Origin of the sequence: Corynebacterium sp. Z-1 (assembly GCF_031844665.1) — a bacterium.
Taxonomy (GTDB): Bacteria; Actinomycetota; Actinomycetes; order Mycobacteriales; family Mycobacteriaceae; genus Corynebacterium; species Corynebacterium sanguinis.
Map to the genome: position 1 here is coordinate 54,780 of NZ_CP134621.1, position 56,987 is coordinate 111,766.

Annotated in this window: 53 protein-coding genes (2 of these 53 cut by a window edge); 17 read left to right on the plus strand and 36 right to left on the minus strand. The window is 65.9% G+C overall.

Going from position 1 to position 56,987, the window contains the following annotated elements; genetic code table 11:
* The 5 genes in view from rlmB to RIU96_RS00330 are tightly spaced (at most 13 nt apart) and all read right to left on the minus strand, a layout consistent with a single transcriptional unit that may run on beyond the window.
* On the minus strand, positions 1-581 hold the 5' portion of the coding sequence (gene rlmB, locus RIU96_RS00310; RefSeq protein ID WP_144317841.1) for a 23S rRNA (guanosine(2251)-2'-O)-methyltransferase RlmB. The gene continues 364 nt to the left of window position 1, outside the view; the window shows 581 of its 945 coding nt (coding positions 1-581); it begins with the start codon at positions 579-581; its stop codon lies off the left edge, out of view.
* Between the two features lie 13 nt (positions 582-594).
* Positions 595-2,010, minus strand: coding sequence for a cysteine--tRNA ligase (gene cysS / locus RIU96_RS00315; protein WP_259801778.1), 1,416 nt, complete (start codon positions 2,008-2,010; stop codon positions 595-597).
* A gap of 10 nt (positions 2,011-2,020) precedes the next feature.
* Positions 2,021-2,518 (minus strand): 2-C-methyl-D-erythritol 2,4-cyclodiphosphate synthase, encoded by a 498-nt coding sequence (gene ispF, locus RIU96_RS00320; protein ID WP_136648920.1) that lies wholly within the window; start codon positions 2,516-2,518, stop codon positions 2,021-2,023.
* Between the two features lie 3 nt (positions 2,519-2,521).
* Positions 2,522-3,250, minus strand: coding sequence for a 2-C-methyl-D-erythritol 4-phosphate cytidylyltransferase (gene ispD, locus RIU96_RS00325; RefSeq protein ID WP_144689562.1), 729 nt, complete (start codon positions 3,248-3,250; stop codon positions 2,522-2,524).
* Positions 3,251-3,868, minus strand: coding sequence for a CarD family transcriptional regulator (locus RIU96_RS00330; RefSeq protein WP_144773175.1), 618 nt, complete (start codon positions 3,866-3,868; stop codon positions 3,251-3,253).
* 186 nt (positions 3,869-4,054) lie between these two features.
* Here RIU96_RS00330 and RIU96_RS00335 point away from each other — a divergent pair, with 186 nt between their 5' ends.
* The 3 genes from RIU96_RS00335 to disA all read left to right on the plus strand — a co-directional run bounded on the left by RIU96_RS00335 (position 4,055) and on the right by disA (position 7,169).
* On the plus strand, positions 4,055-4,621 hold the full coding sequence (locus RIU96_RS00335) for a hypothetical protein (RefSeq protein WP_259811575.1): 567 nt from the start codon (positions 4,055-4,057) through the stop codon (positions 4,619-4,621).
* Between the two features lie 95 nt (positions 4,622-4,716).
* The gene (gene radA / locus RIU96_RS00340) at positions 4,717-6,096 is read left to right on the plus strand and encodes a DNA repair protein RadA (RefSeq protein WP_259926765.1); all 1,380 of its coding nucleotides are present in this window, start codon (positions 4,717-4,719) and stop codon (positions 6,094-6,096) included.
* An 11-nt stretch (positions 6,097-6,107) separates the two neighbouring features.
* Complete coding sequence (gene disA / locus RIU96_RS00345; RefSeq protein WP_136648925.1) at positions 6,108-7,169, plus strand: DNA integrity scanning diadenylate cyclase DisA; 1,062 nt, start codon at positions 6,108-6,110, stop codon at positions 7,167-7,169.
* Here disA and RIU96_RS00350 read toward each other — a convergent pair.
* Positions 7,166-7,879, minus strand: a complete 714-nt coding sequence (locus RIU96_RS00350) for a hypothetical protein (RefSeq protein WP_144689558.1) — start codon at positions 7,877-7,879, stop codon at positions 7,166-7,168. The two genes, disA and RIU96_RS00350, sit on opposite strands and share 4 nt — an antisense overlap.
* Positions 7,876-8,511, minus strand: coding sequence for a carbonic anhydrase (locus RIU96_RS00355; protein WP_144689556.1), 636 nt, complete (start codon positions 8,509-8,511; stop codon positions 7,876-7,878). Before RIU96_RS00355 ends, RIU96_RS00350 begins: the two co-directional genes overlap by 4 nt.
* Between RIU96_RS00355 and RIU96_RS00360 the strand changes: the two genes are divergently transcribed.
* Positions 8,510-9,397, plus strand: coding sequence for an HhH-GPD family protein (locus RIU96_RS00360; RefSeq protein ID WP_181730262.1), 888 nt, complete (start codon positions 8,510-8,512; stop codon positions 9,395-9,397). The genes RIU96_RS00355 and RIU96_RS00360 overlap by 2 nt on opposite strands.
* A 13-nt stretch (positions 9,398-9,410) precedes the next feature.
* On the opposite strand, the gene RIU96_RS00365 is transcribed toward RIU96_RS00360, so the two are convergent.
* Positions 9,411-9,581 carry a DUF4236 domain-containing protein gene (locus RIU96_RS00365; RefSeq protein WP_006840589.1) on the minus strand — a complete coding sequence of 57 codons (171 nt, stop codon included), beginning with the start codon at positions 9,579-9,581 and terminating at the stop codon, positions 9,411-9,413.
* 39 nt (positions 9,582-9,620) lie between these two features.
* Here RIU96_RS00365 and zupT point away from each other — a divergent pair, with 39 nt between their 5' ends.
* Together zupT and RIU96_RS00375 are read left to right on the plus strand one after the other, a co-directional pair.
* On the plus strand, positions 9,621-10,433 hold the full coding sequence (zupT, locus tag RIU96_RS00370; RefSeq protein WP_311205027.1) for a zinc transporter ZupT: 813 nt from the start codon (positions 9,621-9,623) through the stop codon (positions 10,431-10,433).
* Positions 10,434-10,523: 90 nt separating this feature from the next.
* On the plus strand, positions 10,524-11,879 hold the full coding sequence (locus RIU96_RS00375; RefSeq protein WP_136648929.1) for a lipase family protein: 1,356 nt from the start codon (positions 10,524-10,526) through the stop codon (positions 11,877-11,879).
* Here the strand turns inward: RIU96_RS00375 and RIU96_RS00380 are convergent.
* From RIU96_RS00380 to dacB, 18 genes are all read right to left on the minus strand, one after another.
* Complete coding sequence (locus RIU96_RS00380) at positions 11,876-14,611, minus strand: ATP-dependent Clp protease ATP-binding subunit (RefSeq protein WP_259810001.1); 2,736 nt, start codon at positions 14,609-14,611, stop codon at positions 11,876-11,878. The genes RIU96_RS00375 and RIU96_RS00380 overlap by 4 nt on opposite strands.
* 160 nt (positions 14,612-14,771) lie before the next feature.
* The gene (gene ptsP / locus RIU96_RS00385; protein WP_144317835.1) at positions 14,772-16,469 is read right to left on the minus strand and encodes a phosphoenolpyruvate--protein phosphotransferase; all 1,698 of its coding nucleotides are present in this window, start codon (positions 16,467-16,469) and stop codon (positions 14,772-14,774) included.
* On the minus strand, positions 16,466-17,329 hold the full coding sequence (locus tag RIU96_RS00390) for a PRD domain-containing protein (protein WP_144317834.1): 864 nt from the start codon (positions 17,327-17,329) through the stop codon (positions 16,466-16,468). The genes ptsP and RIU96_RS00390 overlap by 4 nt, the downstream gene beginning before the upstream one ends.
* A 29-nt stretch (positions 17,330-17,358) precedes the next feature.
* Positions 17,359-19,368 (minus strand): glucose PTS transporter subunit IIA, encoded by a 2,010-nt coding sequence (locus RIU96_RS00395; protein WP_144317833.1) that lies wholly within the window; start codon positions 19,366-19,368, stop codon positions 17,359-17,361.
* A gap of 686 nt (positions 19,369-20,054) precedes the next feature.
* Positions 20,055-20,531, minus strand: coding sequence for an NINE protein (locus tag RIU96_RS00400; protein WP_259809994.1), 477 nt, complete (start codon positions 20,529-20,531; stop codon positions 20,055-20,057).
* Positions 20,532-20,629: 98 nt separating this feature from the next.
* On the minus strand, positions 20,630-22,192 hold the full coding sequence (lysS, locus tag RIU96_RS00405; RefSeq protein WP_259809992.1) for a lysine--tRNA ligase: 1,563 nt from the start codon (positions 22,190-22,192) through the stop codon (positions 20,630-20,632).
* Positions 22,193-22,242: 50 nt separating this feature from the next.
* Positions 22,243-23,034 carry a pantoate--beta-alanine ligase gene (locus RIU96_RS00410; protein WP_144689554.1) on the minus strand — a complete coding sequence of 264 codons (792 nt, stop codon included), beginning with the start codon at positions 23,032-23,034 and terminating at the stop codon, positions 22,243-22,245.
* Complete coding sequence (locus RIU96_RS00415) at positions 23,035-23,742, minus strand: 6PGD fold domain-containing protein (RefSeq protein ID WP_144689552.1); 708 nt, start codon at positions 23,740-23,742, stop codon at positions 23,035-23,037.
* Positions 23,743-24,711, minus strand: a complete 969-nt coding sequence (locus tag RIU96_RS00420; RefSeq protein WP_259809990.1) for a DUF6779 domain-containing protein — start codon at positions 24,709-24,711, stop codon at positions 23,743-23,745.
* 10 nt (positions 24,712-24,721) lie between these two features.
* Positions 24,722-25,189: a DUF3180 domain-containing protein gene (locus RIU96_RS00425; RefSeq protein WP_006840574.1), complete on the minus strand. Its 468-nt coding sequence runs from the start codon at positions 25,187-25,189 to the stop codon at positions 24,722-24,724.
* A complete protein-coding gene (gene folK, locus RIU96_RS00430) occupies positions 25,186-25,644 on the minus strand; it encodes a 2-amino-4-hydroxy-6-hydroxymethyldihydropteridine diphosphokinase (RefSeq protein WP_144689546.1) in 459 nt (152 codons plus the stop codon). Before folK ends, RIU96_RS00425 begins: the two co-directional genes overlap by 4 nt.
* A 3-nt stretch (positions 25,645-25,647) precedes the next feature.
* Positions 25,648-26,025, minus strand: coding sequence for a dihydroneopterin aldolase (folB, locus tag RIU96_RS00435; RefSeq protein WP_259809988.1), 378 nt, complete (start codon positions 26,023-26,025; stop codon positions 25,648-25,650).
* The gene (gene folP, locus RIU96_RS00440) at positions 26,018-26,869 is read right to left on the minus strand and encodes a dihydropteroate synthase (protein ID WP_259809986.1); all 852 of its coding nucleotides are present in this window, start codon (positions 26,867-26,869) and stop codon (positions 26,018-26,020) included. The genes folB and folP overlap by 8 nt, the downstream gene beginning before the upstream one ends.
* Positions 26,870-26,872: 3 nt before the next feature.
* Entirely contained in the window at positions 26,873-27,448 is a 576-nt protein-coding gene (gene folE, locus RIU96_RS00445) for a GTP cyclohydrolase I FolE (RefSeq protein ID WP_136648943.1), read from the minus strand.
* Positions 27,438-29,855: an ATP-dependent zinc metalloprotease FtsH gene (gene ftsH, locus RIU96_RS00450; protein ID WP_259809975.1), complete on the minus strand. Its 2,418-nt coding sequence runs from the start codon at positions 29,853-29,855 to the stop codon at positions 27,438-27,440. Before ftsH ends, folE begins: the two co-directional genes overlap by 11 nt.
* A gap of 14 nt (positions 29,856-29,869) precedes the next feature.
* Positions 29,870-30,514: a hypoxanthine phosphoribosyltransferase gene (gene hpt / locus RIU96_RS00455; protein WP_083789542.1), complete on the minus strand. Its 645-nt coding sequence runs from the start codon at positions 30,512-30,514 to the stop codon at positions 29,870-29,872.
* Between the two features lie 886 nt (positions 30,515-31,400).
* Positions 31,401-32,303 carry a tRNA lysidine(34) synthetase TilS gene (tilS, locus tag RIU96_RS00460; RefSeq protein ID WP_144689542.1) on the minus strand — a complete coding sequence of 301 codons (903 nt, stop codon included), beginning with the start codon at positions 32,301-32,303 and terminating at the stop codon, positions 31,401-31,403.
* Entirely contained in the window at positions 32,303-33,556 is a 1,254-nt protein-coding gene (gene dacB / locus RIU96_RS00465; protein ID WP_259809972.1) for a D-alanyl-D-alanine carboxypeptidase/D-alanyl-D-alanine endopeptidase, read from the minus strand. Before dacB ends, tilS begins: the two co-directional genes overlap by 1 nt.
* A 69-nt stretch (positions 33,557-33,625) precedes the next feature.
* Between dacB and RIU96_RS00470 the strand changes: the two genes are divergently transcribed.
* A complete protein-coding gene (locus RIU96_RS00470) occupies positions 33,626-34,159 on the plus strand; it encodes an inorganic diphosphatase (RefSeq protein WP_259809970.1) in 534 nt (177 codons plus the stop codon).
* Between the two features lie 21 nt (positions 34,160-34,180).
* Here the strand turns inward: RIU96_RS00470 and RIU96_RS00475 are convergent, their stop codons facing one another.
* Positions 34,181-35,005 carry a hypothetical protein gene (locus RIU96_RS00475; RefSeq protein ID WP_259809968.1) on the minus strand — a complete coding sequence of 275 codons (825 nt, stop codon included), beginning with the start codon at positions 35,003-35,005 and terminating at the stop codon, positions 34,181-34,183.
* A 102-nt stretch (positions 35,006-35,107) separates the two neighbouring features.
* A complete protein-coding gene (locus RIU96_RS00480; RefSeq protein ID WP_136649055.1) occupies positions 35,108-35,824 on the minus strand; it encodes a sortase family protein in 717 nt (238 codons plus the stop codon).
* Positions 35,825-35,859: 35 nt separating this feature from the next.
* Between RIU96_RS00480 and RIU96_RS00485 the strand changes: the two genes are divergently transcribed.
* The 3 genes from RIU96_RS00485 to RIU96_RS00495 are packed head-to-tail and all read left to right on the plus strand — an operon-like array spanning position 35,860 to position 40,458.
* Entirely contained in the window at positions 35,860-36,159 is a 300-nt protein-coding gene (locus RIU96_RS00485; protein ID WP_136648949.1) for a rhodanese-like domain-containing protein, read from the plus strand.
* Between the two features lie 56 nt (positions 36,160-36,215).
* Positions 36,216-36,671 (plus strand): MarR family winged helix-turn-helix transcriptional regulator, encoded by a 456-nt coding sequence (locus RIU96_RS00490; RefSeq protein ID WP_136648950.1) that lies wholly within the window; start codon positions 36,216-36,218, stop codon positions 36,669-36,671.
* A gap of 10 nt (positions 36,672-36,681) precedes the next feature.
* Positions 36,682-40,458: a Pls/PosA family non-ribosomal peptide synthetase gene (locus RIU96_RS00495; RefSeq protein WP_311205028.1), complete on the plus strand. Its 3,777-nt coding sequence runs from the start codon at positions 36,682-36,684 to the stop codon at positions 40,456-40,458.
* Positions 40,459-40,465: 7 nt separating this feature from the next.
* Here RIU96_RS00495 and RIU96_RS00500 read toward each other — a convergent pair whose 3' ends face one another.
* Positions 40,466-40,885: an organic hydroperoxide resistance protein gene (locus tag RIU96_RS00500; RefSeq protein ID WP_280985046.1), complete on the minus strand. Its 420-nt coding sequence runs from the start codon at positions 40,883-40,885 to the stop codon at positions 40,466-40,468.
* A gap of 137 nt (positions 40,886-41,022) precedes the next feature.
* Here RIU96_RS00500 and RIU96_RS00505 point away from each other — a divergent pair, with 137 nt between their 5' ends.
* The gene (locus RIU96_RS00505) at positions 41,023-41,454 is read left to right on the plus strand and encodes a MarR family winged helix-turn-helix transcriptional regulator (protein WP_181729662.1); all 432 of its coding nucleotides are present in this window, start codon (positions 41,023-41,025) and stop codon (positions 41,452-41,454) included.
* 84 nt (positions 41,455-41,538) lie between these two features.
* Here the strand turns inward: RIU96_RS00505 and RIU96_RS00510 are convergent, their stop codons facing one another.
* The 4 genes from RIU96_RS00510 to RIU96_RS00525 all read right to left on the minus strand — a co-directional run bounded on the left by RIU96_RS00510 (position 41,539) and on the right by RIU96_RS00525 (position 43,761).
* Positions 41,539-42,255 carry an enoyl-CoA hydratase-related protein gene (locus RIU96_RS00510; protein WP_309485229.1) on the minus strand — a complete coding sequence of 239 codons (717 nt, stop codon included), beginning with the start codon at positions 42,253-42,255 and terminating at the stop codon, positions 41,539-41,541.
* Position 42,256: 1 nt separating this feature from the next.
* Complete coding sequence (gene ppk2 / locus RIU96_RS00515) at positions 42,257-43,159, minus strand: polyphosphate kinase 2 (protein WP_311205029.1); 903 nt, start codon at positions 43,157-43,159, stop codon at positions 42,257-42,259.
* Between the two features lie 117 nt (positions 43,160-43,276).
* A complete protein-coding gene (locus RIU96_RS00520; protein WP_311205030.1) occupies positions 43,277-43,468 on the minus strand; it encodes a hypothetical protein in 192 nt (63 codons plus the stop codon).
* 62 nt (positions 43,469-43,530) lie between these two features.
* Positions 43,531-43,761, minus strand: coding sequence for a hypothetical protein (locus tag RIU96_RS00525; protein ID WP_311205031.1), 231 nt, complete (start codon positions 43,759-43,761; stop codon positions 43,531-43,533).
* A gap of 480 nt (positions 43,762-44,241) precedes the next feature.
* On the opposite strand from RIU96_RS00525, the gene RIU96_RS00530 reads away from it, so the two are divergent.
* A complete protein-coding gene (locus RIU96_RS00530; protein ID WP_311205032.1) occupies positions 44,242-45,288 on the plus strand; it encodes an alpha/beta hydrolase family protein in 1,047 nt (348 codons plus the stop codon).
* Positions 45,289-45,305: 17 nt separating this feature from the next.
* On the opposite strand, the gene RIU96_RS00535 is transcribed toward RIU96_RS00530, so the two are convergent.
* The 3 genes from RIU96_RS00535 to groL form a co-directional block, all read right to left on the minus strand.
* Positions 45,306-46,193, minus strand: coding sequence for an excalibur calcium-binding domain-containing protein (locus RIU96_RS00535; RefSeq protein WP_311205033.1), 888 nt, complete (start codon positions 46,191-46,193; stop codon positions 45,306-45,308).
* A gap of 378 nt (positions 46,194-46,571) precedes the next feature.
* Positions 46,572-47,156, minus strand: a complete 585-nt coding sequence (locus RIU96_RS00540; RefSeq protein ID WP_144689523.1) for a DUF2335 domain-containing protein — start codon at positions 47,154-47,156, stop codon at positions 46,572-46,574.
* 178 nt (positions 47,157-47,334) lie between these two features.
* A complete protein-coding gene (groL, locus tag RIU96_RS00545; protein WP_136648956.1) occupies positions 47,335-48,972 on the minus strand; it encodes a chaperonin GroEL in 1,638 nt (545 codons plus the stop codon).
* 814 nt (positions 48,973-49,786) lie between these two features.
* On the opposite strand from groL, the gene RIU96_RS00550 reads away from it, so the two are divergent.
* The 5 genes from RIU96_RS00550 to RIU96_RS00570 form a co-directional block, all read left to right on the plus strand.
* On the plus strand, positions 49,787-51,124 hold the full coding sequence (locus RIU96_RS00550; protein WP_136648957.1) for a M20/M25/M40 family metallo-hydrolase: 1,338 nt from the start codon (positions 49,787-49,789) through the stop codon (positions 51,122-51,124).
* A gap of 519 nt (positions 51,125-51,643) precedes the next feature.
* Positions 51,644-52,180: an acetyl-CoA acetyltransferase gene (locus tag RIU96_RS00555; RefSeq protein WP_136648958.1), complete on the plus strand. Its 537-nt coding sequence runs from the start codon at positions 51,644-51,646 to the stop codon at positions 52,178-52,180.
* A gap of 169 nt (positions 52,181-52,349) precedes the next feature.
* Positions 52,350-55,340, plus strand: coding sequence for a Na+/H+ antiporter subunit A (locus tag RIU96_RS00560; RefSeq protein WP_144317807.1), 2,991 nt, complete (start codon positions 52,350-52,352; stop codon positions 55,338-55,340).
* Positions 55,341-55,835, plus strand: coding sequence for a Na(+)/H(+) antiporter subunit C (locus tag RIU96_RS00565; RefSeq protein ID WP_144317806.1), 495 nt, complete (start codon positions 55,341-55,343; stop codon positions 55,833-55,835).
* On the plus strand, positions 55,828-56,987 hold the 5' portion of the coding sequence (locus RIU96_RS00570; protein WP_144317805.1) for a Na+/H+ antiporter subunit D. 601 nt of this gene lie beyond the right edge of the window; the window shows 1,160 of its 1,761 coding nt (coding positions 1-1,160); it begins with the start codon at positions 55,828-55,830; its stop codon lies beyond the right edge, outside the window. The genes RIU96_RS00565 and RIU96_RS00570 overlap by 8 nt, the downstream gene beginning before the upstream one ends.

Genomic DNA, 56,987 nt, shown 5'->3' on the forward strand with positions numbered 1-56,987 from the left:
TCGGGGATGACCACGCCGTGGCCGCCGAAGGCCGCGGTGGAGCGAATCACCGCGCCGAGGTTGCGCGGGTCGGTGATGTTGTCTAGAACGACGAACATCCCGGTTTGCCCGCGGTCCTTCACGCCGGCCATCAGGTCGAACACATCGGCGTACTTGTAGGGCTGGATCTTTAACCCGATGCCCTGGTGCAGGCCGTTGCCCGTCATGCTGTCGAGATCGTGGCGCGGCACCTCGTGCACCGGCAGGCCCTTGGAGTTGGCCAGGGTGACGGCCTCGGAAAGGCGGTCGTCATGCGCGGTGCCGAGCGCGACGAAGAGAGCCTCGGCCGGCACCTTCGCGTGTAGGCACTCGACCACCGGGTTGCGGCCGACAACGAGGTCCGCCTTTTCCTTTTCGTGCCTGCCGGAGTCGCGGCGCTGGCGCTCCAGCTTGCGCTTGTGCGCGGAGTGGTAGACGCGGTCCTCCGCCTTCGGGGTGGCCTTTTTGCCCTCCAGACCGCGGCGGCGCTGGCCTCCGGAGCCCTTGGTGGCGCCCTTTTTCGACGTCTTGATCACGTCGGGTCGCCTGTACGGTTTCGCCATGAGTTTTTATTCCTTAGTCTTTCAGGGCCCACTGCGGGCCGTCGGCGGTGTCAGTAATCTCAATTCCCGCTGCGGCGAGTCTGTCGCGCACCGCGTCCGCGCTGGCCCAGTCCTTCTCCGCGCGCGCGGCGCTGCGCCTGTCGAGCTCCGCCGCCACAAGCACGTCGAGCGCCTTGTCCGCCGCCTCGCTTGACGACGCCCCCTGCGCGCCCCCACCAGCAGCGCGCGACCACTCCCCAGGGTCTACGCCCAGCACGGCGGCCATCGCGCGGACGGTGCCGGCGATCTCTGCGGCCCGAGCTGCGTCGCCCGCGGCGAGCGCCTTGTTGCCCTCGCGCACGAGGTTGTGGATTTCCGCCAGGGCTTTCGGGACGCCGAAGTCGTCGTTAAGCGCCTGCTCGAACTGTGGGGTCCACGTGGTCTTTTCCGGGGTGCCGGCGCGGGCGACAAAGTCTTCGATGCGGCGGTAGCCGGCGGCTGCCTCGCTCAAGGCCTCCGGGGAGTACTCCAGCACGCTGCGGTAATGGGCAGAGCCGAGGTAGTAACGCAGCTCCACCGGGCGCACGGTGGCCAGCATGTTGTCGATCGAGAGCACATTGCCCAGCGATTTGGACATCTTCTCCCCGGCCATGGTCACCCAGTGATTGTGCATCCAGTAGTTGGCAAACCCGTCGCCGGCGGCGTGCGACTGCGCCTGCTCGTTCTCGTGGTGCGGGAACTGCAGGTCAAGGCCGCCACCGTGGATGTCGAAGGAGCCGCCGAGGTACCAGGTCGCCATGGCGGAGCACTCGATGTGCCAGCCCGGGCGGCCCTCGCCCCACGGCGTCGGCCAGCTCGGCTCACCCGGCTTCGCGGCCTTCCACAGCGCGAAATCATGCGGGCCTCGCTTGCCGCGGTTATCCGGCTCGCCGGACTCCATCTCCTCGACCCGGTTGCCCGAGATCGAGCCGTAGTCGCTGCCCTCGGCGCGCACCCAGGCCGCGACGTCGAAGTAGACCGACCCGGCGGCCTCGTAGGCGAAGCCCCTGTCAATCAACCGGTGCATGTAGTCGACCATCTGGGTGACGTGCCCCGTCGCGCGCGGCTCCACCGACGGCGGCAGCACCCCGAGCAGGTTGTAGGCGCGGGTGAACTCGCGCTCGTAGGTGGACACCCACTCCCACCAGGGCCGACCGTTTTCGGCGGCCTTGGTTAAGATCTTGTCGTCGATGTCGGTGACGTTGCGCACGAACGCCACGTCAAAGCCCTTGGCCAGAAACCAGCGGCGCACGATGTCGAAGGCGACGCCGGAACGCAGATGGCCGATGTGCGGCGAGGATTGAGGCGTCGCGCCGCAGAGGTAGATCGAGACGTGGCCCTCGCGGACCGGCTCGAAAACCCGCAGCTCACGCGCGGACGTATCAAAGATGCGTTGGATACCGGAAGTCACGCAGGCCAGTCTAGCCGTTGGCCGGTCCAGGCCCGCCCGCCAGCTCTACCAGCGCGGTCGCCACCGCGGCGCGGCCCTGCCCGGAGCCGGTAAAGCCCATGTGGTCGGTCGTCGTGGCTGAGACGCTCACCGGCGCCCCGAGCGCCTCGGTCAACGCGCGCTCCGCCTCCTCGCGCACCGCACCCATGCGCGGGGTCTGTGCGATGAGCTGCGCGGAGACGTTGTGGATTACGATGCCGTGGGCGTCGACAAGCTCGCGCAGCTCTTTTAGAAGCTGAAGGCCGCGCACCCCGTCGTACTCTGGCCTGCCGACGCCGACGAACGAACCGAGGTCGCCCAGACCGGCCGCGGAGAGCACCGCGTCGACGACCGCGTGGCTGACCACATCGCCGTCGGAGTGGCCCTCGCAGCCGTCGACGCCGTCGTGGAGGATGCCGGCGATCCAGCACTCCTTGCCCGCCTGAATCTGGTGGGCGTCAAAGGCTGTGCCCACACGCAAAGTGCCCATGTTTTAGTCCTTCCTCACGGTGCCGGGGACCTCGAAGATCGTCGGTTCGGCCTCATCGGTAATGCTTGCCGCCAGGCGCATGTCGATAGGCGTGGTGATCTTAAACGCCATCGGGTCGCCCTGGACCGTGACCACGTCCACACCGTGCCACTCGGCCAGGCTCGCGTCGTCGGTCGCGGTAAAGCCCGCGTCCTGGGCCGCGAGGTAGGCCTCGTTCGCCGCACGCAGAACCTTTAGGTCAAAGCCCTGCGGGGTTTGCACGGCGCGTAACGACGCCCGGTCCGGCGTCGCCGTCACCCGCTCACCGTCGACGACCTTGATGGTGTCGGCGACCGGCATCACGGGCACGACCGCCTGGTTGCCGTCGAGCACCGCGCGGGCGACGCGGGCGATCATGCCGGGCGGGGTCAGCGCGCGGGCGGCGTCGTGGATGAGCACCACGGCGTCGTCGTCAGCAATGGTTTTCAGCCCCTCCCAGATCGAGTCCGCGCGCTCGGCGCCGCCGTGGACGAAGCGCACGCGCTTGCCCTGCAGCGCGGCTTGCGCCAGTTCCTCCATCTCGGGGCTGACCACGACGACGATCTCGTCGACAATCTGCGAGGTTTCCATCGCGGTGACGGAGCGCTCGAGGAGGCTGCGGCCGCGCAGGGGGACGAACGCCTTCGGCACGGCCGCGCCGAGCCGGGTTCCCTGCCCCGCCGCCGCGATCAGGGCGGTGACCCTGCGCTTCATTTAGGCCTCGTCGGAGTTGGTGTCTTCTGCCTCGTCCGCGTCATCCACGTCATCGAAGCTCAGGTCGTCGAGGTCGACATCGTCGTCAAGTTCGTCGCGCGGATCGATCGAGATCCCGGCGGCCACCTGGCGCTGGATGATCTCGTTGATCCCGCTCTCCATCTCCTCGGCCTTGGCCTCGTCAACGGGCTGGGCGAGCGCGAGCTCACCGACGAGGATCTGGCGCGCCTTGCCCAGCATGCGCTTCTCGCCGGCGGACAGGCCCTTGCCCTGGTCGCGGCGCCACAGGTCGCGCACCACCTCGGCGACCTTATTGATGTCGCCGGAGGCGAGGCGCTCCTGGTTCGCCTTGTAGCGCCGCGACCAGTTGCCGGCCTCCTCGACGTCGATCTCGCGCAGCACGGAGAAGACCTTGCGAAGCCCGTCCTCGTTGACCACGTCGCGCACGCCGACGAGCTCACTGTTCTTCACGGGGACGCGGACCTCCAGGTCGGACTGGAGGATCTTCAAAACGAGGAAGTCGAGAGTCTCCCCGCCCATCTCGCGCTCCTCAATGTCGGCGATGCGTGCCGCACCATGATGCGGGTAGACAACAACTTCTCCGACTTTGAATTCCATGTCTCTCCTTGCCGGGACCGGGGGTTACAACCCCACCACCCTACCACCTGTTTTCCAACGGCACCGCGCCGACTACCGCTACCCCCGCCACACTATGACGTTGCCCCCACCACAGACGTAAAACTGGGAAAATCCGGGGGACACGCAGTAGTGTTAGCGAAGAGAAATCCCCTTTGTTGATTAATTATGGAGGACATCACAGTGAAGTCCCTGAAGCCGGTGGCCGCAGCCTCCGCCGTCGCAGCGTCCGCCCTTTTGCTCGCCTCGTGCTCTGCCGGGCAGATCACGCAGACCTCCTCCCAGGTCGCGGCCGTCGACGGCGCGAGCGTTTCCAGCGAGAACGGCGCCGTCGCGGTCCAGGACGTAACGGTCGTGCTCAATGAGGACGGGCGCGTCGCTCTGAAGTTCACCGCGATCAACCAGGATCCCTCCATGAACCCGCACCGCCTCGTCTCCGCTGAGGTCGATGGCCAAGACGTCGAGTTCAACCCGGCCCCGCGCGAGATCCCGACTCGCTGCTCCGTGGTGGGTGACTCCGCCGAGGGGCTCGACGCCCTGCCGCAGGCCGACACCGATTGCATCCAGTACGTCGAGACCTCCCTGGATAACGACGCGTTCGCCTACGGCGGCACCGTCGGTGTCACGTTCACCTTCGACGTCGGAACCGTCGCTGTCGACGCTCCGGTCTCCGCGCCGCTGCTGCCCTCCGGCGAGTCCAACCGCGAGCTTGGCGAAGACCACTCGGGCCACTAGAGCCGCGCTTGACGACGACCGCACCTCGCCCCCGCGAGGTGCGGTTTTCGCGTATCAGAAGGGGCCGTGTCACACCCGTGTCTTAGAGTGTCGGCATGGCGAAGAAACAGCGCGTGATCCACACCTGCACCGAATGCGGCTACTCCTCCCCCAAGTGGCTGGGGCGCTGCCCCGAGTGCGGGTTGTGGGGCACGCTCCAGGAGGAAACGCCGCTCGCGGCAGCCGCCTCGAGTTCGGCGAACCCCACGCGGCTGCAGGCGCTTGCCCCGGCCGCCCCGGCGCAGCCGATTACCGCGATTGACCCCGCCCAGACAGCAGCCGTGCCCTCCGGTATCGGCGAGCTCGACCGCGTCCTCGGCTCCGGCGTGATCCCCGGCTCCGTCGTGCTCATGGCGGGCGAGCCCGGCGTGGGCAAGTCCACCCTGCTGCTCGAGGTCGCCTCCCGATGGGCGGCGCTGGGCGAGCGCAAGGCCCTCTACGTCACGGCCGAGGAGTCCGCCGGTCAGGTCCGCTCGCGCGCCGAGCGCACCGCGGCGCTGCAGCCCAGCCTGTTCCTGGCCGCCGAATCCAACCTCGACGTCGTGTTCGGCCACGTCGAGCAGATCAAGCCGTCGCTGCTCATCGTCGATTCGGTGCAAACCATGCACGCGCCCGGGGTCGAGGGCGTGGCAGGCGGTATCGCCCAGTCGCGCGCGGTCACCGCAGCCCTGACCACGCTGGCGAAGACCACGAACGTGCCGATCCTGCTCGTCGGCCACGTCACCAAGGACGGCAACGTCGCTGGTCCGCGCGTGCTCGAGCACCTCGTCGACGTAGTTCTGAACTTCGAGGGCGACCGGCACTCGAGCCTGCGGATGATGCGCGGCATCAAGAACCGTTTCGGCGCGACCGACGAGGTCGGCTGCTTCGAGCAGACCGCCGAGGGCATCCGCGAGGTCTCCGACCCCTCCGGGCTGTTCCTCTCCCACCGCGGAAACACCCCGGACGGCTCCGCGGTCACCGTCGCAATGGACGGCGTGCGCCCGATCCTGGCGGAGGTCCAGGCCCTGACCGTCGACCCAGTGAACAAGAGCCCGCGACGCGTGGTCACCGGCCTCGACTTCAACCGCGTACCCATGGTGCTCGCCGTGCTGCAGGCGCGCTGCAACGAGCGCACCAACGACAAGGACGCCTACGTCGCCACCGTCGGCGGGGTGAAAATCACCGAGACAGCCACCGACCTCGCCGTCGCCCTGGCCACCTGGTCGAGCCTGCACGAGAAGCCGCTGCCGCAAAAAACTGTTGTGGTGGGAGAAGTCGGCCTCGCCGGCGAGCTGCGCCGGGTGCCCAACCTGTCTCGCCGCCTGCAGGAAGCGGCCCGCCTGGGTTACAAGTACGCCATCGCGCCTGCCGGGGAAAAGATCAACATCCCAGGGATGCGGGTGAGCCAAGTCTCCACGCTCGGCGAAGCCATCGCTATGGTTGCCGAGGGATAGAATAAGCCACCATGACCGACCCTTCCTCTGAACCGAAATCGCTGCGCAACACACTCGAGCTGCTCGCTCCAGGAACGGCGCTGCGCGACGGGCTCGAGCGCATCCAGCGCGGCCACACCGGCGGGTTGATCGTGCTCGGCGACGGGCCGGAGGTCACCCAGATCTGCGACGGCGGGATCGAGTTCGACGTCGCCTTCCAGCCGACGCTTCTGCGCGAGCTGAGCAAGATGGACGGGGCGGTGATCCTCTCCAGCGACGTTACGCGCATCGTGCGGGCCAACGTCCAGCTCGTCCCCTCGCCCTCGTACCCCACCGTGGAAACGGGGACCCGCCACCGCGCCGCCGAGCGCACCGCGCTGCAGACCGGCGTACCCACCGTGTCGGTATCGGCGTCGATGAACACGCTGACGCTTTACGCCAACGGCAAGCGCCACCTGCTCGACGAGCCAGCGGTGCTCACCGCCCGCGCCAACCAGGCGTTGTCGACCGTGGAGCGCTACCGCAGCAGGCTCGACCTAGCCGGCCAGCGCCTGTTCGTTGCCGAGATGAACCACTACGCCACGGTCGCCGACGTGCTCAACGTCCTGCAGCGCCAGATCATGCTGGCCCGCGCGGCAAACGACATGGATGAGGGCATCGTTGAATTGGGCGTCGATTCGCGACAGCTCGCCCTGCAGCTCACCGAGCTGCGCGGCAGCATCGAAGAGGACATTGAGATGCTCGTGCGCGACTACATCGCCTGCCCGACGGTGCCCTCCGACGAGCAGGTAGCCGCGGCGCTCGCCACGTTGGGTGAGCTGCCGGATTCCGAGCTGCTCAACACCGCCTCGCTAGCGCGCCCGCTGGGGCTGCCCGCCACCGAGGAAAACCTGATGCACGACGTCGTGCCGCGCGGCTACCGCGCGCTCTCACGCGTGCCGCGCGTGCAGCGCTTCCTCATGGACCACGTGGTCTCCGAGTTCGGTTCGCTGCCGGAGCTGCTCGGCGCGGAGCCCGAGCGGCTCGCGGACGCCGAGCACGTCTCTCCGCTGTGGGCGCGCCACATCTACGAGGGACTGCGGCGGCTGACCTAGCGGATGGTGAAGTCGGCCGGGTTCGACGCGGAATCGCCGACCACGGCGTGCAGGTAGTAGGCGCCCGGGGCCACCGGCTGGCGGTTCGTGCACTGGCCGGGCTTCGACCCGGTCGCCGACCAGCGGGCCTCGAACATGCGCGGCTCGCCCGGCTTGAAGGTCTCCTCGCCGGTAACAACGGGCGGGTAGCAGTCCACGTCCGACCAGACGCGCTGGTTGTCGCTCATGGTGTAGACCTCGAAGCGCAGCTGGTTGTCATCAAGGTTGATTACGCATTCAGCCTTGGTCGGGTTGTTGATCTTCATGTAGAACACCGGCTGGTCGCCAGCGGCGTAGCTCGGCTCGCTGGTCTGCGCCTCAATCTCGAGGTCGGCCAGCTCGCAGGTGCCCTTGCCCGCGGCGTTGACCGTCGGCGTGGCCGTGTCCGAAGTCGTGGTGGCCTCGGTGGTCGTCGTAGTGGACGCGGTGGTTTCCTCGTCGCTGGGGGCCGGGACCGTGGGCTCGGTGGTGATCTGCTCCGTCGGCGTTGCGGGCGCGGTGGATTCCGTCGCCTCACCAGCGTCGGAGCCCGAGCGGGCCCACGCAGTCAGCCCCCACACGAGCAGGGCTACGAGCACCAAGAGGATCACGAGCGCGGCTACGCGGCGACGCATGTAGATCTCTGGCGGGAGCGGCCTGCTGTCTGGGTTCTGGTGGGGCTGGTTGTTCACAATTGAGAACTGTAGCGCGCGAAATGCGTGGCGACGGTCTCGACGCGGCCATCCGCCAGGCTGTATCGCGCCGCGACAACCCCGATCGATCCGTCGGCCGTGCCGTCCTGAAGCGCGGGGATGCGATCGACGAGGTGCTGCGCCGTAATCCGGGCGTGCTCGCGCTCAATGTCGTTGCGGCCGGTTTTGCCATGGCCCTTCGACCAGATCACCGACGGCGCGATCTTTTCCACGAACACGCGCTGCAAGCCAAGGGGGATCTCGGCGTTTTCCACGGCGGTCAGCGCCGCGCCGATCGCGCCGCAGGCCTCGTGGGTGAGCACGATCACCAGCTTCACGCCGAGGCTGGTGACCGCGAAGTCGACGGAGCCCGACACGGCGGCATCCACGCAGCCGCCTGCGGTGCGGATGACAAACATGTCGCCGAGGCCGGCGTCGAAAAGCAGCTCGACGGGCACGCGCGAGTCGGAGCAGGCCAGCACGGCGGCGACGGGGGCCTGGCCTTCGCGCAGCTCGAGGCGGCGCTCGACGGTGCTGTTGGGGTGCTCGACGTTGTCGGTGGCAAACCGGTCGTTACCGGCGAGCATGTGCTCCCAGACGTCGGCGGGAGTGGCTGTAGTGGGCTCGGTCATGCCCACTATTGTGGCACTCATTGTGGACATGCAGACGAAAGTTATCGACTATTTTCGCGCCAACGCCCGCGACCTGCCGTGGCGCCGCGCCGGAACGAGCGCGTGGGGAGTGCTTCTCAGCGAGGTGATGAGCCACCAAACCCCGGTCGCGCGCGTCGCCCCGATCTGGCAGGAGTGGATCAGGCGCTGGCCCACCCTTGCCGACTTCGCTGCCGCCAGCGGCGACGAAGTGCTGCGCGCCTGGGGTTCGCTGGGGTACCCGCGCCGCGCGCTGAGGCTTCTCGATTGCGCGCGCACGATCGTCGCGGATCACGGCGGAGAGGTGCCGCGCGACGTCGATACGCTTCTGAGCCTGCCGGGAATTGGCGCGTACACCGCCCGGGCGGTGGCCTGCTTCGCCTATGGCGCCAACGTCGCGGTGGTGGACACGAACGTGCGCCGCGTCTACGCGCGCGCCGTCGAAGGCAGGTTTCTCGCGCAACCCCGCGCGGGCGAGATCGCCGATGTCGCGGCGCTACTGCCGGCGCAGGACGGGCCGGTGTTCTCCGCCGGGCTGATGGAGCTCGGCGCACTTGTGTGCACCGCGACGAACCCGGAGTGCGGATCTTGTCCCTTGGAAAGGCAGTGCGCGTGGGTCGCCGCCGGCAAGCCCGCGCCGAGCGAGGCGGAGCTCAAGCGCAGGAAAGTGCAAAAGTTCGCCGGCACAGACCGCCAGGTGCGCGGCAAAATCATGAAGGTGCTGCGCGAGGCGCCCGGGCCCGTTGCGCAGGAGCGTATCGACGTCGTGTGGCCGGACGCGGCGCAGCTCTCCCGCGCGCTGTTTTCGCTGCTTGACGACGGCCTGGCGACCCAGAACGCCGACGGCACATTCCGGCTGCCCAGTTAAAGGCGCGCCGGCTCTATTTCCACTTGCCGCGGAAGTTCAGCCCGCCGGGAAGATTCACCCACAGCCCGCCGCGGGAGTTGACGGTGATCGGGCCGACCTTCTTGGACACTGACCCGCCGGACTTGGACAGGTTCAGCCAGGAGTTGCGGCCGAGCTTCTTCTTCTTTCGGTAGTAGAGACCCATGGCGCAATCTTATCGGCACCCGCTCTAAACTGCGTTAGCGTGGACCACGCACTTACCTTTGATTCTCAGGCGGTGGCCGTTGCCTTCGCCATCACGCTTCTGGCCGGCGCGTCCACCGGATTCGGCGGACTGCTCGTTGCGTTGAAATCGAGCCCGTCGAATCGGTTCCTCGCTGGCTCGCTGGGGCTGTCCGCCGGCGTGATGGTATACATATCACTAGTCGAGCTTCTTCCGGGTGGCATCGACGATCTCACCGAGGTTTATGGCCACCGCGCCGGCCTCTATGGTGTGTTGGCGTTTTTCGCCGGCGTGGCCGTGATCGCTGTGATCGACCGGCTCGTGCCTGAATCCATTAACCCGCACGAGTTCCAGGATGGGGGCGGGCGCTACCAGGCGCGCTCGGCGATGAAGCGCGCGGGCCTGCTCACCGGTTTTGCGATCGCGATCCACAACTTCCCCGAGGGTTTTGCCACCTTTGTCACCGCGCTGGGCGACCCGAAGATTGCCCTGCCGATTGCGTTCGCGATCGCGGTGCACAACATCCCGGAGGGCATTGCCGTGGCGGTGCCGCTGCGTGAAGCGACGGGTAAGAAGTGGACTGCCGCCGGGTGGGCGACTCTGTCCGGCCTCGCCGAGCCGGTTGGCGCGCTCGTCGGTTTCGCGCTGCTCATGCCGTTTATGGGCCCGGCAACCTTGGGGCTCACGTTCGCCGCGGTGGCGGGCATCATGGTGTTCATCAGCTTTGACAAGCTCCTGCCCAGCGCTATCGCCACGGGCGAGCACCACCACTCGGTTTACGGGGTGATTGCGGGCATGGCGCTGATGGCGGCGAGCCTCGTCGCGCTGGCCTAGGCGTTAACCCACCCTAAAATTGGGTGTGCCCAATACTTTTCATCGCTATTATTTAGTTTTTGCATTGGAAAATTGGTAGGGTTTCCACACATGAAACATTTGCTCAAGCTAACTGCTGCCACAACATGCGCTGCGCTCGCGCTGACCACCGCGTCTGTAACCGCGTCGATCACCACCGCTAATGCCCAAAGCTCCGGGGAAGCCCAGAAGCTTGCCGACGGCGTCCACCACGCCGCCACGACCCCGGCCGACTCCTTTATCCACGGCTACGACCCCTTCTACGACGACCCCGTGGACAACCTCGGCACCCCGGGCACCCTGCTTCGCACCCAGCCCGCCCCGCACCTGCTCAACATCCTCGGCCCCGATTTCCCCGGCTACGCCGAAAAAATCCTCTACACCTCAACCACGGTCCACGGGGATCCCGTGGCCACCTCCGGCTTCGTCATCGAACCCGCCAACCCGTGGCAGGGCAACGGCCCCACCCCGACGGTGATCTTCGCCCCCGGCACCCGCGGCGCAGGCGACATGTGCGCACCTTCGCGCGGGCCGTGGCTGACCGCCCAACTGGATGCAGCCCAGCCGGCGCTCGGCGTCAACTACGAGCTTGTCTTCTACGAAGCCGCGGCACTGGCCGGAATGCGCGTCGTCGTGGTCGACTACATCGGCCTGGGCACCCCCGGCGCACACACCTACGTGCTCCACGACGAAGAGGGCCACGCCATGCTCGACGCCGCCCGCGCGGTGGTCCCCGCCGGCTCCCCGGTCGCCTTCTACGGGTACTCCCAGGGAGGCGGCGCGTCCGCCGCTGCCGCCGAACTGCAGCCGACCTACGCCCCGGAACTCAATGTCAAGGGCACCTTCGCCGGCGCGCCCCCGGCCGACCTGATGGAGGTGGTCAAGGGTGTCGATACCTCGACCATCACCTCGGTGCTCGGCTACGCCGCCAACGGCTACCTGGCGCGCTACCCCGAGCTCGGCGCGGTCCTGGACACCAAACTCAACGACCGTGGCTGGGAGTTTCTCAACGGCACCAAGGATTCCTGCATGGTTGACGACGCTCTGACCCGCCATTTCACGAGCACGAGCGACCTGACCTCCACGGGCGAGTCCCTCTACGAAATCGTGAACTCGCTGCCGCACATCAAGCAGCTCTTCGTGGACCAGAAGCTCGGCGAGACGGCCCCGACGTCCCCGATCATGGTGTCCACCGGCGGCAACGACGACCTCGTCCCCACCCCGCAGGTGGTCCAGCTCGCCCGCGATTACTGCGCGCTGGGGGTCACCACCACAATGTTCAACGAGAACATCCCGCCGCTGACCCCGGGCACCAAATTCGGTGTCAACCACGCCGCGGGCATCATCACACAGTCCCCCACCTCGTTTAGGTGGATTATGGACCGTTTCAACGGGGTCCCCGCCGGCTCGAACTGCGGGACCTTCTAGAGCGGCTGACCAGCCCCAGCCGGCGGCGGGGTCGCGCCGCCGTCATCCTCCGATCCCTCCGTCTCCGGCGGGACATCCGGCACTAGAGCATCGGCCTCGCCGTCTGTCGGGGAGATGTCGCGGACCTCGTCTTCGAGCTCCACATCGAAGGTTTCGGCTGGCAGTGGCTTCGGCCGCGGGGTGAAAGTGAAGGTAGCCTCTTCCGCAACCTTGCCGCGCTCGCGCTTGGCGGCTTCGACGTCGCCGTCCCAGTTTTCGACGTCGACGGTGATGATTTCTCCGGCGCCGATCTCGCCGTAGAGGATCTTCTCCGACAAGATGTCCTCGATCTCGCGCTGGATGGTGCGGCGCAGCGGGCGCGCACCGAGCACGGGATCGAAACCGCGCAGGGCCAACAGGTCCTTCGCCTTGTCGGTGACCTCGATGCCCATGTCCTGGGCGGCGAGGTTCTTGTCCACGCGGGCGATCATTAGCTCGACCATCTGGACGATCTCGTCTTGGGACAGCTGGCGGAAGACAACGACCTCGTCGATACGGTTGAGGAACTCGGGGCGGAAGTGCTTCTTCAGCTCGTCGTGGACCTTGTTCTTCATCCGGTCGTACTGCGCCTCCGAATCCGTGGCAGTGCTGCCGCTGAACCCGAGGCCGACAGCCTTGGAGATGTCGCTCGTGCCCAGGTTCGAGGTGAAGATCAGCACGGTGTTCTTGAAGTCCACGAGACGGCCCTGGCCGTCGGTGACGTGGCCTTCTTCGAGCACCTGCAGCAAGGTGTTGTAGATCTCCTTGTGCGCTTTTTCGATCTCGTCGAAAAGCACGACGCTAAACGGCTTGCGGCGGACCTTCTCGGTGAGCTGGCCACCCTCTTCGTAGCCGACGTATCCGGGAGGAGCACCGAACAGGCGCGAGGCGGTGAAGCGGTCGTGGAACTCGCCCATATCGACCTGGATCAGCGAATCGTCGTCGCCGAAGAGGAACTCGGCGAGCGCCTTGGACAGCTCGGTCTTACCCACACCGGACGGGCCGGCAAAGATGAACGAGCCAGACGGGCGCTTCGGGTCCTTCAGACCCGCGCGGGTACGACGGATGGAGCGCGAGACGGCGCGAACGGCCTCGTCCTGGCCGATGATGCGCTTGTGCAGCTCATCTTCCATGTTGAGCAGGCGCGAGGACTCGGACTCGGTGAGCTTGAACACGGGGATTCCGGTCCAGTTCGCCAGGACGTCGGCAATCTGCTCCTCGCCGACCTCGGCGATCTCCTCGAGGTCCCCGGAGCGCCACTGTTTTTCCTTCTCCCGGCGCTCCTCGCCGAGCTTGCGCTCGGTATCGCGCAGGCCGGCGGCCTTTTCGAAGTCCTGGGCGTCGATCGCGGCTTCCTTTTCCTTGCGCACCTCGGCGATACGCTCGTCGACCTCGCGCAGCCCCTCCGGCGCGGTCATGCGCTTGATGCGCATGCGGGCGCCGGCCTCGTCGAGCAGGTCAACGGCCTTATCCGGCAGGAAGCGGTCGTTGATGTAGCGGTCCGACAGGTTCGCAGCGGCGACGAGCGCGTCGTCGGTGTAGGAAACGCGGTGGTGCGCCTCGTAGCGGTCGCGCAGACCCTTGAGAATGGTCACGGTGTCTTCGACGGAAGGTTCGTCTACCTGGACGGGCTGGAAGCGGCGCTCGAGCGCTGCGTCCTTCTCGATGTGCTTGCGGTACTCGTCCAAAGTGGTCGCGCCGATGGTCTGGAGCTCGCCGCGAGCCAGTTTCGGCTTCAGCAGGCTGGCCGCGTCGATCGCGCCTTCGGCGGCACCCGCGCCGACGAGGGTGTGGATCTCGTCGATGAACAAGATGATGTCGCCGCGCTGGTTGATCTCCTTGAGCACCTTCTTCAGGCGCTCTTCGAAATCGCCGCGGTAACGCGAACCCGCCACCAGGGAGCCCAGGTCGAGCGAGTACACCTGCTTGTCCTTCAGTGTCTCGGGGACCTTTCCGTTGGCGATGTCGAGTGCGAGGCCCTCCACCACGGCGGTCTTGCCCACACCGGGCTCGCCGATGAGTACAGGGTTGTTCTTGGTGCGGCGCGAGAGCACCTGCATGATGCGCTCGATCTCCTTGTCGCGGCCGACAACCGGGTCGAGCTTGCCCTCGCGGGCGGCTGCGGTGAGGTTGCGGCCGAACTGGTCGAGCACGAGCGAGTTCGAGCGCTCGCCCTGGCCGCCGCGCTGCCCGCCGCCCCCGCCGAACGGGGCGGGGCCTGAGCCGGCGCCGGCGAGACCGCCCTGCTCGCCGCCCTCACCCTGGCTCTCGCCGCCTTCGTAGCCGGAGAGCAGCTGAATAACTTGCTGGCGCACGCGCGGCAGGTCGGCGCCTAGCTTGATCAGCACCTGCGCGGCAACGCCCTCGCCCTCGCGGATGAGGCCGAGCAGGAGGAACTCGGTGCCGATGTACTTGTGGCCCATCTGCAGACCTTCGCGCAGGGAGAGCTCAAGCACCTTCTTGGCGCGCGGCGTAAACGGAATGTAACCGGTCACGGGCTGGGTGCCGTGGCCGATGAGCTCCTCGACCTCGCGACGCACGTCCTCAAGGTTGATGCCCATGGACTCCAGCGCCTTGGCCGCGACGCCCTCGCCCTCCTTGATCAGGCCGAGCAGGATGTGCTCCGTGCCCATGTAATTGTGGTTCAGCGCGCGCGCTTCCTCCTGCGCCAGGACGATAACGCGGCGGGCTCGGTCGGTAAACCGCTCGAACATCAGGCAACCCCTTAAGAAAGTTATGTAAAAATAGTTGTCCTCCACCATAACGCGCGGGCGCGACAACCTTTCCCAACTTTCTGGAGTGCTTTCGTACAAAAGGAGCAAAAAGGCATGTCACAGCCCATGTTCGCCAGTAGCGAACATGGGCTGGTCACCGCTAGAGCAGGTCGCGCAACACCGGGTCAGCCAGAGCGAGCACGGCAGCGCGCGCATCGGCCGCGGTCGGAGCGTCCTCGGCGAAGTTCGCCATCTGGCGGCAGGTGTCGATGTCGTGGCTGCGCAACGCGGCGCGCACCGCGCCCACCCGCGACGGGGCCATCGACAGCGAGGTTACGCCGAGGCCAACCAACACGAGGGCGAGCAGCGGGTCACCGCCCGCCTCACCGCACACCCCGACGGGCTTGCCGGTGGCTTCCCCACCGCGGCACGTTGCGCGCACCATGGACAAGACGGCCGGTTGCCACGGATTCAAAAGGTGCGCGAGCTCACCTTCCATGCGGTCGGCGGCCATGGTGTACTGCGAAAGGTCGTTGGTGCCAATGGAGGCGAAATCCACCAGCGCGAGCAGGTGTTTGGCGCGCACAGCGGCCGCCGGGGTTTCCACCATCACGCCCACGCGGGGCAGTCCGTGAGCCCGGGTCTTCTCGGCGAACCACTGCGTTTCCTCCACCGTGGTCACCATCGGTGCCATCACCCACAGGTCCGCCTCCGGCACGAGTTTGTGCGCGGCGGCCAGGGCGCTTAGTTGGGCGTCGAGAAGATCTTCGCGCGCCTGCGACAGCCGCAGACCGCGCCGGCCGAGCGCGGGGTTGTCCTCGGGCCCGAGGTCGGCGAAGCTCAGCGGCTTGTCGGCGCCGGCATCGAGGGTGCGCACGACCACGCGGCGGGTGCCGAAAGAGCGCAACACCTCGGCGTACGTCGCGGTCTGCTCCTCGACGCTCGGGGCGGCCTCGCGGTCGAGGAAAAGAAACTCGGTACGGAACAATCCGGAGCCCTCGATGTCCGCCGCGGCGGTTTGTGCCGCGTCGGCGGCGGTGCCGATATTCGCCAGCAATTTCACCCGGTGCCCGTCGCGTGTCGCACCCTCACCGGAAGACCCCGCAAGCGCCGCAGCGCGGCGGCGCGAACGCTCCTCGAGCTCGGCGACGTCGTCGGGCGTGGGCGCGACGATGACCTCGCCGACGCCGCCGTCGATGGCTAGCTCTACCTCGCCTTCACCCGCAAGAAGGGCGTCAATTCCCTTGACCTGCACGGCTGCGGGGATGCCGAGCTGGGCAGCGAGGATCGCGGTGTGCGAGGTCGCTCCCCCGCCGGCGGTGACGATGCCGCGCACGAGCGCCGGGTCTAGGGTTGCGGTCTCGGCGGGGGCGAGGTCGTGGGCGACAAGCACGCTCGGCCGGCTCAGCGCCGGCACACCCGGTTCCGCCACCCCGCGCAGGCGCGCGATGGCGCGGTCACGAATGTCGTAGAGGTCGGTCACGCGCTCGGCCATGTAGCCGCCGAGCTTGCGCAGCTTCGCGGCGTAGACCTCGACCGCGTCGAAGATCGCCCGGGTGGGTCCGGAACCCTTCTGTAGTTGCCTGGCTACCCCCTTGATCAGGCCGCGGTCCGTGGCGAGGGCCGCGGTGGCCTCGAGCACGGCGGCTGAGGTCTCGGAGTTGGCAAGGCCCGCCCGCTCGCGCAGCGACGCCGCCACCTGCTCTAACACCTCGCGCACGCGCTCGCCGTCGGCTTCGGGGTCGACGCTGGGCGGCTCGGCCTCGTCAACGCCGGTGGGCGGGGTGACTACGGCGGCGGGGCCGGAAGCGGTTCCGGCGGACACGCCGATTCCGTGCAGTACTGATCGGTCAGTCATTGGCTCATCCTTTGGGTTTCTCCCAGCCTGACAATGTGCAGGCCGAGGTAGGCGATTTCATCTTCGGTAAGTGCGCAGTCGAAGCGCAGTTCCACAACGGTGGCGACCTGGCGGGCGCAGGCGACCTCGCGCGGGTAGGCGTCGAGAAGCTGGCGCGTCAGCGGTGATTGGCCGTGGTCGAGTTGGCGACCGTGGCTGAGCCTGACCAGGAGGTAGCGCACGTGTGTGATAAAGCGAGCCACGCTTATCGACGCCGTGTTCAACGTGATCGACAGCCCCGCCGCGACGATCTCGAGCATCTGCTGGATCACACCCGTCATTTGGTAGGTCTGGGCCAGATCCCCCGTGGAGAACCCGGCGTTGACGAGGTGCAAAGCCAGGGCCGTGGTCTCGGAGTCCGGCAGTTCGGTCGCCCCCGCCGCGCGCTGGCGCCGGTTGATCTCCGCAAGCAGCTCCACACCCATCTCGTACTCGCGCGGGTAAAGGTGCAGCACCTCGCTGCGCAGCGGGTAGTTGAGCTCCTCGCCCGAGGCGGCGCGGGCGGCGGCGAACTCGAGGTGATCAGAGATCGCGGTGACCAGCGTCAACCGGTTGCGGCTGTCCGCTGGTGCACCGACGGCCTCGAGGGCCGCGGCAACCTGGGCGACGCGCTCAGCCGGCAAACCGGCGAGCATCTGCGCCGAATGGTCCGGGTCGCGCCCCTCGGCGGGGACAAACACGCGGGTGACCGCGGCGGGGTCGAGCACATCTCCCTGCTTCTTGCCGAAGCCGATCCCACGGCCGGTGGCAACAACTTCCCCGCCGTGCTCACCGCTGCGGGCGAGCACGACGTTGTTGTTGAACACGCGCAATATCTGCATGCGTTGAAAGTGTAGCCGGGCCCGTGCTTCTACCTGGTTACTTCCAGCACGGGATCGCCCGCACCGACGGTGCCGTCGGCGACGTCGGCGACACCGGCCATGGCCTTGGTGTTGACCACCGTGGTGATCACCGTCGGGTCAAACCCCGCGGCCTTGACCGCGGCGAAATTGACCCGCGCCAGCTCGGTGCCCTCGGTGACCTCTTGCTTCTTGTCCACCAGCGGCTCAAAGCCCTCTCCCTTCATCTTGACCGTGTCGATCCCGATGTGGACGAGGATTTCGATGCCGTCGGCCGTCTTGATGCCGTAGGCGTGGCCGGTCTTGGCCACGGAGATCACCGTGCCGGCCACCGGGGAGACAACCGTGCCCTCGCCGGCCTCCGGGATAACCCCGACCGCCTGGCCGAGCGCGCCGGCGGAAAACGCGGGATCAGCAAGCGCCTCCATCGCGACGATTTCTCCGGCTGCGGGGGCGAGGACGCGCGTGGTTGCTGCGGGTTTTTCTGCGGCGGGTTCTTGGGCGGGCTCCTGTGCGGCGGGCGCTGGTTCAGCCGACTGCGCTGCGCCTTCTCGTGCGGCAGCCTTTTCCTCCGCGGTGCGGTAGTCGCTGATATAGATCAGCGCGAAGGAGGTGAAGAAGGCCACGGCGATGGCGATGATGTAAACCCACGCCGGGTTAAACACCGAGATGGTCAGAAGCGAGGTGAACACGAAGGCGTTGGTTTGCACGCCGGCGAACGGCGCGGACAGGATCGCGATGGTGACGCCGCCGACGAAGCAGCCGACGAGCATGCGCGGGTAGATGCGCTTGTAGCGCAGGTGGATGCCGTAGAGCGAGGGCTCCGAGATGCCGCCGAACAGGCCGGCCGCGAGCGCCGAACCGGAGGTCTGGCGCATCACGTTGTCCTTCTCCCGCATGGAGATGGCCAGCACAGCCGCGGTGGCGCCGAAGCAGGCGAAGTTCCACACGCCCATCGGGCCCTGGATGAAGTCGTAGCCCAGCGTCTGGATGTTGACCAGCATCAGCGCGTTGAGCGGCCAGTGCAGGCCGAGCGGGACAAGGAAGGGGTACAGCATTGGGATGGCGATGGCGAAAACGAACGGGGCGTTGGTGTTCAAGAACGCGAGTCCGGTGCCGATCCAGGCGCCGAGGGCGTAACCGAAGGGCCCGATCGCCAGGGCGGTCAGGGGGATCATCACCAGCAGGGTGAAAAACGGCACGAAGACCATGTGGACAGCAGAGGGAATGATCTTCTGCAGGCCCTTGTACACAACTGCTGCGATCGCCGCCATGATCAGCGGCACGAAGACGTTGCCGTTGTAGTCGGGCAGGTACATGGGCAGGCCGAATACATCCACGCGCGTGACCTCGCTGCCCAGCAGGGCGTTCTGGGTTGTCACGGCGTCCGGGTGATCCGCCAAGCCGGTGAAGTTCGGGGTGAACAACGCCAGCATCACGGCCGCCGGGACCCAGGGGTCGATCCCCAGCTTCTTGCCCGCGTTGTAGGCCACCATGACCGGCAGGAAGAAGAACACCGAGCTCCACATCGCGTCGACGAACTGCCAGCCCGGGCTCTTGACCTCGGCGCGGAAATCGACGAGGCCCAGCGCGTCCATCACCGCGGCGAACGCGATGACCAGCGATGCGCCCAACAGCACGCCGAGGATCGGGCGGAAGGAATCGGACAGGTACTCGAAGAACGCGTCGAGCCAGGGCAGCTTTCCCTGCGCCTTCGCGCGCTGCTGCGCCTTGACGGCGGAGTTGGAGCGCTCACGCATTTCCGGCAGGTTGTTCATGGCCGTGTACACGTTGGCGACGTCCCCGCCGACGATGACCTGGTAGTGGGAGCCTCCCTGGGGCACGGCGCCCATGACTTTCGGCACGGCCTCGAGGGCGGCCTTGTTGGCCAGGGAGGCGTCGTTAAGCTCAAAACGCAAACGGGTTGCGCAGTGGGTAAGCGTGGCAATGTTGTCGGCGCCGCCGACGCCGTCGAGGATGTCCTTCGCCTGCGCGCTCAGGCTGGACGTTGTGGTGGACACTGTTCACTTCCTTTCGAAATGCGAAAAGACCCGGAGACAACGCGAAACCGCGACCTCTCCAGGTCTTGCCCCGCCAGTTTCTGCGGCGGGTAACAACCCTTGGTTGGTGTTATCGGTGATGTTAGTAATAGAAAAACAAAATCGCAATACGCGTTTGCTTCTCGACGCCCCCTGGTCGGCGGTTGTGGGTCGGTGGAATGTCACGGTCGGGGGTTCCGAGGCACAAAACCCCAGGTTGCCGGGTACCGAAACGGCTTGACCGTGACATCTCGGGCGGTGGAATGTCACGGTCAAGGGGTTGCTCGGTGTAAAAGCCCAGGTCAGTTGTGGCGGTTCTGGGTTGACCGTGACATCTCGGGCGGTGGAATGTCACGGTCAACGGACGCCGTGGTGCAAAACCCCAGGTCGGCGCCGCCAGAAACGGCTTGACCGTGACATCTCAGCCGACGAAATGTCACGGTCAACGGGTTGCCCGGTGTAAAAGCCCAGGTCAGTTGTGGCGGTTCTGGGTTGACCGTGACATCTCGGGCGGTGGAATGTCACGGTCAACGGACGCCGTGGTGCAAAACCCCAGGTCGGCGCGGCCAGAAACGGCTTGACCGTGACATCTCAGCCGACGAAATGTCGCGGTCAAAGAATACCCAGGCGAAAACCCTAGGTCACCAGCGAAACCCAAAGGTCTCGGCCTAGTCCAGCGGCACTCCCCTGCCGTCGCGGTCGTATCCGCCGGCGCCGACGAGCACCAGGATCGTCTCGATCAGCGCCCAGAAACCAACCGCCGCCAGGATAACGAATCCGATCAGGATGATCGCCGTAATAAAGCCGACGAAGGTGAGTATCAGCTTGGCGATACCCCGCTTGTTCTGGTGCAGGTAGAAGTTACCAAAACCGAAGGATCCGAGGAAGAAAAACAGCAGCGCTGCCACGATCTTGCTCTTCGGGGCCACGGCGTACGGGGTCTGCGCGTAGGGCACCGGAGGGTACGCGCCCGGCTGCACGGGGTACTGCGGCTGCACGGTCACGAAAGGACCCGCCGCTGCGTACGGATCGTATGTTTGCGCGAACGGGTTGGACGGCTGCGCGCCGGCGGAACCCTTCCTGCGGATGGGCAGACCGTCGCGGTCGAATTCCTCATGGTTGGGGCCGGGGTAGATGGTGCTCACGAGATTTATCCTTTTGTACGAGTGTTATGAAAAGCCGTACGCAACCCTACCGCGTCGACAAGCGATGCGAGCCGTAAACCGGTTTTAATTTCGCAAACCTAATTAGTTTCAGGCTTGACCATGGGGAACAGCACCGTCTCCCGGATTCCCAGGCCGGTCAGGGCCATGAGCAGGCGGTCGACACCCATGCCGGTTCCGGCGGTCGGCGGCATCCCCTGCTCCATCGCGGCGAGGAAGTCCTCGTCGAGCACCATGGCTTCGTCGTCACCGTGCGCGGCAAGGCGCGCCTGGTCGACGAAGCGCTCGCGCTGGATCACCGGATCCACCAGTTCCGAATACCCGGTGGCCAGCTCGAAGCCGCGGATGTAGAGGTCCCACTTCTCGGTCACCCCGGGTTGCTCGCGGTGGTCGCGGGTCAAAGGCGAGGTCTCCACGGGGAAGTTGGTCACAAACGTCGGCTCGTAGAGCTGATCAGAGCACAACTCCTCCCAAATCTCCTCGACGAGCTTGCCGTGCAGCCAGCCCGCGTTGGCAGGCACCTTCAGCCCAATGGCCTCGGCGATCGCGGTCAGCTCCTCGACGCTGGAGTCGATGGTCACCTCCGGTTGGCCGGGGAACTTCCGGGCCAACGCCTCGTTGAGCGAAGGGTACATCTGAAGCACCTTCCACTCACCGGAGAAGTCGTAGACGGTGCCGTCGGCGAGCGTGACTTTCTGCGATCCGAAGACTTCTTCGGCGCAGAACTGCACGAGGCCCTTCATCATCTTCGCGCCATCGGCGTAGGTGCCCCACGCCTGGTAGGTCTCCAACATGGTGAACTCCGGCGAGTGCGAGGAATCGACGCCCTCGTTGCGGAAGTTGCGGTTGATTTCGAAGACGCGCTCGATGCCGCCGACGACGCAGCGCTTCAGGTACAGCTCGGGAGCGATGCGCAGGTAGAGGTCGATGTCGAGTGCATTGGAGCGGGTGACAAAGGGGCGCGCGGCCGCCCCGCCGTGCAGCGTCTGCAGCATCGGGGTCTCGACCTCGACGAAATCCAGGCCGGTGAGGTACTTGCGCACCGCCGCGATGACCTTGATGCGGGTCATCGCGTTCTCGCGCGCCGCGGAGCGCATGATCAGGTCCGTGTAGCGGTGGCGAACGCGCTGCTCCTCGTTCATCTCGGCGAACGCGACCGGCAGCGGGCGCAGCGCCTTCGACGCCATTTGCCACGACGACGCCATCACCGAAAGTTCGCCGCGTTTCGACGCGATCACGCGCCCAGTCACCGACACAATGTCGCCGAGGTCGACGTCGTCCTTCCAGCTAGCCAGCGCATCGGCGCCGACCTCGGCGAGCGAGAGCATGACCTGCAGCTGGGTGCCGTCGCCCTCCTGCAGGGACGCGAAGCACAGCTTACCGGTGTCGCGCTTGAACATGATGCGCCCGGCGACGGAGACCACATCGTCGGTTTCCTCGCCCGGGCCCAGGGCCGTCACGCCCTCCGGCGGGGTGTGTTCGTCGTCCTCGGCCACGACGACATAAGTTTCGCGGAGGTTTTTCAGAGACGTCGTGCGGTCGACCGAGACGGGGTAGGCGCCACGTCCGTCGTCGATAAGCTTCTGACGCTTTGCCCGCCGAAACTGCTGCTGCTCACTGATGTCCTGGCTCTGGTTAGTCACCTGCTCAAGGGTAGTCGGGGCGGCGCGGCGGGGCGAACTCGACCTCGCAGCTATCCCCCGATGTTTTTAAACCCCACACCAACAGGAACGCCGACGTTGTCAATCAGCCGGACCCCGCCCAGGGTGATCGCGCCGAGCAGGCGGGCGTCTCCCTGCGCGGGCGCCGGCCCAAAGCCCAGTGAGCGCAGCTGGAGGTAATCGGGCGAAACACCGGCCGCCTCAAGCACCCCGCGCGCGGTGGCGAGGACCTCGTCCGCGCCGCGCTCGGCGACGTGGGCCCCGGCGGTTAGCGCCGCCGACAGCGCCAGCGCCGCCTCGCGATCTACCTGCGCGAAACGATCGTTGCGCAGCGACATCGCCACGCCTGATGACGACCGCACGATCGGCACGCTGTGCAGCTTGACCTCCATGCGCAGCGCCGTCACCGCCCGCTGCAGCGCGACGAGCAGCTCGAAGTCCTTCTCCCCCAGCACGATGTCGGTCGCGTGCGTCGCACCCGCCGCGGCGATGACGCTGCCGACCGCCGCGCCGATCTCCCCGGCGTCCTCGAGGTGGTCGATGCCGGTGGATACGCACACGCCGCCGCCGAGGCAACCGTGAAACACCACGTCAACCTTCTCCGCGGCGAAGACCTCCGGGACCTTCTCACCGGTATAGGTCACCATCACCACCGCCCCGAGCAGCGAACGCGCCGCGCGGATGAGCTGCACGTGCCCGGCGTGGATCCCCTCGCCCAGCGGCACGACCACGACGGACTTGCCCACCTTGCGAAACGCCCTGCCGTAGGTGGCTAGCTGCGTCGGGTCCGTCACCACCACGGCCGCGCCTGGTTCGAAAGCCACTTACTTTCCTTCCTGATTCGTTGTAAACATCGACCACAGCTCGGTCTCGGCGTCGCCAAGCTGCTGCGCCGAGCGCCTCTGCAGCTCCACGAACAGCGCGGCCACGCCCGGGTCATCAATCGCCTGGCGCATCCGTTCCAGCTCCGCGGGGCTTAGCTTATCGACGCTCCCACGCGGCGCCATACTGTACTCGTGGCCGAACGCCTCCAACGACTCCACGGCAGAAGACAGCAGGTCGAAGGAGTCGGCGCGCAGCACACTTTCGTGCGCCTGGATGCGCAGTGCGGCGGCGGCGCGCATCCGCTGACTGTCCGCGATTGTGTGCGACATCCCGCCGATCTCCGCGATGAGCAGGCCGATCACCGTTTCCCCGAGCTCGTCGGCGGCCGATGTCACCCAATGGTTGGAAAACACGTTGTGCGCCGCCATGACGATCGCCCCGCGCGTCTCGACGGCGTCGAGAAGCTGCGCTCCCTGCGCAAGCGCCGTGTGGATGAACATCTGGCGCGGCCGGACGTAGGCGGCGAACGCGTCGGCGAGTTCCGCGATGCGCACGGTGTCGGACATATCGAGAAGCACCGCGTCGACATCCGCGACGCTGCCGGGGTTGCGCGCGTCAAGGCCGCGCACTGTGTGGCCCGCGCGAGCGAGCGCGCGCGAGAGTTCCGTTTCCGTGACAACCGCACCAATGGTGAGGCGTGGCGCCATCTATTCAGCGTTCCTTTCGGCCCGCGCCAGAAGCTCCGCCACGGTCAGCGAGCTGCGGCCGTGCTCGTCGCGGCGACGGCGGCCCCCGTGCGCCTCAGGCTTCGGTGCGGGTTCGGGTGCCGGTTTCGGTGCAGGCTTGGGCGCCGGTTGCGCTGGTTCTTCGAACCTCTCCGCCTGCCGCTCGCTGATGAGCTTCGACAGGGGATTGTGGGCGTCGTTGAGCGTCTCGCGGCGCTCGCCGACCCGGCCCGCGACCGCATCGAACGTCGGCGCTCCCACCGGGCGCGACGGCCCCGGCGCGGGTGTCGTGCGCTTGGCCGCCGGGGCCGATTCACGCACGCGCTGCAGTTTCGCGGTGTCATCGGTCGACGGGCCCGAGGCAGGCTTGGTGGCCACCGGCTCGGGCTCCACCGGCTCCGCGACCTCCGCTACCGGCTCGGGCTCCACCGGCTTGGGCTCGGGCTCCGGCGCCACTGGCTCCGGCTCCACCTTCGACGACCCGGCTGCTTCCTCCAGCTCGGCGATGCGCCGGGCCTGGGCGCGCAGCGCGGCGGGCTCGTATTCGAAGTACCGCCCGGACAGTTCCTCGAGTTGCGCGCGCAGCCGGGCGAGCTCGGCCTGAATCTCGCGCAGCACCTCGACATCGATGCTGCTTGCGGTGTCAGAACCGCTGCGCGCGCGCTCGAGCAGTACCCGGTCCGCCTCGCCGCGCGCCTGCGCGGCGTCGAGCTCGGCCTCGAAGCGTTCGGAACGGGCCACCAGTTCGCGCTGCGCCTGATCGCGGTCGCGGCGCAGCCGGGTTACTAGGATGATCCCGGCAACGGCCGCCCACAAAGCGAGGATGAGGGAAACTTTGAGGACGTTCGCCGAGTTGGTAAACAGCATCACCACGGTGCCCACGATGGCGAGTGCGAAGGGCACGACGATCCACAAAGTAGCGTTGTCGCGTTTCGTGTTCTCGGCATTCATGGTCATCACCTTAACCAACCGCCTCGCCCTGAGTAGGTGGCGACACCTCGCAGGCGCGCTCCAACACGACCCCGGCGACCGCCAGCGCGAGCCCCCCGAGGGTTCCCGACAGCGTGCCGGGCAGGTCCGCTTGGGCGGCCGCGAGCAGGTCGAGGCGCGGTGCGATGTAGACGAGCAGGCCCGCGAACGCCCCGGCGCACACGGCTCCGGCCCAGGCGCTGGCTTTGCCCAGCAGCATGAAGTTCGCCGCCATCATGGGGTTGAGCTGGGAGCGGTCCAGGCCCACGTTGCCTTCCTCGCGTCGCTTTTTCACCATGTAGGCCACAAACAGGCACACGGCGGCGACGATCCACAGCGGCATCGAGGCGCTCAGCCCGATGGTGCTCAGAGCCCCGTAGAACCTGCGCACGAGAATGAACACCGCCGCGGCCATGAACCCGGCGAGCGCCACGAGCGCGGGTATGGAGATCCTCGTCACAGCTTTCTCACCCCTTCCGCACCCAGCTTATCGACGATCCCCGCAACGCTTCGGTCCCCAAGATGGGCATCCGGGTCGATCTCTAGCCAGGGCACGAGCACGAAGGCGCGTTCGTGGGCGCGGGGGTGGGGCACGGTGAGCTCGGGATCACGTGAGGAGAAGCCGTCGATAAGCACGATATCCACATCCAACGTGCGCGGGCCCCAGCGCTTCTTACGGACGCGGCGCGCGCGCTGCTCGAGGCTCTGGCAGCGTCGCAGCAGCTCGCGGGGACTCTGCTCGACGTCGACGATGAGCACCTGGTTGAGGAAGTCGTCCTGCTCAACCCCGCCCCACGGCGCGGTGGCGTAGAGGGAGGACGCGGCGACGAGCTCGGCGGCGAACTCGTCGACGACACTGGCCAAGTGCGCGCGGGAATCCTCCATGTTGGAGCCGGTCGAGAGCACAGCGCGCATGGCTTAGGCCTTGAGGTTCTTCCGGGAGCGGCGCGCGACGACGGCGACGTCGCCGAAAAGCAGCGGGATCGGCGCGTGCGGCTTGTGTACCGTGACCTCGACCGCGTGCAGGGCCTCAAACGAGCGCAGCGCGGCGTCGGCGATCTCGGAGGCGACGGTTTCAATCAACTGGCGCGGCGCGCCCGCGGCGATGTCGTGCGCGAGCTGAGCCAGTTCGGCGTAGTTGACGGTGAGGTTCAGATCATCTCCCGCCGCGGCGTCGGCGAAGTCGAGCCAGCACACGATGTCCAGGCTAAACCCCTGGCCGTGGCGCGTTTCGTGCTCGAGCACGCCGTGGTGGGCGTGGACGCGCAGGCCTTTGAGCTCGATGCGGTCAGCCACGGGAAGCCCCGTTCCAGGCGGCGGCGACATCGACGGCGTCGCGCGAGGCGGCGACCTCGTGCACGCGCACGCACCACGCGCCCATCTGCGCGGCGATCGCGGTCACGGCGGCCGTGGCGGGATCGGCGTCTTCGGGGCCGTGTTCCAGGCCGCGCTCGGCGCGGATCGCGGTGAGAAAGCGCTTGCGCGACGCCCCGACCAGCACCGGGTAGGGCCCCGCGATGAACTCCGGAAGCGTTGCGAGCAGGCGCCAGTTCTCCTCTGCGGTCTTGGCGAAGCCCAGGCCGGGGTCGACGACAATCTGGTCGCGCTTGACGCCGGCGGCGAGCGCACTGTCGATGCACTGGTTGAGCAGCGCGTGCACGTCGCCTGTGACGTCGCCGCCGTGGTCGGAGGCACCCGCTGCGTCGCCGAAGACGTCGGTGCGCCAGTGCATCAGGCAGACGGGCAGATTCGCCTCCGCCATCACGTGGTACATCTCCGGGTCGGCGAGGCCGGCGGAGACGTCGTTGATCATGTCCACCCCGGCGGCCGCGGCGACGCGCGCCGTCGAGGCGCGCATCGTGTCCACGGAGGTGCGAATCCCCTCGGCGTGCAGGTGCTCGATGACGGGGCGCACGCGCTCGGCTTCTACCTCGGCCGGCACCCGGACCGCACCGGGGCGCGTCGACTCCGCCCCGACATCGATGATGTCCGCACCGCGGGCGACGAGCGTGCGGGCGTGATCCAGCGCGCTGTCGAAGTCGAGCCAGCGCCCGCCGTCGGAAAAGGAGTCGGACGTGACGTTCACAATGCCCATCACGAGTGCACGGCCGGGCACCGTCAGCTCCTGCACGGTGGTCATGAGCTACCTCCTGATCAAACTGAGCACCTCGGCGCGTGAGGCTGCGTTGTGTTGGAAGCCGCCGCGCACCGCGGAGGTCGTGGTCACCGCGCCCGGTTTGCGGATGCCGCGCATGGCCATGCACAGGTGCTCGCACTCGATGACGACGATGACAGCCTGCGCGTCGAGCTTATCCACCAGCGCGTCGGCGATCTGTCCGGTGAGGCGTTCCTGAACCTGCGGGCGCTTGGCGTAGAGGTCCGCCAGGCGCGCCAGCTTCGACAGCCCGGTGACCTTGCCGTCCGGGCCGGGGATGTAGCCGATGTGGGCCGTGCCGAAGAAGGGCACGAGGTGGTGTTCGCACGTGGAGTAGATCGGGATGTCGCGCACCAGGACGAGCTCCTGGTGGTTTTCCGCGAACGTCTTTTCCAGCACGTCGGTCGGCTCCGAGTGCAGGCCCGCGAAGACCTCCTCGTAGGCGCGGGCCACGCGCGCCGGGGTTTCGGCCAGGCCCTCGCGGTCGGGGTCCTCGCCGACGGCGATTAACAGCTCGCGCACCGCGGCCTCGGCGCGATCACGATCAAAAGCCCTAGCGCTCATTGTCGTCCCTCACCCTGGGGATCTCCGTCGTCTCTGCGCTACCCGGGCTGTCTGGCTTAGCGACGTCCGCCGCATCGCGCTTCGGGGTCTCCTCCGGCGCCTCGTGGCGCGCAGACTCCGTCGTCTTTTCCGTGTCGGTCCAGGGGTGGTCCGGCTGCTCGTTCTCCGGCAGCTTGAAGCCGATCGGGGTGTCCGGCTGCGCGTAGTTCCGCATACCCGGGTGCTCGTTGGTCACCGTGGGCTGTGGCACGGGCTGGGCCTGCGGCTCAGGCTGTGCGTGGCGGCCCGCACCCGGATAGGTCCAGTTCGGCGGCGGTGTCGGACCGCCGTAGCGCGGCTGCTCCACCACACGCTCGTCACCCGGACGCCACTTCGTCGAACCGGTCTTGTCGTTCTTCTTCTCCGCCTCACGCTCGGCCATGCGGCGCTTGCGCGCGTTGCGCGACATCTCCAGCAGGGAGACCTTCGCCGGCGGCTCCTCGCCGCGCTCCTTGGCCAGCTCCACCGGGGTTTTCACCGGCTCACGGCCGGCCTGGGCGACAAAGCGCTCGTCGACAACCGGCAGGCCCGATTCGCGCGGCTCGATGCCGTCGAAAATCGCCTCCAAGTCCGGGCGGCGCAACGTCTCCTTCTCCAGCAACTTCGTCGCCAGGGTATCGAGGTAGTCGCGGTTGTCGGCGAGGATGGAGTAGGCGCGCTGGTGGGCGACGTCGATAAGCTCGTGCACCTCGCGGTCGATGGTCTCCGCGACCGCGGGCGAGTACTCGGCCTTGTTGCCCGCACCGTACATGGAGAAAGGATCGCCCTGCTCGGTTCCGTACTTGACGGCGCCGAGCACGCTGGACATGCCGTACTCAGTGACCATTGCGCGGGCGATCCTTGTCGCCTGCTCAATGTCCGAGCTCGCACCCGTGGTGGGCTCGCCGAAGACGAGCTCCTCGGCGGCGCGGCCGCCCATGGCGAAGACAAGGCGTGCGAACAGCTCGTCGCGGTTGTACATGCCCTTGTCGTCTTCCTGCGCGGTCATGGCGTGCCCGCCGGTGCGGCCGCGCGCGAGGATGGTGACCTTGTAGACCCGCTCGATGTCTTTGAGCGCCCACGCGCTGAGCGTGTGCCCGCCCTCGTGGTAGGCGGTGACTTTCTTTTCCTTCTCGGAGATGATCTTCGAGCTGCGCCGCGGCCCGCCGATCACGCGGTCGGTCGCCTCCTCAAGCGCGTCGGCGGTGATTACGTTGCCGCCGATGCGCGCGGTGAGAAGCGCCGCCTCGTTGAGCACGTTGGCCAGATCCGCGCCGCTCATGCCGGCGGTGCGCTTAGCCAGCGCGTCCAGGTCAGCGTCGGGGCCGAGCGGCTTGTCCTTGGCGTGGACCTTGAGAATCTGCTGGCGCCCGGCCAGGTCCGGGTTGGTCACCGGGATCTGGCGGTCGAAACGTCCCGGGCGCAACAGCGCTGGGTCGAGGATGTCGGGGCGGTTCGTCGCCGCGATGAGGATAATGCCCTCGCGGGGGCCGAAACCGTCCATCTCCACGAGCAGCTGGTTGAGCGTCTGCTCGCGCTCGTCGTGGCCGCCGCCGGTGCCAGAGCCGCGCTGGCGGCCAACGGCGTCGATCTCGTCGACGAAGATGATGCACGGGGCGTTCTCGCGGGCTTGCTTAAACAGGTCGCGCACGCGCGAGGCGCCGACACCGACGAACATTTCCACGAAGTCGGAACCCGAGATGGAGTAAAACGGCACCCCGGCCTCGCCGGCCACGGCGCGGGCGAGCAGGGTCTTACCGGTGCCGGGAGGGCCGTAGAGCAGCACGCCGCGCGGGATCTTCGCGCCGAGCTGCTCGTAAATCTCCGCGTCCTGCAAAAAGTCCACGACCTCTTGAAGCTCGTCGACCGCCTCGTCGGCGCCGGCGACGTCGGCGAACGTGTTCGTCGGGTTGTCCTTGGTCAGCTGCTTTGCCCGCGAGCCGCCGATGCCGAACATGCCGCCACCGGCCTGCATGCGGTACATCAAGTAGAACAGTAAGCCGAAGATCAGAATCATCGGCAGCATGAAACCGAGCATGGACAGCAGGAATGAGTCCTGCGTGACGTTGGTTTCAAAACTGTCCGCGCCCGAGGAACGCACCGCGTTGAAAATCTCCGGCGAAGTTCGCGCTGGGTACTGCGCCATGACGCTTTCCACGCCCTCGCGCTCGTCGACGGTGATCGGTTCGCGCAGGTCGATGCGCACGCGCTGCTCGCGGTCGTCGATCTGGACCTCTTGGGCGTTGTTGTTTTGCAACTGCTCCAGGGCCACGGAGGTGTCCACCGTTTGGTAGCTGCGGGTTTCATCGCCGATCAGCGTGAACAAGTAGAGCACGATTAGGGCGGTGGCGCCGAAGATGCCCCACCGCAGTACTTTGTTGTTGTCCATGTATTCCTGTTGTCTTAGATTTCGACGGATTCGGGCCCGGTGGCACGCCCCGGGGTGGGCTGCTCACCATTGTCGACGTCCGAATAAACGCGCGGGTGCAACGTGCCCACGAACGGCAGGTCGCGGTAGCGTTCCGCATAGTCTAGGCCGTAGCCGACGACGAACTCGTTCGGGATATCGAAACCGATATCGAGCAAGTCCACCTTGGCAGTCTGCACCTCAGGCTTACGCAGCAAAGTGATCACGTTCAACGACTTCGGGCCGCGGCCATTGAGGTTCTTCATCAGCCAGGACAGCGTCAAGCCGGAGTCGATGATGTCCTCGACGATGAGCACGTCGCGCCCGGCAATGTCCTTGTCCAAGTCTTTGAGGATGCGCACCACGCCCGAGCTGGTTGTCGACGAGCCGTAGGACGACACCGCCATGAACTCCAGCTGGCACGGAATGGAGAGCCGCCGCGCGAAGTCGGTGAGGAAGAACACCGCGCCCTTGAGCACGCACACCAGGATCAGGTCGTCGTCGGCGTCGCGGTACTTCTCTGAGACCAAGTCGGCCAGCTCCTGCACGCGGGCGCCCAGCTGATCCTCAGAGATGAGGATCGATTCAACATCATCACCGTAGGGATGTGCCGGGACGTTAGCGTCCAAGGTATCGTGCATCTCAGTCATGGGTGCCCTTTCTCAGCCCGAGGCGTAACTCCCTCATCTTGCCATTGACCAAGCCCGTTGGACAACCGCACCCCGGTGGCTGGTGCCCGGGATTCTTGTGTGTCGGAGTGTTAGGGGGTAAAACTGCAGGTTGCGGTGCCGGTGGGCACGTTGACTGTGACATTGTGCTGGGTGAGATGTCACGGTCAGGATGTTTGTGGGGGCAAAACTGCAGGTCGCGCTGCCGGTGGAGGCGTTGACGGTGACATTGTGCTGGGTGAGATGTCACGGTCAAGGTGCAGCCGAGTGCAAAACCGCAGGTCGCGATCGCCCAACAAACGCTGACCGTGACATTGTGCTGGGTGAGATGTCACGGTCAAGGTGCAGCCGGGCACAAAACCCCAGGTCGCGGTTGGGGTGGGCACGTTGACTGTGACATTGCGGTGGGTGAGATGTCACGGTCAAGGCGCAGCCGAGTGCAAAACCCCAGGTCGCGATCGCGCAACAAACGCTGACCGTGACGTTGCACCGGGTGAGATGTCACGGTCAGGGTGTTTGTGGGGGCAAAACTGCAGGTCGCGGCTGGGGTAGGAAGGTTGACCGTGACATTCCGGTGGGTGAGATGTCACGGTCAAGGCGCAGCCGAGTGCATATCCCCAGGTCGCGATCGCGCAACAAACGTTGACCGTGACATTGCACCGGGTGAGATGTCACGGTCAAGGTGCAGCCAGGCACAAAACCCCAGGTCGCAACCACCGAACAACCGTTGACCGTGACATTGCACCGGGTGAGATGTCACGGTCAAGGCGCAGCCGAGCACAAAACCCCAGGTCGCGATCGCCCAACAAACGCTGACCGTGACATTGCGCCGAACAGAATACAGCACAGACAACACGCATCACCGAAGTTCGTCTAGCACCAGCCTGCCGGCAACCCGGCGCACACGTCGACTCCCGCCGACGTCAATGCCCGCCTGCCCGTGCCAGTCGGCGATGAGCCGCTCGATGGAGCGCAGTTGCGCGCCGTCGACACGCACGCCTGAATCGTGGAGCCAGGCAACGATCCGGCGACGGCGCAGTGGGGCGGGATCTTTGGCCAGTTCGGCGCAGTCGGATGTGGCTGATGTGTCGCACAGTTCCTCAATCAGTTCCCTATCCGCCGCGATGCGCCCGGCGGTCGCGGCGAGCGCCGGAACGCAGTCGCCGCCGATGAGTTCGTCGAGCTGCGGGATCACCCGGCGGCGCACGGCGACCCGGCGGTAGTTTTCGTCGACGTTCATCGGATCCTCCCACGGGGTGACCCCCAGCTCTGCGCAGGCGCCGCGGGTGTCGGCGCGGCGGATTCCTAGAAACGGGCGCAGGATTCTGTTGTCGATTCCCCCGCGCGCGGCCATGCCCGAGGGGTTGCCTCGCAACGCGCCGAGCAGAAGCGTTTCGGCCTGGTCGTCGGCGGTGTGCGCGACCCAGACGTCGACGCCGAAGGACAGCAGTGCGGCGTAGCGCGCCTCGCGTGCGGCCGCCTCCAGGTTGTCCCCGCCAACGTTGACCGCAATGACCGACGCCTCCACTCCCCAGGCGTCGGCCTGCTCCGCGGCACACCGCGCCACCTGGTCGGACCCTTCCTGGAGCTGGTGGTCGACGATCACCGCGCGCACATCCTTGTCCTCGGCCGCGGCCGCGGCGACGAGGGCGAGGGAGTCCGCGCCCCCGGACAACCCGATTACCGCTGGGTCATGCAGGGCACGCAGGGAGCGTCGACAAGCGAGGAAGTGCGGGGAGTAGCGCGGCCAGAACGGCTCCACTAGTACTTCCTCAGGGCCGAGGTCAAGGTGTCCATCGCGCGGCGCGCGGGGAGGATTTCGGAGTCGTTGGACAGCAGAGCAAACGTGTACACGTTGCCGTTCTCGCTGGTCACGGTGCCCACGAGCGCGCTGGTGTAGTCGAGTGTGCCGGTTTTCGCGCGCACCCAGCCGCGGCCAGGTAGGTCCTCGAAGCGATCGTACAACGTGCCCTCGCCGTGGGCGACGGGCAAGGTGTCGAGCAGCGGCGCGATCTCCCCGCCCTGGGCTGCTGAGAGAAGCACCGCGTCGAGCAGTGCGGGCGTGATCAGGTTCAGGGTGGACAGGCCCGAGGAGTCGGCAAGGGTGGTGCCGGCGGTGGTGAAACCGTGCTCGGCGAGCACGTCGAGGGTGGCCTGGGGCGCGGTGGAACCGCGGTGGATCGCCACCTCGCGGCCAATGGCCTCGGCCATGACGTTGTCGGAGTCCTTCATCATCGCGCGCAGGCGCGCGACCAGGTCCGGCGAGGTTGTCGTTGCCACGACCTCCGCCCCCGCCGGCGCGGTGCCCGGCCCGACGGTGGCGGCGCCAACGCTATCGGCCAGCGCCTGGGCGACATCGATCGCCGGGGTGTGGGAGCGCGGCACGTCGCCCGATTCGGCACCAAACCCGCGGCCGCCGTTGAGCATCGCAGGCTCAAGCGGGGCGATGAAGCCGGCGTCGATGTCCACCGGGTTCCACCCGGGCAGCATCGTTTCGCCCGTCCACAGGGAGGTGTCGATGAGCACCGTGTCGGCGGAGCCGATCTGCTCGGCGAGCGAGTCGATGCTTTCCTGGTTCATCCACACGTCACCCGCGGCCTTGATCACCACCTCCCCGGGGTTCAACCCACGCACGACCTCGGTGGTGATCGTGTCGGTCGCGCCGAGCTCGACGATCGCGGCCGAGCCGGTGAGCAGCTTCGTGCTGGAGGCAGGCCGCAGCGCGTCGTTCGGCGCGGACTCGAATACGGTTTCACCCGTGGCGGCGTCGGTAATGCGGGCGTGGAACGTGCCCAACGCTTCATCGGCCGCGAGCGCGGCGACCTCCGCTGCCCGCGCCGCAGTATCGACTGGCTGCGGTGTTGCGGGCTCCAGCACCGGCGTCGCCGCTGGAAGCGCGTAGGCCGGCGCGACGGTGAGCTCGGCGAGTTCGCGCTGGGCCACCACACCGAAACCGGCGACGCCGCCCACAGCGGCGAGCGCCACCGCCGCCATTACCGAAGTCCACACTTTCATCGGCGCTTACTCTAATGCACGTATGATGAGCCACGTTGATATCCCGCACATGCGCACAAAGGAGTTTTCATGGCTATTGAGGTCATCATCGAGATCCCGAAGGGTTCCCGCAACAAGTACGAGGTGGACCACGAGTCCGGCAAGATCTTCCTGGACCGCTACCTGTTCACCCCGATGGCGTACCCGGCGGACTACGGCTTTATCGACCACACCCTGGGCGACGACGGTGACCCGCTCGATGCCCTGGTGATCACCCCTGAACCCGTCTTCCCCGGCGTGACCGTGATCGCGCGCCCGGTCGGTGTGTTCAAGATGACCGACGAGGCCGGCGGCGACGATAAACTGCTCTGCGTGCTTGACGACGTCCGCTACGAGTCCTTTCAGGACATCGACGACATCGACGACTTCTCCAAGGACGAGATCGAGCACTTCTTCATGCACTACAAGGATCTTGAGCCGGGCAAGGAGGCCACCGGTTCAGGCTGGGGCGACCGCGCTGAGGCACAAAAGATCCTCCAGGCCGCGCTTGACGCCTACGAGAAGACCGGCGACAACTCCCGCGAAGGCCTGGAGGAGGAGAAGGAAGCTAAGACCGAGAACTAGGTCTTAAGGCTTTAGGGCTTCTTAGACCAAGAAGCGGCGGCCGTAGGCGAAGGCCGCGGCTCCCAACGCCGACGCGATCACCAGGGCGAATAGCGCCTTGGAGACGGTGTTGTTGCCGGTCTCGGCGGCCATGCCGCGTTGGGTGGTGGCCACAGGCTCGGCGGTTGCCGCTGCCGGTGCGTCCTCAGCGATCTCGGCGGCCTCGGCCGGGGCACCCTCGGCGGCGTAATCCACCGGCTCGCCTGCGGCACGGGCAGCCTCAATCGCCTGGCGCGCGACCTCTGCGCCGTTGTGCGCCAGCAGCTCCTGCGACGCGGTGGCCTCTTCCTCGCTCGGGGCCGCGGACACTCGCTCCACATCACTGACGTAGGTCTTGCCGTCGGCGTTGAGGTAATAGGTCTTGTCCGCGATGGAAAGTACCGGCGGCAGGGCCAGCAGGCCCGCTGCGATCGGGTCCTCGGAGGCGGGGTCGACGTGCTCGGGGCCGAAGACCTCTTCGTTCTGCACCTCGTGGGTGACGTCGTCGGCGATCTCGGCCGCCGATTCGGTCGGCGCGTCCGCGTTCGACGGGGCAATGGCCTCTCCGGTGTCGATCAGTCCGGCAACCGCGGCGCGGGAGACCTCGACGGACTTTTCGCGGTCTTCGGAGGTCAGGGCGGAAAACGCGATGTCGGCGAGCTCGCCCTCGGGCAGGTAATGGGTGCCCTCGTTGTTGAGGAAGTACTCGTTGCCCCGCGCGTCCGAGGTCACGCTCGGGTAGTCCTCGGCGTGGGCTGCGGGAACGGTGGCGATGGCAAGGGCACCGGTGAGAGCGGCGGCGATGAGGGTCGTACGGTTGCGCTTCATAAGGGTGTCACTCCAGGTCTCAAGTCTCAATTGCAACTTTAGGGTTCAGCCTCAACTTTAACAGCTTTCACAGAGGAAACAAGGCAGCGACACAAAAACCCTTTAGGGCACCCCCGCAACCACCTCCGCGAACTGCCACCCCACCACAGCGTTGCGCACCGAATCCGACAGCAGCGGCTGGATACAACTAATTGTCAGTAGCCGCCCCGGCGTCGGCCCCGTCCCCCACACCGCCGGGTCCTGCGCCAGCGCATCCTTCGTGGGGTCGTGCAGGTCTGTGGCCACGTACTTCAACCAGTTCTCGCCGGATGTTTCGGTGCGCACGTACAGCGCGTCGCCTTCTGCCACGGTGTGGGCACCGGCGCGGGCGTCGTAAAGCTGATCGAAGACGCCCGGCAGCCCCGCGCCCGTGTGCCCGGCAATAACCACCACATCCCCCGCGTCCGGCCCGGGCAGCTCGTACGGCCGATCCGGCGCCGTGTAAGCGCAGGCCAGGCCCATCGTCGCGGGGTTGATCGCGCCGTCTTTGACACGGCAGTCAGCCTGCTCGAACTCCGCGCTCAAGCTTATCGACGGCACCACCAACGCCACCGGCCGACTTTGCGCGATCTCCTGCGGAACATCAGCAGGCACGGGCTGTTCAGCAGGCGCGGGCTCCGAGACCGCGCATTGGCGCGCCACGGCGAAAACGAGGATGATCACCAGCCCGAGCAGCACCAGCGCGGCGACGCGGCGGCGCACGTAAATCTCCCGGGGCAGCGCGCGGCGCGGCGCGGGCGCGACCGCCGGTGGTCTGCGCGGGTGGTATTGCTCGGGCACGGTTAACACGCTATCGGACGCGTAGACTGACACGCATGAAGACAGTCAAAGTAACCGAAGTTCCCGCCGGCGCACAGCTTATCGACGTCCGCGAGCCCGACGAGTTCACCGAGGTCCGCGCCGAAGGCGCTGTCAACCTGCCGCTGAGCGACTTCGCCGCCCAGGCCGACAAGATCAATACCGACGAGGACATCTACGTCATCTGCAAGTCGGGCGGGCGCTCCGCCCAGGCCGCCGAATACTTGGAGCAGGCGCGCGGGCTGGACAACGTGGTCAACGTCGAGGGCGGCACCACCGCCTGGGTCGAGGCCGATCTGCCACACCAGCGCGGCTAAGTTATTGGGCGGGCCAACTTTTTGGCTCCACAACAAGGTAGACCTATTCTGGTCACATGCTTCAGATCGAACTTCCCAGCGCCCTGATTAAGTCCCCCTCGTTTCAGATCGAACGTGTGCGCCGACACACCAAGGACGAGGTCGAGCGGGCGCTGAACAACCAAGGCGCGACCATGCGCGAGTTTTGGATTCTCACCTGTGTCACCGAGCAGTCCGTTTCGCAGACCCAGCTCGCGGAGCTGCTCGCCATCGATGCTTCCGACATGGTGCGGTTGATCGATTCCTTGGAAACCCACGGCTGGGTCACCCGCGAGCGCGACCCTAAGGATCGCCGCCGCCAGATAGTCACACCCACCAAAAAGGGGTCCAAGGCGCAGGCCCTGCTCGCCAGCGAAGTCGCGGCCGCAGAGGACCGCGCCCTGGATGTCTCCACCACCAAGCAGCTCAAGAGCTTGAAGAAGCTGTCCAAGGCAATTTTGCAGGAGACCGACCCGGCGACCGTGTCCAAGTAAGGGGGCCCGCTTGAGTTCGCTACTGCGCGCCCAGCTTGCCCCCGCCCCACGCACGCTTATCGACGTCCTCACCGCCACCGCCGAAACCCACCCGGACGCCGCCGCCATCGACGACGGCTCCGGTGACGTGCTGACCTATGCCGAGCTCATTGACCAGGTCAGCGACCTGGCTGCGGAGCTGCACCGCAACGGGATCCGCCGCGGGGATCGGATTGGCGTGCGGATGGCGTCGGGAAGCAGGCAGCTCTACATCGCCATCTTGGCCACCATGTGGGCGGGCTGCGCCTACGTGCCGGTCGACGCCGACGACCCCGAGGAGCGCGCCGAACTGGTCTTCGGAGAGGCGGGCATCAGCGGGCTGTTCAGCGACGAGGGCTTCCGCGTCCTCGCCCCGGCGCGCCCGGGCGATACCGACCTGCCACACCTTGACGACGACTGCTGGATCATCTTCACCTCCGGCTCCACCGGCACGCCGAAGGGAGTGGCGGTGACCCACCGCTCGGCCGCGGCGTTCGTCGACGCCGAGGCGAGACTGTTCTGCCAGGACGCCCCGCTCGGCCCCGACGATCGTGTGCTCGCCGGGCTCTCGGTGGCCTTCGACGCCTCGTGCGAGGAGATGTGGCTGGCCTGGGGCCACGGCGCCTGCCTCGTGCCGGCGCCGCGCTCGCTCGTGCGCTCCGGCCAGGACTTGGGCCCCTGGCTGATCCGCCGCGACATCACCGTCGTCTCCACCGTGCCCACGCTCGCCGGGCTCTGGCCCGCCGAAGCCCTCGACAACGTGCGCCTGCTCATCGTCGGCGGCGAGGCATGCTCGCAAGAGCTCGTCGAGCGCCTGGCCACCCCGGACCGCGAGATGTGGAACACCTACGGCCCCACCGAGGCCACCGTCGTCGCCTCCGCCGCGCGCCTGGAACCCGGCAAGGACGTGACCATCGGCTTCGCGCTCGACGGCTGGGACCTCCACGTCGCCGACGACGGGGAGCTGATCATCGGCGGGGTCGGCCTGGCGCGCTACCTCGACCCGGTAAAAGACGCCGAGAAGTACGCCCCCGTGCCCGGCCTCGACTGGGATCGCGCCTACCGCACCGGTGACAACGTCCGCCTCACCGACGACGGTCTGGCCTTTATCGGCCGCGCCGACGACCAGGTCAAGATCGGCGGGCGCCGCATCGAGCTCGGTGAGGTCGAGGCCAACGTCGCCGCGCTGCCTGGGGTGTACAACTCCGCCGTGGCGGTTCAGACCACCGGCGCCGGCGACAAGGTGCTCGTCGGCTACCTCTCCCCTGAGGCGGGCACGGACCTCGACGTCGCCGAGTTGCGCGAGCGCCTCGCCGAGGTCATGCCCGCCGCGCTCGTGCCCCGCCTGCACGTCATGGAGGAGTTGCCGATTCGCACCTCCGGCAAGGTGGACAAGAAAGCCCTGCCGTGGCCGCTTCCCGCCTCCGTGGAGGTCGCCGGGATGACGCCGACGGAGTCGTGGCTCGCCGAGGTGTGGCTCGACGTCCTCGGTCTACCGGCCGAGTCGCGCGACGCGGACTTTTTCGAGCTCGGCGGCTCCTCGCTCGCGGCGGCTTCGCTGGTGGCGCGCCTGCGTGAGCGCGTGCCGACGATCGCCGTGCGCGATCTCTACGACCACCCCCGCCTCGAAGCCCTCGCGGGTGTCATCGACGCCCACGGCGTTGCCGCAGAAGTGGTCACGCGCGATGTCGCCCCGGTCGGGCGCGGCACGCGGGTGGCGCAGACTCTGATCCAGGTCCCGGTGATGACACTGCACGCCGCGACCTTTGTCACGTGGTGGGCGATCATCGCCACCGCGCTGGGCTGGGTGTCGCTGAACTGGGTCGCGCTCGCGGTCCTCTTCATCGTGGTGTGCACCCCGCTGGGGCGCCTTCCCCTCGCAGCGCTCGGTGCGCGCGCGATCCGCGGGCGGCTACAACCCGGCAACTACCCGCGCGGTGGGCGGGTTCACGTGCGCCTGTGGGCGGCCGAGCGCTGGGTCGCGGCAACCGGTGCGCTGAATATCTCGGGCTCGACGTGGGTGGCGTACTTCGCGCGGCTGCTCGGGGCGCAGGTCGGGCGCGGCGTGGACCTGCACACGGTGCCGCCCGTGACCGGCCTTCTCACCCTGGGCGACAATGCCGCCATCGAGCCCGAGGTGGATCTGAGCGGATACTGGCTCGACGGTGACATCCTGCGCGTTGGGACCGTCACCATCGGCAAAGACGCGCGCGTCGGGGCCCGCTCCACCCTACTGCCCGGTGCGGACATCCACGCCGGCGCGCACATCGAACCCGGCTCCACCGTGACCGGCGATAAGCCGGTGAAGAAGGGTGCGCGATGGGCCGGGTCCCCCGCCCGCAAGGTGGGCCGCTCGAAACAGCGCTTCCCCGACTACCACCCGCCTAGGCGTCGCTACTGGGCGTGGCTGTACGGGGCAACCGCGCTGCTCTTAGCCGCCGTTCCGGTCGCCTCCGCGCTGGCCGGCGTGGCCGCCGTGGTGGGACTGATCCGGCTCACCGCCGGCAGCCCGTACGTCGGTGCGCTGCTGTTCGCCCCCGTCGGCGCGCTTGTCTACCTCGCGCTGTACGCGACTTTAACCTGGGTTGGCGTGCGGCTGTGCTCGCTGGGTCTGCGACCCGGCGTGACACCTGTGCGCTCCGCGCAGGGCTGGAGACTGTGGACTATCACGCGCCTGCTGGACGACGCCCGCACCCGCTTCTTCCCCGTCTACGCAGGTGGTCTCACCCCGGCCTGGCTGCGCTTGCTCGGCGCCACCGTCGGCAACGACGTGGAAGTCTCCACCGCGGTGATGATTCCGAAGCTGACCACCATCAAGGATGGCGCATTCCTAGCCGACGACACCCTCGTGGGCACCTACGAGCTCGGCCACGGCTGGATGCGCACCGGCGAGACCACGATTGGCAAACGTGCCTTCGTGGGCAACTCCGGTATCACCCAACCGGGCCGCAAGCTGGCCAAGAACTCCCTCGTGGCGGTGTTGTCGTCGACGCCGAAGAAGTCCAAATCCGGTTCGAACTGGTGGGGCTCCCCGCCCGAGCGGATGCGCAGGGTTGAAGTCACGGCTCTGGGTGGGGAAGCGCTGACGTACCGGCCGTCGGCAAGCATCAAGCGCAAGCGCGGGGCGGTGGAGACGCTGCGGCTGCTCGCACCCATGGGACATGCCGTGCTGGCCGCCGCGTTCATCGGGCTTGTTCATCTTGCTCTGACACAGTGGGAGTGGTGGGCCTACGCGCTTGGCGGGCTGGCGTACATGGTGGTCGGCGCCCTTGCTGTGGCGCTGACGGCGCTGGTCAAGTGGGTCTGCGTGGGCCGCCACCGGCCTGGCGAGCACCCGCTGTACAGCTGGTTCGTGTGGCTCAACGAGCTGCAAGACCAGTTCGTGGAACTTGTCGCCGCACCCTGGTTTTTCACCCACGCCTACGGCACGGGCGAGATGAACCTCGCTCTGCGCGCCCTGGGTGTGCGCGTCGGCCGCGGCGCGTGGATCGACTCTTACTGGTTCCCGGAGACGGACCTGTGCTCCGTCGGCGCGGGCGCGACCGTCGGACCCGGAACCGTGGTGCAGACGCACCTGTTCCAGGACCGCGTGATGTCGCTGGACACGGTTACCATCGGGCGCGGCGCCACTCTCGCGGCGCACTCCGTCGCCCTGCCGGCCGCCGTGATCGGCGACGGCGCGACGGTGTGGCCGGGATCGCTGATGATGCGCGGCGACCAGGTGCCGGGCTCGACCGTGTGGCAGGGCAACCCGATCGAGCCGCGCTAGCGAGGCGCTAGTCCTCCACGACGGTGACGTCGACGCGGATGTTGCCGCGGGTGGCGTTGGAGTAGGGGCACACTTGGTGCGCCTGGTCTGCGAGCTGTTGCGCCTCGTCGTGGGGTAGCCCCGGGATGACGACCTCGAGGGCGACGGCGAGGCCGAACCCCTGCCCCGCCTTGCCGATGGACACGCGCGCGCCCACGGAGGACTCACCCAGGTCCTTCTTGGCCTGGCGGGCCACGCTCTGCAGCGCAGAGTGGAAGCATGCCGCGTAGCCCGCCGCGAACAGCTGCTCCGGGTTGGCGCCGTCGCCGCTTCCGCCCATCTCCTTCGGGATGGCGAGGTTCATGTCGATGCGTCCGTCACCGGCCTGAACTCGGCCGTTGCGGCCGGCGCCGGTGGCGAGCGCCTCGGTGGTGTAGAGGGGTTCGATCTCGATCATGGGAATCTCCTTGGCATTAGGCCTCGTTGTGGCTGCGTTCTGGTTGCGCTGGGCGCTTAGCCTCAGCCCACCTTAGCGCGTAACTAGGTTGTGCACAACCTAATTGGGCGGTGGGTTATACTGTCGGCGTGACCTCTCACCCGCTCGACTTGGACAACCAGCTGTGCTTCTCGCTCTACCGCGCCAGCCGGTCCGTCACCCGCGCCTACCGGCCGCTGTTAGAAGAGCTGGGCCTGACCTACCCCCAGTACTTGGTCATGCTCGTCCTCTGGCAGGCGGGCGAGCCGGTGGGCGTCAACGACATCGGAGCCCGCCTCGGCCTCGACAGCGGAACGCTCACCCCCCTGCTGCGCCGCCTCGACGCCGCAGGCCTGGTCACCCGCGAGCGGGGCCGCGACGACGAACGGCGCAGGGTCATCGCGCTGACCCCGGCCGGGGCCGACCTGCGGGAACAGGCGGCCGACATCCCCGGCCACATGGCCGAGAGCTACCCTGGCGCCCCCCGCGACCTGCGCGAGCTCAAGGCCTTCCTCGACGACATCGCGCTGCGCCTCGGCTAGTACAGCGGGGACGCGGAGTCCGCGTCGGCGGTTGCGAGACGCAGCACGGGGATACCGGTGCCGGATACTACCCCCGCGCAGGTTCTACGCCCCCGTGAACCGGGGCGACCGCTTCTCCGCGCGCGCCCTCGACGCCTCGACAATGTCCTCCGACTCGAAGGGGGCGCGCATCGCCGCCTCCCTCTCCGCCGGGGAGAAGAGATCCGGCGCGAACTCGCGCTTGATGTTGCGCACGGTCAGCGGGGCCTTGCCCGCGGCCAGCTCCGCCAGCTCCACCGCTCCATCCAGCGACCCGGCGAGCACGTAACCGCAGGCCACGGCGTCATCGTAGGTCAGGGGCAGCCCGGCGAGCAGCATCGCGCGCGCACGCGAGGCGCCAACCAGCGACGCCAGCGAGCCCGCGACCCACTCGTCCACGCCGATCGCCATGTCCCCCACCGGGATGGAAAACCGCGCGCCCGGCGCGGCGACGCGGATGTCGCAGGCCATCGACAACATCATCCCCGCCCCGATGGCGGGGCCGTTGACGTAGGCGATCACGGGCACTTCCAGGGCCCGGATCGTGCGCACGAGGGTGTCGAAGATCTCAAAGAAATCGCCATCGATCTTGTCCTCGCCGAGGTCCGCCCCGGCGCAGAAGCACGACCCCGCCCCGGTCAGCAGCACGGAGCGGGAGCCGGAGGCGTCGGCGAGGGCGCCTACAAGCGCTTGCGCGAGGCCGACAGACAGCGCGTTGCGCTTCTCGTCGCGGTCGAGGGTGACCACCACGACGCTGCCGTGGGCCGAGGAGGTAACCAGCACGCTAGTCGCCGATCTGGTCGCGGCCGCGTTTGACAATCTGCGGGTCCGGCTCGCCGACGACCTCGTGGTCCTTGTTGGTGTACTCGAACTTGCTCAGGATGTAGCGCATCGCGTTGATGCGGGCGCGCTTCTTGTCGTTGGATTTAATCGTGATCCAGGGCGATTCGTCCGTGTCGGTGTAGCGGAACTGCTCCTCTTTCGCGCGGGTGTAGTCGTCCCACTTGTCCAGCGAGGCCAGGTCCATCGGGGACAGCTTCCATTGGCGCACAGGGTCGACCTGGCGAATGGCGAAGCGGGTGCGCTGCTCCTTTTGCGTCACGGAGAACCAGAACTTGGTCAGCGAAATGCCCGAGCCCAAGATCATGTTCTCCAGCATGGGTACCTCACGCAGGAACTCGGCGTGCTGCGATTCAGTGCAAAAACCCATGACGCGCTCCACGCCGGAGCGGTTGTACCAGGAGCGGTCGAAGAAGACGATTTCGCCCGCCGACGGGAAGTGCTGGATGTAACGCTGGAAGTACCAGGACGTGCTTTCGCGTGGCGACGGCTTTTCCAACGCGACCGTCCGCGCACCACGCGGATTGAGGTGCTCGTTGAACCGCTTGATGGTGCCGCCCTTGCCGGCCGCGTCGCGGCCCTCGAAAAGAATAATGTGACGCTGACCGGTGTCCTTGGTCCAGTTCTGCCACTTAAGAAGCTCGATCTGCAGGGCGCGCTTGGTTTTTTCGTACTCGTCGCGCGTCATGCGCGTGTTGTACGGGTAGTTTTCGCGCCACGTTTCAATCGGGGTGCCGTCGGACTTAAGCAGAACTGGGTCGTCGTCGTCGGAGTCGTCGACCCAGTAGCCCTCGATCTCGGCGAGGTTGATCATCGGCAGGTCGTCTTCTTTGTGGTCTTGTGCCATGAAGCACATCTTAGCGCCGCGACACCACGTGCGCTGGGCGAGATTGCCCCCAAGAGGAATAAAAAAACTCCACCCCGGAGGGTGGAGAAGCACTGTGGGCTTTTTGGGGCGAGCCGCTTAAGCGATCAGGCCGAGGAGGGTAGCAAGGCCGTCAGCGACCTGGACGAACGGCTCAATGAAGCCGAAGAGGCCATTTCCGGTGTCAAAGCTGCCAAGGAGATCGGAGATCGGGCCCCAGAAAGAAGAGCCGGTCTGGAGAGCGGAGGAACCTTCGATGAGGCCAGCAACGGTGCTGGAAGTTGCATTCATTTTCTATTCCTTTACAGAGATGGGATGAGGGGTGTTCGGGGAGGAGTCCAGAACTACTCGGACTAGCGCTGCTCGGACTGGACCGAGCTGAGCTCAGCAAGCTCGGTGACGAGGCCGATGTTGGAGGAGGTCTGCACCAGCTGAGAGGAGGTGGTGTCTGCCTGGGAGGACAGGCCCACGAGGTCGGTGAGCGGGTTGGCGCCGATGCCGGCGAGACCCTCGAGCACGTTGTTCCAGCCTTCCCAGGTGTCGACAAAGTTTTCGAGGTGGGTGATGATGGTGTTGAGATCCATGAGAAATCCCCTTGTGGAGTAGGAGCCAGTTGCCTGGCGTCTGACGGTGTCTGACACCCCACCGCGGGGCGTCACAGGAGACATGTTGCCACAAATTCCAAGCCCGTCAACCCCTGGCTCCAAGTGATTTTCCATGCAATCGAGATGGTTCTGTAATCGAAATGAATCACCAAAGGTTAATACTTTCCCAACCGGATAACGGCGAACAGGAAATACACTCTGGTAGTAATTAACGACAGTTGAACAACGTGTTAATCTCGAGACATTCCTGGGCGGTATCCCGATAGTTCTTTAACCAGCATATTTCGCACGCCGTTCTCCAGATCCACCCCCATTTAGGGGTATCTCCTCAAGTCAACCCTCTCTCTATTGCCGCCGGAGGCCTACCTCCCCTTTGCCGCCGGAAGCCATCTAAAGTGTTTTTGCGTACGCAACTTACTACGAAAAGCTTTCGCTAGATCGGTAAAGAGGAGTTAACGCATGACCACTGAAACCCAATGGGTTAAAGCCCCGGAAGGTGACGTGCCCGCAGCCCCGAGCGGCGGTACGACGTACCGGGTGCGCTACCAAGCCCAGGGTGCCCGAGCCGAGGTGCCCATGACCGGGTTGGTCACGGTTCCGGCCAACCCGCGGTCGGACGGCGCGATCGTCAGCTGGGCGCACGGCACCACCGGGCTGTCCACCTCGAGTGCTCCGTCGCTGTATGCGGAGGGCGACCCAATTGAGCGCTACATCCCGCACTGGACACGCTTTTTGCAAGGTTGGCTCGATGCCGGGTACATCGTCACCCAGCCGGACTACGAAGGCCTTGGCGTCGAGGAGGTGGGCGGCACCTACATGCACCGCGGCTCACTGGCGTCGGCAATCAACCGCCTCGTGGAGGAAACCGCGGCAAAGTTCTCCCCCGGCGCGAACTGGGTCAACGTGGGCTTTAGCCAAGGCGGCTACGCTGCGCTTGCCGCCGCCGACGCCCCCGCGGACAACTTGTTGGCCACCATCGCTATCGCCCCAGGCGACACCGAGCTCGTGAACAAGAACCTGCGGCTGATGGGTATCCGCCCCGTCGACGTGGCCAAAATGCTCAAAGGCAAAGGCGTGCGCTTTTTCCCCATCGTCATCGCTGGCGCACTCAACGCTTTCGAAGGTGTCCACGCCTCGGACTTCCTCAGCGATCGCGGGGCAGAGCTCGTCGAAAAGGCAGAGCAGGTCACACTCCCCGAGCTCACTGACTTCGTCACCGACGTCTCCGGTGGCGAGCTGTTCATCTCCAAGGCGGACACGAAGAAGATGCAAAACCTGCTCGATGAGCAGCGCCTTGAACTGATGGAGCCCAAGGGGCCGATCCTCGTACTCGCCGGCGACAGCGACACCACCATCAACCGGGAGGCCGTCAAGGCCACCATCGCCTCCTGGAAGGGCAAGGGCGTCGACGTTGAGTACCGGGAAGTGCCGGACTCCGACCACAACGGCTCGGTCAACAACAGCTACGACTTGCAGGTGGAGTGGATCGCCCAGCACGTGGGGTAGGGGTACAGCTTCCCACTCTAACGAGGGTCCTTCTCGCAGCCAACGCCGTCACCATCTCGATCGAGATGGCTGCCGTAACCTGGCTGCCCCTGGTAAATCGGGCTGCCGATGGCATTCCATACTGCCGTGCAGTTGCCATAGGATGCCGACTGGGCGGGTGCAGGAACCGCTGCAGGGGCTGGGGCCCGTGTTGGTTCCGGCGCTGGCGCAACGAAGCCCTGTGGGACGTTCTGCTGCTCGGCTTCGGACAAGGGCGAGGCCCGGGAACTTTCAGCCATCTCCTGTTCCAACTTCGCTCGTTCTTCGGCTCGAATGCTCTCGACCAATGCACTGCTAGACGCCGCCGCGCTAGAAGACAACGCAGCCGCCCGAGAGCTCGAAGCCTCTGCTTCAGTATTCCGTGTTGTGGTTGGCGGCGAGCTAGTAGTGGAACTGACAGTCATGGGTGGGGTGCTCGTTTCAGCCGTCGCGCTCGCCTCGTCGGGGGCGGTCGGAGGTGAAATCAGGCCACCCAAGACGAATGAGGTCACTGCAGCTCCAACCACCAGCGGCCAGCGCCGATCGACTCGGTTGGGTGGAGTAATCATTCCCATACCAACCCTTATCTCGGCATCATCCTCGCCCAGCAAAGGAGAGAGCGCGGCTTGCGTCGCTAAAGTCTCTTCGTAGTCCCGCTGATTGACAGCGTCGACTCTGCTGCAGTGGAACCACCACACGGAGGGAATCAGTAATGCGAGACCAAAGAAAACTCCGGTAAGGAAGTCGCGAAACGACCATGCGCCGATCCCTCCCACAACGGAAAGGAGACCAAGAACGAAGGCGGCCCACGCCAAAATCTGGCTGAATAAGTAGGGCTTACGAACGGGATTGCTGCTGACACCCGTCGCGACCACAGAAGTGCTCATTTCTAAACCTCTCCGGAAGAAGGGATAGGGCCAAGCCCCAGTCTGAAAAGACCCCGCAAGAATACTGCAAAATTCCCTTGCACTCTTGGTGAATGAACGTTTGATCCATCGGTGCCGCCGCACAGCGGCGGTGTATCACACACAAACACTGAGCGGGCCGAACGCTTTTCCAGCTGAAGGCTGAGGAACAACGGCAACCGGTTGATCTTATCTCCTGAATGCTCGCGTTAGAGCCAGGCTCCTATTTTCTGCCGTTAGAAAACCGAGATTGGATTTCGTTCCGTAATCACAGATTGAGCCGCGACACTCGGCCTCACATGGCCGATCGATGCCGCATGGAGGGTGCTAACCGAAGCGGTTCGCAGGACGCTAATCCCATTATTCGCCCCCGTTCTTTTCACCCATTCTCACCGTCCGGATGAACTTTCCGAGGAACTGCAAGACTGCAGGAGCTAGAAACAGCCCTGCTAGCGCGGCACTCTCACTGAGAGCGAATGCGACCAACGCAGTCCCAATCGACAGCACAAACATGATGAAGCTCATCCACTGCCCTCGTCGCAGGGCATCGACATCACCATGGGCAAGGGTAATGATCTCGTCATTCGAGGCAGCTACACTTTGCTCTGCCATAGAAAAAGCCCGCTCGGCCAGAGTCGGATCTATCTCAAGATACTTGGCGAGCGTCTCGGGAGAGGGCGCTGGCGCACTCCAGTATTCCGAAGCTTGAAGTAATTCGCGTCTTGTTACGAGTTCGGCTTCGTAGACTTCTTGATCTCGAGGTCGCCGATGCTCTCTTCGAGAGCTCGAAACGTCTTGACCCAGCCCTTGCGTATCGTCGCTTGGGGCGAGTGTGCCTGAATCCGTTTCGCTGTCCTCAATGGGCGCGGATTCGTTTCCATCAAGTCCACGCCCCGTCGACGGGCGCGACGAATGGGGGTGTCGTGAATTTGAGTCATCGGACATCTACCTTCTTCTTTCGAATGAACTAGGCGCTAAAAACGTTGTCTACCTCTATTGTAGGTAGCTTGCGACACGCGGTGAACGCCCTTTTCGCACACTATAGTGCTACACACAGCGCAAAGGCGCGCACCCAAACGTTAGGGTGCGCGCCTTGGATAGAGCGTCGATAAGCGAAGCGCTCCTACATCATGCCCATGGCCTCGGGGTCCATGCCAGCGCCCGCGCCAGCCGGCTCGGGCTTGTCAGCCACAACAGCCTCGGTGGTCAGGAACAGGCCCGCGATGGAGGCCGCATTCTGCAGAGCAGAACGGGTCACCTTCGCCGGGTCGTTGATGCCGGCAGCCATCATGTCCACGTACTCGCCGGTCGCAGCGTTGAGGCCGTGACCCAGCTCGAGGTGCGCAACCTTGTCGGCCACCACGCCCGGCTCCAGGCCAGCGTTGAAAGCGATCTGCTTCAGCGGCGCAGACAGGGACTCGCGGACGATCTTGACGCCCGTGGCCTCATCACCTTCGAGACCGAGGTCACCCTCGAGCTCCTTGGCAGCCTGCAGCAGGGCCACGCCACCGCCGGCGACAATGCCCTCCTCCACGGCAGCCTTGGCGTTGCGCACAGCGTCCTCAATGCGCAGCTTCTGCTCCTTGAGCTCAACCTCGGTAGCGGCGCCGACCTTGATCACCGCAACACCGCCGGCCAGCTTGGCCAGGCGCTCCTGCAGCTTCTCGCGGTCGTAGTCGGAATCTGAGTTCTCGATCTCCGCACGGATCTGCTTGACGCGGCCGTCGATCTGAGCCTGCTCGCCAGCACCCTGGACGATGGTGGTCTCGTCCTTGGTGATGACAACTTTGCGGGCCTGGCCGAGCAGCGCGAGATCGGCGGTTTCCAGCGAGAGGCCGACCTCCTCGGAGATCACCTGGCCGCCGGTGAGGATGGCCAGGTCCTGCAGCATGGCCTTGCGGCGATCACCAAAGCCCGGGGCCTTGACCGCAACGGACTTGAAGGTGCCGCGGATCTTGTTGACCACCAGGGTGGACAGGGCCTCGCCCTCGACGTCCTCAGCGATGATCAGCAGCGGCTTGCCGGACTGCATGACCTGCTCGAGAACCGGCAGGAGGTCCTTGACGTTGGAGATCTTCGCGGAAACCAGGAGGATGTACGGATCCTCGAGAACGGCCTCACCGCGCTCCATGTCGGTGGCGAAGTAAGCAGAGATGAAGCCCTTGTCAAAGCGCATGCCCTCGGTGACCTCGAGGTCGACACCGAAGGTGTTGGACTCCTCGACGGTGATGACGGACTCCTTGTTCACCGCGCCGTTGCCCACGGCGTACATTGCCTCGGCGATCTTCTTACCGATTTCCGGGTCGGACGCCGAAATGCCAGCGGTGGACGCGATCTGCTCCTGCGTCTCAACCTCCTTGGCGGACTCGAGCAGGTACTTGGAAACGCGCTCGGTCGCAGCCTGGATGCCGCGCTTAATGCCCATCGGGTTGGAACCAGCGGCAACGTTGCGCAGACCCTCGCGCACCAGAGCCTGAGCAAGAACGGTAGCGGTGGTGGTGCCGTCGCCGGCGACGTCATCAGTCTTCTTCGCTACTTCCTTGACCAGCTCGGCGCCGATCTTCTCGTACGGATCCTCGAGCTCGATCTCCTTCGCGATGGTCACGCCATCGTTGGTAATGGTCGGCGCGCCCCAGGACTTCTCCAGAACAACGTTGCGGCCCTTCGGGCCCAGGGTGACCTTGACGGCATCAGCCAGCGTGTTCAGCCCGTTCTCCAGGCTGCGGCGTGCTTCCTCGTCAAATGCGATCATCTTTGCCATGTGAGTTAGCTGCTCCTCTTACATTGAGAGTGATTAGTTTGTTGCGCCACTCAACGTCGGATTCAAGCAGGCGCCCGCGACGGCACGGCTGGTGAGTGAGGCAGCCTCACCCGCTCAAAAACTTTTAGCACTTGACTTGCTCGAGTGCTAAGACCCATATTTAGCAGTCTGGGGCGGCGAGTGCAAGATTGTCTGGTGGGTCCCGGGGGTGGGTTCTGTGTGGGGGCCTCGGGGTCGTCGGTTCTGGTTGTTTTGAGTTGACCGTGACATCTCGGGCGGTGCAATGTCACGGTGAAGCGGTGGCGGGGTGCAAAACCGCAGGTCGGTTCTGGTTGTTTTGGGTTGACCGTGACATCTCGGGCGGTGCAATGTCACGGTGAAGCGGTGGCAGGGTGCAAAACCCCAGGTCGGCTCTGGTTGTTTGGGTTTGACCGTGACATCTCGGGCGGTGCAATGTCACGGTGAAGCGGTGGCAGGGTGCAAAACCGCAGGTCGGTTCTGGTTGTTTTGGGTTGACCGTGACATCTCGGGCGGTGCAATGTCACGGTGAAGCGGTGGCAGGGTGCAAAACCCCAGGTCGGTGGCGGCCAGATCGGGTTGACCGTGACATCTCGGGAGGCGGAATGTCACAGTGAACCGGGCGCAGCACCCAAAACCCCAGGTCGCCGATGGCCAGGCCTGCCTGACCGTGACATCTCGGACACCGCAAAGTCACAGTGAAGCGCCCACCCGCCGCAAAACCCCAGGTCGACTGTGCCGGCCAACACCTTCACCGTGACATCTGCCGCCCTATCGCGGTGGTACTTTCGGTTTTATGACTCTTCCCACTCCCGATCGCGACCGCATCTTCGCCGACTTGTCCGCGCTCGTCTCGTTCAACTCGCCGCACTCCGTGCCCGCCCTCGCCGACTCGCACGAGGCGGCCTGCGCGTGGACCGTCACCGCGTTTGAACAGCTGGGCTTTAGCGTCGAGCGCCACCCCACGATTGACAACGCCGACACGATCATCGCTAACCGCGCAGGTGAGGAAGGCGCGCCGACCGTACTTCTCTACAGCCACTACGACGTCGTGCCCGCCGGCGACCCGGCGGCCTGGACCTCGGACCCGTTTACGCTGACCGAGCGCGCCGGCCGCTGGTACGGCCGCGGTTCCGCGGACTGCAAGGGCAACATCGCGATGCACCTGGAAGCGATCCGGCTTCTCGACGCCGCTGGCGGCACCCGCGCTAACCTCAAGGTCGTCATCGAGGGTTCCGAGGAGTTCGGCGGCCGCGGCGGGCTCGAGCGCCTCATCGAAACGTCGCCTGAGCTCTTCGCCGCCGACGTCATCCTTATCGCTGACTCCGGCAACGTCGCGGCCGGCACCCCGACCCTGACCACCCAGCTGCGCGGTGGCGCCCAGGTCGAGGTCAGCGTCACCACGCTCGAGGGCGACATCCACTCCGGCAGCTTCGGCGGCGCCGCCCCGGATGCTGCGGACGCGCTGGTGCGCATCGCCAGCTCGCTTTTCGACGAGCACGGGCGCACCACGATCGACGGCGTCGACTGCTTCGGTAAGTGGGAAGGCGACGCCTACGACCGCGACATCTTCCGCCACGACGCCGGCGTGCTCGAAGGCGTACAAATCTATGGCACGGTTGACGACGAGCCCGCCGACATGGTGTGGGCTCGCCCCGCCGTGACGATGATCGGGTTCACCTCCCGGCCCGTCGCGGAAGCACTCAACGCTGTCAACGCTCACGCCAGCGCGCAGTTCAACCTGCGCGTGCCGGCGGGGATGAGCGCTGCGGAGACTGTCGAGAAGCTTGAAGAGCACATCCTCGCCCACACTCCATGGGGCGCTCAGGTCAACGTCGAAATCTCCCAGGTCAACGAGCCGTTCGCGACCGACATCACCGGTCCCGCGATCACGCTTCTCGGTGAAAGCCTCAAGGAGGCCTACGGCGAGAACTCGCTGGCTGTCGTCGGCTCTGGCGGGTCGATCCCTCTGACGACGACGCTGCAGGAGCACTTCCCCGACGCCGAAATTGCCCTGTACGGCGTGGAAGAACCGATGTGCGGCATCCACGGTGTCGACGAATCTGTCGACCCGACCGAAATCGAGCGCATCGCTGTCGCCGAGGCGCAGTTCCTGCTCGAGTACGGGGCGTAGGCTTTATTTTGGGGAGGAGCTCAGCGTGAATAGAGCTTCTTAACGCGCTCCTGATGCGCGGGGGTCTTCGTTGGGAAGAGCTCAACGCAAAAACAGCGCCCGGAACGTGCATCAGATGCGCTGAGATCTTCGTTGGGAAGAGCTCAGCGTTAAAATAGCCCCCAAAACATGCCCGAAACACGCTGACATCTTCACCCCGAAGACCTCAACGCAGAAACAGCCCCCAAAGCGCGCCCGAAGCACTCTGACATCTTCACCCCGAAGAGCTCAACATGCGCGAAAAACCCGAACGTCTCCCCTGCTACCGCCCCAAAACGCCGAACATGTTGCATGGGCTACGCCAAAGTACTACTGTGATTCGCATGACACGAGCAGTCCTCCTTGTACGCCTAGTAGATAAGGCTACGCACCCCGGCCACAGTTAGCCGGCCTTTGTGGTACGGGGCAGTAGTCGCTAGGGCAACCCAGATTCAAGGACCGGCCTCACCCCGTACCCCTCACACGAAGGACACCGGCACCATGGCTCCGACTGTCACCAGTACTGCTCCCTCCACGCGATTTACTACCGCTTTTGCCCCGACCGAGGATCGCGACCCGTTCCAGATCCGCTTCGAAATTGATCAGAAGCTGCCGAAGGAACTGCGCGCGGAAGCCCAGGGCATGGACTGGGGCCTTTTCAAGGCCACCTACGCTCCGACCCCGACGATGCACATCGGGCTGACGAACATCGAGAAGCTGAACTGGAGCGATCACCACTACACCGCGGAGATCACCCACACCTCCAAGACCAAGTCGCCTTCGACCTCTGTTTGCGAAGTCACAGCAACCGGCCCGACCGCCGCAATCAGCGAGATCCTGAGCACCAACGGGCGCTACGTCGAAATCCTGGCGTTCCATCAGATCAACCTGTTCGAAGCCACCCTGACCTGTGTCAAGGTTGCGCACCAGGTCAACCACAACCGCACTGCATGGGCCGTCGGGTTCGGCCACAGCCCCGCGCACTCCATCGCCGCGGCCCTGTCCTCGGGCGCGCAGCGCATCTACGGCAACTTTTAAGAACTGGTAACCTAATCTACGTTGGTTGGCCGCGCCGCTTTTACGGCAGTTGAACCATTGCCGTAGACGCCGCCACTCGAAACCACTCCGAGCCCCAACTCGGAGGGCATAATGTAGCGGGCGCAGCCCCCTGTCCCGTCCATATAGATAATGAGGAGGGGTACGCGTTGTGCTAACTCTACTGGTAGCGCTGATTGTCGCGTCCGTCGTCGCCCCCATTTTGCTGCGGCTCATCGGGCGTATCACGTTCGTAATCGTCGCCTTGGTCCCGCTCGCCGGCTTCGTATGGGTCGCGAGCCTGTTCCATAAAGGAGTCTTCGCCGCCGGCGGCGAAATCCTCGCGTCGTACGAGTGGATGCCCATCGCGCACCTCAACCTAGATTTCCGCCTCGACGCTCTATCAGGTTTATTCAGCCTCATCGTGCTCGGCTGCGGCGCGCTCGTGCTGTTCTACTGCTGGGGTTACTTCGACTCCAACCCGCGACGCCTCGCCGTCTTCGGCGCACAGCTGGCGATGTTCGCCATGGTGATGTACGGGCTCATCATCTCCGACAACTTCCTGTTGATGTATGTCTTCTGGGAGCTGACGTCGGTGCTGTCGTACCTGTTGGTCTCCTACTACGGTGAACGAGCGTCGTCACGCCGCGCCGCGCTGCAAGCCCTGATGGTGACCACTTTCGGCGGCCTCGCCATGCTGGTGGGCATCATCTTGTTCGGCCACCAGACGGATATCTGGCGGCTATCCGAGATCGCGCAGTTCGGCAACCTAGCAGCGACGCCGGGAATCGCGGCCGCGATCGTGCTCATCATGCTCGGCGCCCTGACGAAGGCGGCACAGGCGCCGTTCCACTTCTGGCTGCCCGGTGCGATGGCCGCGCCGACCCCAGTCTCCGCCTACCTGCACTCCGCTGCCATGGTCAAGGCCGGCATCTACATCGTCGCCCGCCTCGCGCCCGACATGGCCGCCGTGCCGACCTGGCACATCGTGGTGTGCGGCACCGGAATCTTCACCATGTTGCTCGGCGGCTGGATGGCGCTCAAACAGAAGGATCTGAAGCTGATCCTCGCCTACGGCACGGTCTCACAGCTCGGCTTCATCATCAGCGTGATCGGCATCGGTTCGCGCGAGGCGACGATGGCGGGTTTGGCGCTGACCATCGGGCACTCCCTGTTCAAGGCAGCGCTGTTCATGGTCGTCGGCGCGATCGACCACACCACGGGCACCCGCGATATCCGTAAGCTCTCCGGCCTGGGCAAGAAGGAGCCGCTGCTTGCGGCGCTGGCGATTATCTCCGCCGCATCCATGGCCGGCATCCCACCGTTGTTCGGATTCGTGGCCAAGGAAGCCGCGCTGGAAGCCGTCCTGCACGAGGAGCTGCTCCGCGGCATGCCCGGTTACATGCTGCTCACCGGCCTGGTCGTCGGCTCGATCCTCACCATGGCGTACTCACTGTACTTCGTCTTCGGGGCATTTTCCACCAAGGAACCTGGCGTCTCCGAAGCCGTCGAGAAGATGCACCCGATCGGCCCGTCGCTGTGGCTCTCCCCGGCGATTCTGACGGTGTTCACCGCGTTCCTCGGCCCGTTCCCGGGGTGGATCAGCGGCGCCTTCAACGACTATCTTGACGTCCGCTTCCCCGATACGGAAGGCAAGGAGCTCGCGCTGTGGCACGGGATCACCATCCCGCTGCTGCTAACCGCCGTGATCATCGCCGGCGGCTCCATCATGTACTGGCAGCGCCAGCTTGTCGCCGGAGCCCAGTTCGAGCGCCCAGCGCTTGGCGACGCCAACGCGGTGTGGGACAACATCGTCCGCGCCCTGAGCATCACATCGCTGCGCCTGACCGCCTCCACCCAGCGCGGTTCGCTGACGTTCAACCTTGCGACCATCTTCCTGGTTCTCGCCGTCGTGCCGCTCGGCGCGATGATTCTCGGTGAGTCCAACGACATCCGCATCATCGTCTGGGACACCCCGTGGCAAGCACTGACCTCCGTTTTGCTCTGCCTGATCGCGGTCGCCGCCGTGTTCCAACGCAACCGCCTCTCCGGCGTCATCCTGGTGGGCCTGACTGGTTTTTCCACCGCGCTGCTCTTCGCCATGCACGGCGCCCCTGACCTGGCGTTGACCCAGATCCTGGTGGAGACGATCCTGATGGTGATTTTCATGCTGGTGCTGCGAAAGCTGCCCGCCAACCTGGAGCCGCGCCGCGACTCGGATGTGCGCCTGCGCGCCTGGCTCGCGATCGGCACCGGTGTGTCCGTCGTGATCGTGGCCATGACCGCGATTTCCTCCCGCATTGCGGAGCCTGTCTCCAACGCGATGCCCGAACTGGCCTACGAGATCGGGCACGGCCGCAACGTTGTCAACGTGCTGCTGGTTGACCTGCGCGCGTTCGACACATTCGGCGAGATCACGGTCATCGCGATCGCCGCGACGGGTGTGGCCAGCCTGATTTTCGGCACGGGCGAGTTCCACCGGCCGTCGAGACGCCCAGTGCTCTCGACAACCGTCCCACGCTGGCTGTCCTCGCAGGTCGGCACCGAAACCGAGCAGAACCGCCACATCATGGTGCTGGTTTCTTCGCGCATCCTCTTCCCCTCGATGATGCTGCTGTCGGCCTACTTCTTCTTCTCCGGCCACAACGCACCGGGCGGCGGGTTCGCCGGTGGCCTCGTCGCCGCGCTCGCCTTCGCGCTGCGCTACCTCGCAGGCGGACGCAAGGAAGTCGAAGACGCGCTACCGGTCAACCCCGAGGCGATCCTGGGCACCGGCCTAATTCTGTCTTCCTCGGCGGTTGTCATCCCGATGTTCTTCGGCTTACCGCCGCTGACCACCGCCTACATCGCCCCCGAGGTGCCGCTGATCGGCTCGGTGTCCCTGCCGTCCGCGCTGCTTTTCGACGCTGGCGTCTACGTCATCGTCATCGGCCTGATCATGCACATCCTCAACTCCGTCGGCGGGTACCTCGACCGCGAAGAAGAGGACCGCAAGGCACGCGCCCGCCAGCGTGCGCGCGAACTTCTGCAGAAGAACGAGAAGCGCCGCGCCGAGCAGCGTTCGAGGCGCGCGGCGCGGTTGCCCGATGGCGCTGGCTTAAGCGGCGGCGCGCTTGTCGACGCCCCCCAGCGCACCAGCACACTAGAGAGCAAAGGAGACTAAATGGCTGCCAACCTGTTCCTGCTCATCGCAGCCGGCGTTCTGATCTCCGCCGGGGTCTACCTCCTGCTGGACCGCGCGATGACCCGCATGATCATGGGCATCATGCTGCTCGGCAACGGCGCCAACCTGCTCATCCTGCAGGCTGGCGGCCAGGCCGGGTCACCACCGATCACCGGCCGCACCACGGAGCGCTACCAGGACGACATGGCGGATCCGCTCTCCCAGGCGATGATCCTGACCGCGATCGTGATTTCCATGGCGATGGTGTCTTTCATGCTCGCGTTGGCGTACCGCCAATTCCGTTACCGCGTGGATGACCTGATTGCGCCGGACGAAGAGGACAGGGCCGTTGCGGCGCGACCGACGACCGCGTCGGCGCAGCCCGACCACGACGCCTCCGCAGATCCCCACACCGGGCGCACCAGCGCGCTCGGCGACAACTTTGGGCCCCGCTCCTTTGAAGAACCCGTGAGAGGGGCCGACCAAGATGACTGAGTCTTTCCAAAGCTACGCGCAGTGGCTACTGCCCGCAGTGGCCTACCTCATTCCGGTCCCGGTCCTGCTGCCGGCGGTTGCGGCGGCGCTGATCCTGCTCTCGGGCAGGAAGCTTGCGCTGCAGCGCACGATCGCGTTTCTCACGCTGCTCACGCTCGCCTTTGTCGCGGCGTCGCTGCTGATCGTGACCACGACCTACGGCATTCAAACCCTCCAGCTCGGCGGGTGGGACGCACCGATCGGCATCACGCTGGTCGCGGACCGGCTCTCAGCAATCATGCTGCTCGTCTCCGCGATCGTGCTGTTCGCCGTGATGTGGTTCGGCATTGCCCAGGGTTTGCGCGACGGCAACGAGGACGACCCCGTGGCCGTCTTCCTGCCGACCTATATGCTGTTAACCATGGGCGTGAACCTGGCATTTCTCGCCGGGGACCTGTTCAACCTCTACGTCGGCTTTGAGATCTTCCTCGTTGCCTCCTACGTCCTGCTCACCCTGGGCGCGACCGCCTCGCGTGTCCGGGCCGGAATTGGCTACGTGATGGTCTCGATGGCGTCGTCCATGATCTTCCTTATCGCCCTGGCCCTGATCTACGCCTCGGTGGGAACGGTGAATATGGCACACGCGGGCATGCGCATGGAGGAACTGCCGGAGGGAACGCGCGCCGCGATCTTTGCGACGCTGCTGGTTGCGTTCGGCATCAAGGCCGCCGCGTTCCCCCTCGACGCGTGGTTGCCCGACTCGTATCCCAGCGCGGCCTCCCTTGTCACGGCCGTGTTCGCGGGCCTGCTGACCAAGGTCGGTGTCTACGCGATCATCCGCATGCGCTCCGTCGTATTCACCGATGGGTCACTGGACACGATGCTGATGTGGGTCGCTCTGGCGACGATGATCATGGGCATCATGGGCGCCCTGGCCCAGAACCAGATCAAACGTCTGCTCTCGTTTACCCTGGTCAGCCACATCGGCTACATGCTCTTTGGTATCGCGCTGGGCTCGGTCGCGGGCTGGGGCGGGGCGATCTTCTACGCAGTGCACCACATTTTGATCCAGACGACGCTGTTCCTGGTGGTCAGCCTAATTGAGCGCCACTCGGGAAGCTCGCAGCTCAGGCGTCTGGGTTCCATGATCTACACCGCCCCGGTGATCGCGAT

Coding starts and splice junctions, on each gene's coding strand:
- ispF (WP_136648920.1), bottom strand. CDS start 2,518: ATGGGCACTTTGCGTGTGGGCACAGCCTTTGACGCCCACCAGATTCAG.
- ispD (WP_144689562.1), bottom strand. CDS start 3,250: ATGAAGCGCAGGGTCACCGCCCTGATCGCGGCGGCGGGGCAGGGAACC.
- RIU96_RS00330 (WP_144773175.1), bottom strand. CDS start 3,868: ATGGAATTCAAAGTCGGAGAAGTTGTTGTCTACCCGCATCATGGTGCG.
- RIU96_RS00335 (WP_259811575.1), top strand. CDS start 4,055: ATGGAGGACATCACAGTGAAGTCCCTGAAGCCGGTGGCCGCAGCCTCC.
- radA (WP_259926765.1), top strand. CDS start 4,717: ATGGCGAAGAAACAGCGCGTGATCCACACCTGCACCGAATGCGGCTAC.
- disA (WP_136648925.1), top strand. CDS start 6,108: ATGACCGACCCTTCCTCTGAACCGAAATCGCTGCGCAACACACTCGAG.
- RIU96_RS00360 (WP_181730262.1), top strand. CDS start 8,510: ATGCCCACTATTGTGGCACTCATTGTGGACATGCAGACGAAAGTTATC.
- RIU96_RS00355 (WP_144689556.1), bottom strand. CDS start 8,511: ATGACCGAGCCCACTACAGCCACTCCCGCCGACGTCTGGGAGCACATG.
- RIU96_RS00365 (WP_006840589.1), bottom strand. CDS start 9,581: ATGGGTCTCTACTACCGAAAGAAGAAGAAGCTCGGCCGCAACTCCTGG.
- RIU96_RS00375 (WP_136648929.1), top strand. CDS start 10,524: ATGAAACATTTGCTCAAGCTAACTGCTGCCACAACATGCGCTGCGCTC.
- RIU96_RS00380 (WP_259810001.1), bottom strand. CDS start 14,611: ATGTTCGAGCGGTTTACCGACCGAGCCCGCCGCGTTATCGTCCTGGCG.
- ptsP (WP_144317835.1), bottom strand. CDS start 16,469: ATGACTGACCGATCAGTACTGCACGGAATCGGCGTGTCCGCCGGAACC.
- RIU96_RS00390 (WP_144317834.1), bottom strand. CDS start 17,329: ATGCAGATATTGCGCGTGTTCAACAACAACGTCGTGCTCGCCCGCAGC.
- RIU96_RS00415 (WP_144689552.1), bottom strand. CDS start 23,742: ATGGCGCCACGCCTCACCATTGGTGCGGTTGTCACGGAAACGGAACTC.
- RIU96_RS00420 (WP_259809990.1), bottom strand. CDS start 24,711: ATGAATGCCGAGAACACGAAACGCGACAACGCTACTTTGTGGATCGTC.
- folK (WP_144689546.1), bottom strand. CDS start 25,644: ATGCGCGCTGTGCTCTCGACCGGCTCCAACATGGAGGATTCCCGCGCG.
- folP (WP_259809986.1), bottom strand. CDS start 26,869: ATGACCACCGTGCAGGAGCTGACGGTGCCCGGCCGTGCACTCGTGATG.
- folE (WP_136648943.1), bottom strand. CDS start 27,448: ATGAGCGCTAGGGCTTTTGATCGTGATCGCGCCGAGGCCGCGGTGCGC.
- ftsH (WP_259809975.1), bottom strand. CDS start 29,855: ATGGACAACAACAAAGTACTGCGGTGGGGCATCTTCGGCGCCACCGCC.
- hpt (WP_083789542.1), bottom strand. CDS start 30,514: ATGCACGATACCTTGGACGCTAACGTCCCGGCACATCCCTACGGTGAT.
- dacB (WP_259809972.1), bottom strand. CDS start 33,556: ATGAAAGTGTGGACTTCGGTAATGGCGGCGGTGGCGCTCGCCGCTGTG.
- RIU96_RS00470 (WP_259809970.1), top strand. CDS start 33,626: ATGGCTATTGAGGTCATCATCGAGATCCCGAAGGGTTCCCGCAACAAG.
- RIU96_RS00475 (WP_259809968.1), bottom strand. CDS start 35,005: ATGAAGCGCAACCGTACGACCCTCATCGCCGCCGCTCTCACCGGTGCC.
- RIU96_RS00485 (WP_136648949.1), top strand. CDS start 35,860: ATGAAGACAGTCAAAGTAACCGAAGTTCCCGCCGGCGCACAGCTTATC.
- RIU96_RS00490 (WP_136648950.1), top strand. CDS start 36,216: ATGCTTCAGATCGAACTTCCCAGCGCCCTGATTAAGTCCCCCTCGTTT.
- ppk2 (WP_311205029.1), bottom strand. CDS start 43,159: ATGGCACAAGACCACAAAGAAGACGACCTGCCGATGATCAACCTCGCC.
- RIU96_RS00520 (WP_311205030.1), bottom strand. CDS start 43,468: ATGAATGCAACTTCCAGCACCGTTGCTGGCCTCATCGAAGGTTCCTCC.
- RIU96_RS00525 (WP_311205031.1), bottom strand. CDS start 43,761: ATGGATCTCAACACCATCATCACCCACCTCGAAAACTTTGTCGACACC.
- RIU96_RS00530 (WP_311205032.1), top strand. CDS start 44,242: ATGACCACTGAAACCCAATGGGTTAAAGCCCCGGAAGGTGACGTGCCC.
- RIU96_RS00535 (WP_311205033.1), bottom strand. CDS start 46,193: ATGAGCACTTCTGTGGTCGCGACGGGTGTCAGCAGCAATCCCGTTCGT.
- RIU96_RS00540 (WP_144689523.1), bottom strand. CDS start 47,156: ATGTCCGATGACTCAAATTCACGACACCCCCATTCGTCGCGCCCGTCG.
- groL (WP_136648956.1), bottom strand. CDS start 48,972: ATGGCAAAGATGATCGCATTTGACGAGGAAGCACGCCGCAGCCTGGAG.
- RIU96_RS00550 (WP_136648957.1), top strand. CDS start 49,787: ATGACTCTTCCCACTCCCGATCGCGACCGCATCTTCGCCGACTTGTCC.
- RIU96_RS00555 (WP_136648958.1), top strand. CDS start 51,644: ATGGCTCCGACTGTCACCAGTACTGCTCCCTCCACGCGATTTACTACC.
- RIU96_RS00565 (WP_144317806.1), top strand. CDS start 55,341: ATGGCTGCCAACCTGTTCCTGCTCATCGCAGCCGGCGTTCTGATCTCC.